57 protein-coding genes and 1 tRNA gene (2 of these 58 cut by a window edge) are annotated in these 57,671 nt (G+C 57.1%); 17 read left to right on the forward strand and 41 right to left on the reverse strand.

Translation table 11 applies throughout. From position 1 onward, the window contains the following. From BI364_RS11655 to BI364_RS11720, 15 genes are all read right to left on the reverse strand, one after another. Positions 1 to 204: the 5' end (the start) of a carboxylate--amine ligase gene (locus BI364_RS11655; RefSeq protein WP_156782739.1), read on the reverse strand. Its footprint begins 927 nt before the window's first position; the window shows 204 of its 1,131 coding nt (coding positions 1-204); it begins with the start codon at positions 202 to 204; the stop codon falls past the left edge of the window. Next, positions 201 to 1,382, reverse strand: coding sequence for a glycosyltransferase family 4 protein (locus BI364_RS11660; RefSeq protein WP_070078883.1), 1,182 nt, complete (start codon positions 1,380 to 1,382; stop codon positions 201 to 203). The genes BI364_RS11655 and BI364_RS11660 overlap by 4 nt, the downstream gene beginning before the upstream one ends. After that, a complete protein-coding gene (locus tag BI364_RS11665; protein WP_070078884.1) occupies positions 1,379 to 2,593 on the reverse strand; it encodes a glycosyltransferase family 4 protein in 1,215 nt (404 codons plus the stop codon). Before BI364_RS11665 ends, BI364_RS11660 begins: the two co-directional genes overlap by 4 nt. A gap of 9 nt (positions 2,594 to 2,602) precedes the next feature. Further along, positions 2,603 to 3,262, reverse strand: a complete 660-nt coding sequence (locus BI364_RS11670) for a sulfotransferase (RefSeq protein WP_083251354.1) — start codon at positions 3,260 to 3,262, stop codon at positions 2,603 to 2,605. 37 nt (positions 3,263 to 3,299) lie between these two features. Next, entirely contained in the window at positions 3,300 to 5,240 is a 1,941-nt protein-coding gene (locus BI364_RS11675) for an XrtA/PEP-CTERM system amidotransferase (RefSeq protein ID WP_070078886.1), read from the reverse strand. Between the two features lie 2 nt (positions 5,241 to 5,242). Further along, entirely contained in the window at positions 5,243 to 6,457 is a 1,215-nt protein-coding gene (locus BI364_RS11680) for a TIGR03088 family PEP-CTERM/XrtA system glycosyltransferase (RefSeq protein WP_070078887.1), read from the reverse strand. Continuing rightward, positions 6,454 to 7,965 carry an exosortase A gene (xrtA, locus tag BI364_RS11685; protein ID WP_083251355.1) on the reverse strand — a complete coding sequence of 504 codons (1,512 nt, stop codon included), beginning with the start codon at positions 7,963 to 7,965 and terminating at the stop codon, positions 6,454 to 6,456. The genes BI364_RS11680 and xrtA overlap by 4 nt, the downstream gene beginning before the upstream one ends. A 30-nt stretch (positions 7,966 to 7,995) precedes the next feature. Beyond that, positions 7,996 to 9,228, reverse strand: coding sequence for a TIGR03087 family PEP-CTERM/XrtA system glycosyltransferase (locus BI364_RS11690; RefSeq protein WP_070078889.1), 1,233 nt, complete (start codon positions 9,226 to 9,228; stop codon positions 7,996 to 7,998). Then, on the reverse strand, positions 9,228 to 10,250 hold the full coding sequence (locus BI364_RS11695; RefSeq protein ID WP_070078890.1) for a FemAB family XrtA/PEP-CTERM system-associated protein: 1,023 nt from the start codon (positions 10,248 to 10,250) through the stop codon (positions 9,228 to 9,230). Before BI364_RS11695 ends, BI364_RS11690 begins: the two co-directional genes overlap by 1 nt. A 53-nt stretch (positions 10,251 to 10,303) precedes the next feature. Further along, positions 10,304 to 11,131: an XrtA system polysaccharide deacetylase gene (locus tag BI364_RS17505; RefSeq protein WP_083251357.1), complete on the reverse strand. Its 828-nt coding sequence runs from the start codon at positions 11,129 to 11,131 to the stop codon at positions 10,304 to 10,306. Between the two features lie 86 nt (positions 11,132 to 11,217). Beyond that, positions 11,218 to 12,318 carry an ExeA family protein gene (locus tag BI364_RS11700; protein ID WP_070078891.1) on the reverse strand — a complete coding sequence of 367 codons (1,101 nt, stop codon included), beginning with the start codon at positions 12,316 to 12,318 and terminating at the stop codon, positions 11,218 to 11,220. 20 nt (positions 12,319 to 12,338) lie between these two features. Then, positions 12,339 to 14,012, reverse strand: a complete 1,674-nt coding sequence (locus BI364_RS17510; protein WP_197495693.1) for a TIGR03016 family PEP-CTERM system-associated outer membrane protein — start codon at positions 14,010 to 14,012, stop codon at positions 12,339 to 12,341. Beyond that, entirely contained in the window at positions 14,002 to 14,934 is a 933-nt protein-coding gene (locus BI364_RS11710; RefSeq protein ID WP_070078893.1) for a nucleotide-binding protein, read from the reverse strand. The genes BI364_RS17510 and BI364_RS11710 overlap by 11 nt, the downstream gene beginning before the upstream one ends. Beyond that, entirely contained in the window at positions 14,931 to 16,496 is a 1,566-nt protein-coding gene (locus BI364_RS11715) for an XrtA system polysaccharide chain length determinant (protein WP_070078894.1), read from the reverse strand. The genes BI364_RS11710 and BI364_RS11715 overlap by 4 nt, the downstream gene beginning before the upstream one ends. Positions 16,497 to 16,663: 167 nt before the next feature. Next, positions 16,664 to 17,278, reverse strand: coding sequence for an XrtA/PEP-CTERM system exopolysaccharide export protein (locus BI364_RS11720; RefSeq protein ID WP_070078895.1), 615 nt, complete (start codon positions 17,276 to 17,278; stop codon positions 16,664 to 16,666). A gap of 314 nt (positions 17,279 to 17,592) precedes the next feature. On the opposite strand from BI364_RS11720, the gene BI364_RS11725 reads away from it, so the two are divergent. The 4 genes from BI364_RS11725 (at position 17,593) to BI364_RS11745 (ending at position 24,050) form a co-directional block, all read left to right on the forward strand. After that, the gene (locus tag BI364_RS11725; protein WP_070078896.1) at positions 17,593 to 19,347 is read left to right on the forward strand and encodes an autotransporter assembly complex protein TamA; all 1,755 of its coding nucleotides are present in this window, start codon (positions 17,593 to 17,595) and stop codon (positions 19,345 to 19,347) included. Next, on the forward strand, positions 19,344 to 19,790 hold the full coding sequence (locus tag BI364_RS11730; RefSeq protein ID WP_070078897.1) for a hypothetical protein: 447 nt from the start codon (positions 19,344 to 19,346) through the stop codon (positions 19,788 to 19,790). Before BI364_RS11725 ends, BI364_RS11730 begins: the two co-directional genes overlap by 4 nt. Positions 19,791 to 19,856: 66 nt before the next feature. Beyond that, positions 19,857 to 21,031, forward strand: a protein-coding gene (locus tag BI364_RS11740; protein WP_233279505.1) for an IS3 family transposase whose coding sequence is annotated in 2 segments (ribosomal slippage) — positions 19,857 to 20,127 and positions 20,127 to 21,031 — 1,176 coding nt in all. Because the reading frame shifts where the segments join, the coding sequence is not laid out codon by codon here. Between the two features lie 61 nt (positions 21,032 to 21,092). After that, entirely contained in the window at positions 21,093 to 24,050 is a 2,958-nt protein-coding gene (locus BI364_RS11745; RefSeq protein ID WP_070078898.1) for a translocation/assembly module TamB domain-containing protein, read from the forward strand. Positions 24,051 to 24,055: 5 nt separating this feature from the next. Here the strand turns inward: BI364_RS11745 and BI364_RS11750 are convergent, their stop codons facing one another. The 14 genes from BI364_RS11750 to pcnB all read right to left on the reverse strand — a co-directional run bounded on the left by BI364_RS11750 (position 24,056) and on the right by pcnB (position 37,565). Further along, positions 24,056 to 25,123, reverse strand: a complete 1,068-nt coding sequence (locus tag BI364_RS11750; RefSeq protein ID WP_233279506.1) for a protein-glutamate methylesterase/protein-glutamine glutaminase — start codon at positions 25,121 to 25,123, stop codon at positions 24,056 to 24,058. A gap of 19 nt (positions 25,124 to 25,142) precedes the next feature. Continuing rightward, positions 25,143 to 25,649 (reverse strand): hypothetical protein, encoded by a 507-nt coding sequence (locus BI364_RS11755; RefSeq protein WP_070078899.1) that lies wholly within the window; start codon positions 25,647 to 25,649, stop codon positions 25,143 to 25,145. Continuing rightward, a complete protein-coding gene (locus BI364_RS11760) occupies positions 25,646 to 26,485 on the reverse strand; it encodes a CheR family methyltransferase (RefSeq protein WP_070078900.1) in 840 nt (279 codons plus the stop codon). The genes BI364_RS11755 and BI364_RS11760 overlap by 4 nt, the downstream gene beginning before the upstream one ends. A 7-nt stretch (positions 26,486 to 26,492) precedes the next feature. Further along, positions 26,493 to 27,062: a chemotaxis protein CheW gene (locus tag BI364_RS11765; protein WP_070078901.1), complete on the reverse strand. Its 570-nt coding sequence runs from the start codon at positions 27,060 to 27,062 to the stop codon at positions 26,493 to 26,495. Between the two features lie 12 nt (positions 27,063 to 27,074). Beyond that, entirely contained in the window at positions 27,075 to 28,724 is a 1,650-nt protein-coding gene (locus BI364_RS11770; protein WP_070078902.1) for a methyl-accepting chemotaxis protein, read from the reverse strand. 66 nt (positions 28,725 to 28,790) lie between these two features. After that, positions 28,791 to 31,055 carry a chemotaxis protein CheA gene (locus BI364_RS11775; protein ID WP_070078903.1) on the reverse strand — a complete coding sequence of 755 codons (2,265 nt, stop codon included), beginning with the start codon at positions 31,053 to 31,055 and terminating at the stop codon, positions 28,791 to 28,793. Then, on the reverse strand, positions 31,052 to 31,381 hold the full coding sequence (locus tag BI364_RS11780; RefSeq protein WP_070078904.1) for an STAS domain-containing protein: 330 nt from the start codon (positions 31,379 to 31,381) through the stop codon (positions 31,052 to 31,054). Before BI364_RS11780 ends, BI364_RS11775 begins: the two co-directional genes overlap by 4 nt. A gap of 30 nt (positions 31,382 to 31,411) precedes the next feature. Beyond that, on the reverse strand, positions 31,412 to 31,780 hold the full coding sequence (locus BI364_RS11785) for a response regulator (protein WP_070078905.1): 369 nt from the start codon (positions 31,778 to 31,780) through the stop codon (positions 31,412 to 31,414). A 62-nt stretch (positions 31,781 to 31,842) separates the two neighbouring features. Continuing rightward, the gene (locus BI364_RS18390; RefSeq protein ID WP_197495694.1) at positions 31,843 to 32,955 is read right to left on the reverse strand and encodes a methyl-accepting chemotaxis protein; all 1,113 of its coding nucleotides are present in this window, start codon (positions 32,953 to 32,955) and stop codon (positions 31,843 to 31,845) included. 472 nt (positions 32,956 to 33,427) lie between these two features. After that, positions 33,428 to 34,270, reverse strand: a complete 843-nt coding sequence (panC, locus tag BI364_RS11795; protein WP_070078906.1) for a pantoate--beta-alanine ligase — start codon at positions 34,268 to 34,270, stop codon at positions 33,428 to 33,430. A gap of 4 nt (positions 34,271 to 34,274) precedes the next feature. Then, the gene (gene panB / locus BI364_RS11800) at positions 34,275 to 35,087 is read right to left on the reverse strand and encodes a 3-methyl-2-oxobutanoate hydroxymethyltransferase (RefSeq protein ID WP_070078907.1); all 813 of its coding nucleotides are present in this window, start codon (positions 35,085 to 35,087) and stop codon (positions 34,275 to 34,277) included. A 4-nt stretch (positions 35,088 to 35,091) separates the two neighbouring features. Further along, positions 35,092 to 35,739 (reverse strand): deoxynucleoside kinase, encoded by a 648-nt coding sequence (locus BI364_RS11805; protein WP_083251361.1) that lies wholly within the window; start codon positions 35,737 to 35,739, stop codon positions 35,092 to 35,094. Further along, a complete protein-coding gene (folK, locus tag BI364_RS11810) occupies positions 35,732 to 36,235 on the reverse strand; it encodes a 2-amino-4-hydroxy-6-hydroxymethyldihydropteridine diphosphokinase (RefSeq protein ID WP_070078909.1) in 504 nt (167 codons plus the stop codon). Before folK ends, BI364_RS11805 begins: the two co-directional genes overlap by 8 nt. Beyond that, positions 36,228 to 37,565, reverse strand: coding sequence for a polynucleotide adenylyltransferase PcnB (pcnB, locus tag BI364_RS11815; RefSeq protein WP_070078910.1), 1,338 nt, complete (start codon positions 37,563 to 37,565; stop codon positions 36,228 to 36,230). The genes folK and pcnB overlap by 8 nt, the downstream gene beginning before the upstream one ends. Before the next feature lie 100 nt (positions 37,566 to 37,665). Here pcnB and BI364_RS11820 point away from each other — a divergent pair. Further along, a tRNA-Glu gene (locus tag BI364_RS11820) sits at positions 37,666 to 37,741 on the forward strand. A gap of 140 nt (positions 37,742 to 37,881) precedes the next feature. On the opposite strand, the gene BI364_RS11825 is transcribed toward BI364_RS11820, so the two are convergent. Both BI364_RS11825 and BI364_RS11830 read right to left on the reverse strand, forming a co-directional pair. After that, positions 37,882 to 38,343 carry a c-type cytochrome gene (locus BI364_RS11825; protein WP_156782741.1) on the reverse strand — a complete coding sequence of 154 codons (462 nt, stop codon included), beginning with the start codon at positions 38,341 to 38,343 and terminating at the stop codon, positions 37,882 to 37,884. Positions 38,344 to 38,462: 119 nt separating this feature from the next. Continuing rightward, entirely contained in the window at positions 38,463 to 38,858 is a 396-nt protein-coding gene (locus BI364_RS11830) for an RNA-binding S4 domain-containing protein (protein ID WP_070080052.1), read from the reverse strand. A 45-nt stretch (positions 38,859 to 38,903) separates the two neighbouring features. Here BI364_RS11830 and BI364_RS11835 point away from each other — a divergent pair, with 45 nt between their 5' ends. Then, positions 38,904 to 39,578, forward strand: coding sequence for a glutathione S-transferase family protein (locus tag BI364_RS11835; RefSeq protein WP_083251548.1), 675 nt, complete (start codon positions 38,904 to 38,906; stop codon positions 39,576 to 39,578). A 45-nt stretch (positions 39,579 to 39,623) separates the two neighbouring features. Here the strand turns inward: BI364_RS11835 and BI364_RS11840 are convergent, their stop codons facing one another. Next, on the reverse strand, positions 39,624 to 40,064 hold the full coding sequence (locus BI364_RS11840) for a YcgN family cysteine cluster protein (protein ID WP_070078913.1): 441 nt from the start codon (positions 40,062 to 40,064) through the stop codon (positions 39,624 to 39,626). Between the two features lie 8 nt (positions 40,065 to 40,072). Next, complete coding sequence (locus BI364_RS11845) at positions 40,073 to 40,750, reverse strand: hypothetical protein (RefSeq protein ID WP_070078914.1); 678 nt, start codon at positions 40,748 to 40,750, stop codon at positions 40,073 to 40,075. Positions 40,751 to 40,842: 92 nt separating this feature from the next. Here BI364_RS11845 and BI364_RS11850 point away from each other — a divergent pair, with 92 nt between their 5' ends. From BI364_RS11850 to BI364_RS11860, 3 genes are read left to right on the forward strand one after another with little or no spacing between them, the layout of a single operon-like run. Beyond that, positions 40,843 to 41,202, forward strand: coding sequence for a hypothetical protein (locus BI364_RS11850; RefSeq protein WP_070078915.1), 360 nt, complete (start codon positions 40,843 to 40,845; stop codon positions 41,200 to 41,202). Between the two features lie 56 nt (positions 41,203 to 41,258). Next, positions 41,259 to 41,450, forward strand: coding sequence for a hypothetical protein (locus BI364_RS11855; RefSeq protein ID WP_070078916.1), 192 nt, complete (start codon positions 41,259 to 41,261; stop codon positions 41,448 to 41,450). Beyond that, complete coding sequence (locus BI364_RS11860) at positions 41,447 to 41,950, forward strand: HugZ family pyridoxamine 5'-phosphate oxidase (protein ID WP_156782742.1); 504 nt, start codon at positions 41,447 to 41,449, stop codon at positions 41,948 to 41,950. The genes BI364_RS11855 and BI364_RS11860 overlap by 4 nt, the downstream gene beginning before the upstream one ends. Before the next feature lie 7 nt (positions 41,951 to 41,957). Here the strand turns inward: BI364_RS11860 and BI364_RS11865 are convergent, their stop codons facing one another. Then, positions 41,958 to 42,599: a tetratricopeptide repeat protein gene (locus tag BI364_RS11865; RefSeq protein WP_070078918.1), complete on the reverse strand. Its 642-nt coding sequence runs from the start codon at positions 42,597 to 42,599 to the stop codon at positions 41,958 to 41,960. A 66-nt stretch (positions 42,600 to 42,665) separates the two neighbouring features. Here BI364_RS11865 and BI364_RS11870 point away from each other — a divergent pair, with 66 nt between their 5' ends. From BI364_RS11870 to BI364_RS11880, 3 genes are read left to right on the forward strand one after another with little or no spacing between them, the layout of a single operon-like run. After that, positions 42,666 to 43,796 (forward strand): glycosyltransferase, encoded by a 1,131-nt coding sequence (locus tag BI364_RS11870; RefSeq protein WP_070078919.1) that lies wholly within the window; start codon positions 42,666 to 42,668, stop codon positions 43,794 to 43,796. Further along, entirely contained in the window at positions 43,783 to 44,547 is a 765-nt protein-coding gene (locus BI364_RS11875; RefSeq protein ID WP_197495695.1) for a DUF2334 domain-containing protein, read from the forward strand. The genes BI364_RS11870 and BI364_RS11875 overlap by 14 nt, the downstream gene beginning before the upstream one ends. Further along, positions 44,544 to 45,554 carry a lysylphosphatidylglycerol synthase transmembrane domain-containing protein gene (locus BI364_RS11880; RefSeq protein ID WP_070078920.1) on the forward strand — a complete coding sequence of 337 codons (1,011 nt, stop codon included), beginning with the start codon at positions 44,544 to 44,546 and terminating at the stop codon, positions 45,552 to 45,554. Before BI364_RS11875 ends, BI364_RS11880 begins: the two co-directional genes overlap by 4 nt. Before the next feature lie 15 nt (positions 45,555 to 45,569). Here BI364_RS11880 and BI364_RS11885 read toward each other — a convergent pair whose 3' ends face one another. Beyond that, positions 45,570 to 46,133 (reverse strand): TetR/AcrR family transcriptional regulator, encoded by a 564-nt coding sequence (locus BI364_RS11885; RefSeq protein ID WP_070078921.1) that lies wholly within the window; start codon positions 46,131 to 46,133, stop codon positions 45,570 to 45,572. Positions 46,134 to 46,301: 168 nt separating this feature from the next. Between BI364_RS11885 and BI364_RS11890 the strand changes: the two genes are divergently transcribed. Continuing rightward, entirely contained in the window at positions 46,302 to 47,645 is a 1,344-nt protein-coding gene (locus BI364_RS11890) for a nicotinate phosphoribosyltransferase (RefSeq protein WP_083251363.1), read from the forward strand. A gap of 18 nt (positions 47,646 to 47,663) precedes the next feature. Here BI364_RS11890 and htpG read toward each other — a convergent pair whose 3' ends face one another. Then, complete coding sequence (gene htpG / locus BI364_RS11895) at positions 47,664 to 49,559, reverse strand: molecular chaperone HtpG (protein ID WP_070078923.1); 1,896 nt, start codon at positions 49,557 to 49,559, stop codon at positions 47,664 to 47,666. 182 nt (positions 49,560 to 49,741) lie between these two features. On the opposite strand from htpG, the gene BI364_RS11900 reads away from it, so the two are divergent. After that, positions 49,742 to 50,911 (forward strand): GGDEF domain-containing protein, encoded by a 1,170-nt coding sequence (locus BI364_RS11900; protein WP_070078924.1) that lies wholly within the window; start codon positions 49,742 to 49,744, stop codon positions 50,909 to 50,911. On the opposite strand, the gene BI364_RS11905 is transcribed toward BI364_RS11900, so the two are convergent. Then, positions 50,908 to 51,345, reverse strand: a complete 438-nt coding sequence (locus BI364_RS11905) for a methylated-DNA--[protein]-cysteine S-methyltransferase (protein ID WP_233279507.1) — start codon at positions 51,343 to 51,345, stop codon at positions 50,908 to 50,910. The genes BI364_RS11900 and BI364_RS11905 overlap by 4 nt on opposite strands. A gap of 141 nt (positions 51,346 to 51,486) precedes the next feature. On the opposite strand from BI364_RS11905, the gene BI364_RS11910 reads away from it, so the two are divergent. The 3 genes from BI364_RS11910 to BI364_RS11920 all read left to right on the forward strand — a co-directional run bounded on the left by BI364_RS11910 (position 51,487) and on the right by BI364_RS11920 (position 54,559). Beyond that, positions 51,487 to 52,047, forward strand: a complete 561-nt coding sequence (locus BI364_RS11910; protein ID WP_070078926.1) for a TRAP transporter small permease subunit — start codon at positions 51,487 to 51,489, stop codon at positions 52,045 to 52,047. Next, positions 52,044 to 53,369, forward strand: coding sequence for a TRAP transporter large permease (locus BI364_RS11915; protein WP_070078927.1), 1,326 nt, complete (start codon positions 52,044 to 52,046; stop codon positions 53,367 to 53,369). The genes BI364_RS11910 and BI364_RS11915 overlap by 4 nt, the downstream gene beginning before the upstream one ends. Positions 53,370 to 53,449: 80 nt before the next feature. Beyond that, positions 53,450 to 54,559 (forward strand): TRAP transporter substrate-binding protein, encoded by a 1,110-nt coding sequence (locus tag BI364_RS11920; RefSeq protein WP_070078928.1) that lies wholly within the window; start codon positions 53,450 to 53,452, stop codon positions 54,557 to 54,559. A 40-nt stretch (positions 54,560 to 54,599) separates the two neighbouring features. Here the strand turns inward: BI364_RS11920 and BI364_RS11925 are convergent, their stop codons facing one another. From BI364_RS11925 to rimM, 4 genes are all read right to left on the reverse strand, one after another. Beyond that, positions 54,600 to 56,345 (reverse strand): tetratricopeptide repeat protein, encoded by a 1,746-nt coding sequence (locus BI364_RS11925; RefSeq protein ID WP_156782743.1) that lies wholly within the window; start codon positions 56,343 to 56,345, stop codon positions 54,600 to 54,602. 139 nt (positions 56,346 to 56,484) lie between these two features. Beyond that, positions 56,485 to 56,829: a 50S ribosomal protein L19 gene (rplS, locus tag BI364_RS11930; RefSeq protein ID WP_070078930.1), complete on the reverse strand. Its 345-nt coding sequence runs from the start codon at positions 56,827 to 56,829 to the stop codon at positions 56,485 to 56,487. 23 nt (positions 56,830 to 56,852) lie between these two features. Continuing rightward, on the reverse strand, positions 56,853 to 57,602 hold the full coding sequence (gene trmD / locus BI364_RS11935; protein ID WP_070078931.1) for a tRNA (guanosine(37)-N1)-methyltransferase TrmD: 750 nt from the start codon (positions 57,600 to 57,602) through the stop codon (positions 56,853 to 56,855). Positions 57,603 to 57,611: 9 nt separating this feature from the next. Next, on the reverse strand, positions 57,612 to 57,671 hold the end of the coding sequence (rimM, locus tag BI364_RS11940) for a ribosome maturation factor RimM (RefSeq protein ID WP_233279508.1). Its footprint extends 426 nt past the window's final position; 60 of the gene's 486 nt are visible here — the last part of the coding sequence; its start codon lies off the right edge, out of view — the gene reads right to left on this strand; its stop codon occupies positions 57,612 to 57,614.

Consider the following 57,671-nt stretch of genomic DNA (forward strand, 5'->3'; position numbering starts at 1 on the left):
ATCGCGGATCAGCGGATCACCCTGCAGTGCGGCGATCTTCAGCGGGTGAGCATAACGCGTACGCATCTCTGGGCGCTTCGTGTCGGTGTCTGCCAGATACACCGGCACGCCGAGCATTCCCAGACTGCGCGCGACGCCGAGCCCGTTGAAACCGCTACCGAGCACCAAGGCCGGCACGGGGCCGCCCATCACTTCCCGATTCACGGCCGCTCCCCGGTCTGTCCCTTGGCGCGGGTTTTAAGCAAGTCTTCGGCGATCTCCAAAACACGTCTGGCGTTCGTTCGCCATGTCAGTCCCTGCTCACTGATGGTACTCGCCGCCGCTTCGCCGAGGCGCTGGCGCAACGCCGCGTCGTTGGCCAATCGTAAGATCGCATCCGTCCTCGTCTGTGGCTGTTCGGGATCAAACAACAGCGCATTGCGTTCGTTTGTTAGAATTTCGAGAATATTCTCGCTGGCAGGGGCCACGATGGCGCAACCCGCAGCCAGATATTCAAACAATTTGAGTGGTGATGCATAGGGGACTACCGCCGGTTGTAATGCCACGTCGAAGGCCACCACGTAAGTAGGCACCTGTTCCCGCTCGATCACCCCGGTGAACGTAATTCGATTACTCAGTCCCAGCTCGCGCGCACGGGATTCCAGTGGCGCCCGCGCCGGGCCATCACCCACCAGCAGGAGGTGCAGATTCAAATCAGGGTATTCGACCATCAGATCGAGAATGCCATCCAAACCATGCCATTCGCGCACGAAACCGGTAAATCCCAGTACCAGGCGTCCGTTTAGCCCCAGCTGACGCTTAGCCTCCTCGCGGCTCGGCAATCCGGCGAACTGCTCCGGTTCTATGCCATTGGGGGTCACCGTAATCCGCGTATCAGCGACAGCCTCGCGTGCAATGCGCCGCGCCAATACCCCGGTCACGGTCAATACATGATCCGCGCCACGCCAGACATGGCGCTCGCTCCATCTAGCCAATTGATGCAGCGCGATCCCGTCGTAGCGGCCACGCTCATCGAGAAGCGGGGCATTGACTTCAAGCAGCAGCGGGAGCGCATACCGTTGCTGGGCCCAGACCCCAGAAACAAATAACAGGTTATAGCGCTCGTAAATCACATCCGGCCGATGCTCGGCGATCGCACGACGCAATTTCCAGTAATCCAGTACGCTGTAGGTCAACTCAAGTAATTCGTAGAACGCGCGCGGCAACCGTTTCTTCAGCTGCGAGATGAGGCCAGATTCTCCGCCGAAGGACTGATTGTCGACTGCGCCCGGCCCCACCACCACCACCTCGGCACCCTCCTGCTCGAGCGCATGCACCATCTCAGCGATGTGCACAAATTGCCCGTCCTTCGAGCCGATTCGGTGGTGATATAACACTTTCATCCGAGCGTCTCCGAGCTATCGCAGATATGCTGGAACAGCTTAAGCTGTCCGGCACTTGTTTCGTCCCAACCAAAACGCAGTGCATAAGCCCTGACGTCATCACGAGCGGGAGGCGCCGCAAGTACCTCGGCGACGAGAGATGCCAGCGTCTCGGCATCGCGTGAGGGCGCCACTCGGCCAGCGACCGCTTCAACGAGCACCTCGCTCACGCCTTCTGCATTACAGGCGACCACGGGCGTCCCGCAGGCCAATGATTCGAGTACCACATTCGGCATGCCTTCGCGGCTGGAGGCCAGCACCGAGACGTCCGCCGCGCTGAAATAGCGTGGCAGATGCTCATGCGCGATCGGGCCGAGAAAACGCACGCGCGCAGACAACCCCGCTTCCGCAACCTGCCGCAGCAATCCCGCCTTGAGTGGCCCCTCACCCGCAATCAACAGCGTCGCCGATTCGAGTCGGCGCATGGCGTCAATCGTGATGTGATGTCCTTTACGCTCGATCAACCCGCCGACAGACAACACCACCGCCCCCTCAAGACCGAGCTCGTTTCGTAATGTTGTCCTCGCTTCGGGTTCTGGTCGGAAGACGTCCAGATCGACGCCGTTACGCAGTACGGTAATACGTTCGCGCGCGACCCCTAAATTCACCAGATGCTCGGCAAGCGCCTTGGACACCGAAATGATGCCTCGTGCGCGTGAGGCTGCCCAGCGAATCTGCTGTCTTGGCAGCCAGTACTGTGGAATCCAGTTTACATCGGTGCCCCGTGCGGTCACCACGACCGGTTTGCCTAGCTGCTTCCCCAGCCAAACGGCAGCCACACCATCGGGATAGAAATAGTGCGCATCGATCAAATCGAAGCCACCCTCGCGTGACGCAAGTTTGCGTAATACCGGCAACAATGCTCTGGCCATCAGCCAGGGCGCAACACTCATACCGATCTTGGGCAACACCGGATAACGCGGATGCAAAACGCGTATCCCCTGCCTGAATTCCTCTGATGGCACCGCTGCGAACCGCGCATAGTGCCCAAATCGCGGGTGAGTCCATGGAAACCAGGGCACCGGCGCCAGCACCGTGACCGTGACCGACACCCCGCCACTGGCCACCAAATGTCGCAAGCGCTCCTCGACGAATACGCCATGACGCGGTTGCGCTGCATTGGGATACAGGCTTGAGAAACTCAGGATTCTGATCGTCCTTGCGGCATCCATGAGATCGAATTAGCCGGTCACGTCGGCGGCGAACCCTTTCTCGCCGAGCGGACTTTGAGCCACCAGACTCAAACCGTGTCGACGCCGGGCAGGCCCGGTCGCCAACAGCATCTCCAGTAAGCCGTAATCGTCACTGGAGGGTCGATTATCGACGAGGGTACGGGCCGCCTCACCGCGCAACACCGAGGCGATGTGGTCGCACGGGTGACGCAGTAGATGAATCGCAACCGCATCCTTGAGGACATCGAGCAGGATACCCCATCGCCCCAGCGACTCGGCGCTTGTCCAGACAATTCGCCCATGCCCACGACGCTCGGCACGGGGCAAAAATGGCACAGGGAAACCACTGCTCACACGTCCGACAAATTTGGCACCCAGGATGCCGGCACGCTTCAGTGCAAAGGCTGGCGCGAAGCGATAATCCTTTGGGACTAGCGGCATTTTGCCAACAATCTTGGACTTGCGCATGTTCGGCATATCAGTGAACAACGGATGAATTTCTGCGCTATCAACGTCGGCATCCGCCAGCGCCGGAAACAAGGGCATTGACAAGCGCCGCACGCTATCAGGCTCATGCCGGTCAAGCGTTTGCGGGTGGCTATCCAAAATCTTGCCCATCCAGGTGGTCCCTGAACGTGTCAATCCAAACAGTGAAATTGGCGGCATCATATAACCCTAGTCCTTGATCGAACGCCCATCACGTCGCTTAAACTAACGGGCGCGCAAGCGTGTCGTGCGATGCCGTATAGGCCGGATAACGTACCAGATGCTCCAATGAACTGTTCAGCATCAACAAACTCCACAGCACGGTGCCGTGGTCACTCATGCCCGTATGATGTTCACGCCAGACGCATCGTATCTCATCCATATCGAACAAGCCTGAATCCGCCAGCGCAGAATTTTGAAGAACCTTTTCGAAAGGTTCCGTCAGGGGGCCCCGGAACCATTGTTTCAGCGGCACGGAAAACCCCTGCTTACGTCGATAGATAATCTCGCTCGGCAGATCGCGTTCCAATGCACGCTTGAGAAGATACTTGCTCTCGCCCCGATGAATCTTGCGAGCGGTCGGCAACGACATGCCCCATTCGACCACACGATGGTCAAGCAGCGGTACGCGTACCTCCAGGGCATGCGCCATGCTCGCGCGATCGACCTTGGTGAGAATGTCTCCAGGCAACCAGGTTTTGAGATCGAGATACTGGGCAATTCGCAACGGGTCGTCCGTCGTGGCATGCCGTGCATGTTCACGGAACAGCTCCAATGCGCTATAGCCCTGTAGTTCGCTGCGAAAGCGCGTGCTATAAAGCCGCTGGCGCACGGTGTGAGGCGTCGCGGATACCGTGTGAAAATAGGCCTCGACCGTGTCCCGCGCCAAGGCCTGCAACGTGGTCTTCGCACGTAAAGCTTGAGGCGCCCAGTCCGCCTTCGGATACCATCGCCCGAGTGTCCCAAACAGGCGTTTTCGCAACCCCAGTGGTAGCAGCTCGCGCACACGACTTTCACTCAGGTGCAAGCGGTAACGACGGTAGCCGCCGAATATTTCGTCACCACCATCGCCAGACAGTGCCACCTTGACACGCCGCCGCGCGAGCTCGCAGACCGCGTAGGTCGGCAGTGCAGAACTATCTGCGAAAGGTGCGTCGTAAACCTCCGCCAGGCGATCGAACATTTCATGACCGGCCGCGTGCACGATAAGTTCGTCATGATCCGTCGAGAAGTGTTTCGCCACCTGACGAGAATAAGGCGATTCATCGTAAGCTGGGTCATCAAAACCAATCGCACAAGTCTGCACGGCGCTAGGCATCGTCTCGGACATCAGTGCGACCACCGCACTGGAATCCACACCGCCGGAAAGAAAGGCGCCAAGCGGCACGTCTGCAATCAGGCGTAGACGCACGGCATCGGCCAGACGCTCGCGCAGTGATTCCATCAGCGATTGCTCGTCGCCATCATGCTGCTTGCTCAGATCGACATCCCAATACCGCTGAGCGACCGGCTGCATCTCTCCTGGCCGGAAACAAAGCGTATGCCCGGCCGGCAATGTATTCACCTGTTTGAGAATAGAGCGCGGATCAGGCACATAACCCAGTGCCAGATATTCCTCGATAGCCAGTGGATCGAGGTCGCGCGCCAATCCAGGATGTACGAGCAACGCCTTGAGTTCTGATCCGAATATGAAATCGCCTTCTCGGGTAAAACCGTAATACAGCGGCTTGATACCCAGACGGTCTCGCACCAGATGCAGCTCGCGTGTTTCATTGTCCCATAATGCAAAGGCGAACATCCCGATGAAACGGTCGATACAGGCACGGCCCCATGCGCGCCAGGCCTGCAGGAGCACCTCGGTATCCGAATGGCCCTCAAAGGAGTAGCCCAATTCACTGAGTTCCTGCATCAGCTCTCGGAAATTGTAGATCTCACCGTTATAGCTCAGTACCCAGCGGCCTTCACCACCGACCATCGGTTGGCGACCATGCGTTAAATCGATGATGGAAAGCCTACGATGAACGATACCGATGCCGACGCCTGTATAGATACCCGCCTGATCCGGGCCACGATGTGCGAGTGATTGCCCCATGCACTCAAGAAGTGCTCGATCAGGAATATGATCGAACGCGCCGCACACGATACCTGCGATTCCGCACACGTCTACGACACCCCTCTGTGATCAACCCTAGTCGGTCTGAAATTCAGTACATTGCCGTACAGCCTGCGATATTGTTCCACCATCGCGTCAAGTGAAAATTCCGACCGCATCCGTAGACGACCCGCGGCACCATGCGCCCGCGCGAGCTTGATATCGCGCCAGTAACACGACATCGAATCGGCCAAGGCATTGACATCCCCCACCTCGACCAACATTCCCGTCTCAGCGTCGACAACAACTTCTGGATTACCACCGACACGGCTCGCAATGACCGGCAGCGCACTTGCCATGGCCTCAAGCACAGCGATCGATACACCTTCGTTCTCAGAAGGCAGTGCAAACACATCAAAAGAGGCAAGCAATTCAGGCACATCCGTTCGGGCGCCGGTGAGTAGCACCGCGTGCTCGAGTTGCCTCGCGCGGATCAAACGCTCAAGTCGAGGACGTTCTGGACCTTCACCGACGATGAGCAAGCGAATTTTGCCATTTTCATCATGACACTCAATCAGGCGAGCAAACGCCTCTATAAGCGTCGTCTGCGCCTTGACCGGATCGAGTCTGGCGACCGTCCCAATCACAAAATCATCCATAGCCAAGCCGAGAGATTCTCGGGTACTGTTTCTCACTGATTGATCGTGTATAAATCGACTAGGATCGACGCCGTTGTGGATACAGACGAGTTTTTTTGCCTTGATCTCGACCACATCACGAAGCCATAACTCCAGATCTCGGGATACCGCCACAAATCGATCGACGAACGGGCGCATCAATTTTCGCAGCCTGATATATTTCGTCGGAACGGCTTCCTTCCCCACTAACCAGCCATGCTCAGAATGCACGACTCGGCATCCTGCCAGACGCGCGATCGGCGCCATATCCAGCGCAGGCAAATTATAGGTATTCACCAGCGCGGGACTTAACCGACGCAGATACTTAAACAAACGCCAATAGCTGGGTAAATCTTTCCCTGCACGCTTGTTCAGCGTGTAGACAACAACGTCTTCAGACTGAATACGATCCCTGAAATCCGTATAGCCAGCAAGACAAATTACCGCATGTCGATAATCAACATTGCCCATCCGATTGATCAAATTGACTAATACGGTTTCCATGCCACCGAAATCCAGTCGATACACAACGTGCGCAATTAATGGCCGCTGATCTGGCGATACGGCTGAGCCGACATCAATAACAGGTGCAGGTCCAGGTGGATTCATCCACTCAAACCCTGACTCGGATACGCCGTGCCAGAATGGTTTCCTGCCCAATACGCTTTGGTAAATGCCAGGAGCGCGGCTTCAGCAGATTTTGAATCGGCGCGCACCGGTGCAGACAAGATGATCAATCGGGTCACAATGGGCTTACCAAGAACGAAATTCTCCAACTGCAATAACTTAACTGCAATCAATCCAGAAGCAGACACGCCGTTCACTTCATACCAATACCACATCAGGCGGTGCGCATTGCTACTGATCAACCAAGTTTGATGAACGGAGTACGGAATAGGAATACCTGATAGCGCATCATGTGATCTTTGTTGGACTGACCACTGGGTGCTGTCGTAACGGCGATTCCCGATCATGAAAAGCTTATGATCATGCATGGGTCTTCCCGCATAATCCACGGCCACAAGATTTACGTTGATAACTCCATCGCCATAGGTAGACATGACGACTTGATCCGGACGTTTAAATCGTGCGCCGAGTGGATTTGCCTGCGTCAAAAGCACATGCCAACCGTCGAATTTCGTGTTGATCATTGGCCGAGTCGCCGGTGACTTAGCAGCATAAGTCGATAACCAGATCATTCCGGGCCCACACAATAAAAACACAGCACCCAACGGCAATGCTTTCAATATGGATGATCGCCTTCCAAAATAGACGGGGAACTGCACTGTGGCAAACTCTAGTGGTGACTCTCGCCAGAACCAACCGGCACCGAACAGAAGAACCAGCACAGTCCCAAAGAATTGCCAGCCGAATATCAAGTGATCAGTGCCACTGGCATACTCGACGCCAAATACCTCACCGATAACCACAGTAAAGTAAACCCTCAAACTATTGGCTACGATTGGGACCACGAATGCCGCGACCATGAATGCCGCACGACGACGCCAACTGGTATAAAATAAATTCGCGTATAATGCCCCCAATGCAAGGGAAGCCAGGAAAAACTTAATACCGCTACAGGCATCGGCCACATGCCAGGTTGCAACCTCAGTTTCAATTAAAACGCCATGCAGATAGGCGACATACCCAGTATGTTGCAGTAACCAGACACTCATCGCCGCCGTGATATGCTGCAAAATAGTCGTGACATGCGCTACGGGCCATGGGAATCCAAAAAACAGATATAACAGGGGAAAGATCAGTGCGCGAAAGACACTGGTGCCATAAACGGTCAAAACAAGTGCAGGCAAAAGCGCAATTACCGAAAACTGCTGCACCAGTTGCACACCAATAATCGTACCTACCGCCCACATCAGACTAAAAACCAAGACCAACAGGGCACCATAACCACTCACATGGAATGACAAACCCTGCGTCACGGTTCGGCGCAGGTAAATCAGGAAAACACTGATGGGCAATATAAAAAAAGCATATTGAAAAGTGCCGTCACCACTCCAAACGCCAACCATTCTCGATAGCGTCTCCCAAAACAACGCAAGATATATCAGTATCAGCGTCCCCAATACGAAGTGCGATCTGACTCTATCGATTTGCATGACGTTCACTCTACTCGCTGTCGAAGCACATCAAACCGCACGGCGCGTATCGCTAAGGGATACGCCTTCATCACCGATTAGCGCATGGACAAGCTTATCGATCGAAGCGGGCCAATGAAACCGATCCGCAATCGTCTGTCGTCGATCGTCAGCGAGCCCATCACCCGTCTGTAGATAGAATAAAACCGCATTGGCAAACTCATGTGACATATTGCTTCGACTCCCGAATGTACTCGAGAAGGCGCCAATTCCCTCCCAGGCGGCAGAAGTACCCACCACAGGCTTTCCCATCGCCAAGGCTTCAAGCACCTTGTTCTGTATGCCTCTGGCAACACGTAATGGTGCACATATCGCGTTGGCATGTGCCAGGTATGGGCGCACATCGGGTACGCGCCCGGTCACGGTCACACCCGACAACTGATTCAAAGCGCTAACCGCAGAAACAGGCTTTTGTCCGACCACATAGAATTTCGCGGAGGGCAGTTGATCGATCACTAAGGGCCAGACATGTCTGCAAAACCAGACGACGCCATCCACATTGGCCTGATAGTTCATCGCGCCGGTGAACACCAGATTCGCATCATCGGTCACAAATGGATTTTCATATACGAGATCCGGGTCAAAGTAATCCACATCAACACCATTGGTGATTGCATGGATCCGATTCGAATACTGCGGGTTGCGATCACGAAACAATTCCGCTTCGTCTTCAGACACCAAAACAGAGGCATCATACAATGCTGCCAAAGCACGCTCTTCTGTCGCGAGTGTGCGCGCTTCGCGTTTGTAGATCATGCGCATTGGAAAAGGTGCCTGACTGGCGTATTGACGCCATTTCTCCGAATCCATGTCGACAAAATCCATGACTCGCCGCATTAAACGAGGGGATGCCGACAAACCATAGCGACCCATTGCAGATGAAAATGCGTAAACAAATCCAATATCATTATTTTCAATAGTCATGGATACCCAGCGCGCAAAGCCCGAATGCTCATAACGCGATAGAGAAAGGGGGGCACCCGATATCGCTGCGGGCAAACCACGCAACTGACCCAACCAAGGATTTACGACAGGCAAGTAAACACTAGCGCAATATTCACGCAATTTATCTATATATTGAATATCTTCACGATCATCAATAAAAGCACCCAGATGGATCCTGAAGTGTTTGGACAGCCCATCCAAAACATGAAATGAACGGATCTTGTCTCCCTTATCGGGAGGATAAGGGATTCTGTGCGCCAGAAACAACAAGTCCCGCATTAACCCAGACTCCTCGCGAGCGGAGGGCCCATCACTTGACTGACCGACAACGGTAATTTTTTCCATATTTTTATAAAATAAATATATTTCTTATTAACAGGACTCACATCAGGCATTTCATCAATTTTAATAAGATCATATTGATAATGTAATGGTTGTGGGACAAAACCCCAATGCATTTTGTACTTATAGGATCCGGAATCAAGCTTACTACGGCCAAAGTCGAACACACGAACACCCTTGTCGACCGCGTGTCGCATAAGTTCCCAGTACATCAAATCATAAGCCTTCAAATCACGGGCAGCCGAACTCCCACCGCCGTAATATGGCAAAACCTCATCACGGAAATAAAAACTCATAACAGAACTGACCGGCACACCCAGATGCCTAACCGTGAAAATCTCAACTTCTCCCGGAAACACATCCATCAATATCTGAGTGTAGCGCTTTGAAAAAACGGGCGTGCCCAGATTGCGAACGCTTTCAGAATAAACCCGATAGAAATCGTCTACATTAGCATCCACACCAACCTCAAGATTGGCATTCAATCCTTTACGAATAACGGCGCGTTGTTTTCTCGGTATGGATTTCATATTTTCATCATGTGATTCGGATAACGCTCGGCGGAAGGTTACATATAACGCTTTTGTAGGCCAATCCTTTTGGGTAGAGTTTATTTGACGCAACTCCATATATTCAACACCCATTCTTCGTGCCATTTCGCTAGCATTTTCGAGTAACGCGTCCGACGTCTCGGAATCGACTGCCAACACGCCGCCATAAACACAAAATGGGGTCGATATGAGCGCATCATGAAATAATCGGCTTTTGATTCTCGCCAATGGCAACACACCCACCACGGCACCCTCACGCTCAGCTAGCAGGTAGTAGCTTTTATGGTTGAATGCGCGCTCAAGTACATCACGCCAGCCGAATTTGTGAAAAAAAGTCGCCTCCGGGTGGCCGGCGACGAACCGGTCCCACGGCGCACGATCTGATTCAATAACCAACCTGACATTCATCTCATACAACGCTCAGAAATGATCACGAGAAAACCATCACAAACACGCCATCATCACTGACGCGCAATCAATGGGGCAAAAACGCGATCCATTCGGTCCCATGTGAAATCAGACGCCAATCGCGTAAGCCGGTCTTCCATTCGCGTTAAATTCAAATAGTGTCTGAATCGGCTTCTCTTATTCAGTCCGCTGATACGAGGCTGATTTGGATCAATTTCCCAGGGATGAAAATAGAATACAGCTGCTTGATGATCATAGTTATTAACGCGCCTGATAGCCCATCGACTAAATACATATGGGTAAAGCCGAAAATAACCGCCGCCACCACAAGGGAATTTCTTTCCAAAAGCATTGACCGTTGTAACGGGGATCTCAATCAGATTATGCTCTCTGGGTTTGAAAGCGAATCGAGGCGCCTCGGGCATTCCATAATGATCGTGTTTGATTGGATAGATACTTGAACTATACGTAAATCCAGCTGAAGCCAATTCATCAAGGGCCCATAAGTTGTCTCTACCAATCGAATAACTGGGTGCGCGGTAACCCAACACTGCTTGCCCTGAAATAGCCTCCAATAATTGCTTGGACTGTGCTACATCTGCGCGAAACCGCTTGGGATCAAAATTGGTCACACGCTGGTGATTCATGCCATGGCTTGCAATTTCATGACCGGCTTCTGATATCTTTACAACCATGGAGGGTAGACGCGTAGCAAGCCAGCCGAGCGTAAAGAAGGTGGCCTTGACATCATGATCATCGAATAGCTGAAGGATGCGCTCAACGTTTTTCTCGACTCTAAGCGCGATGTTCGGCCAAGAGTTTCGAAGGACAACATTCTCAAATGCAGAAACCTGAAAATAGTCTTCAACATCCACACTCATTGCATTGACTATTACGTTACTCACTAACCAGACTCCCGATAATCATTTATTGAGGCAATGGATCATCATGCCTATGCGCAAGCCGCTCAGTGATCGATCAGGAGGTCGGAATTTTGAATATGGGATACAATCGTCTCAAGACGCGCTATGCGCATGTGCAGCGCGTCATTTTCAGAACCACTTATTAATAATTCATCGCTTTCGAGATTAGACAATAAATCATGCATGTGAGAGACACCCACAAGCGAGGTAATCAATCGCTCTAGATCAGCGAGCCTTTTACGTAATTCTAATGCATCCTTTACTACATTCTCATCACTTTCCAAGTCATCACGCTTGATGTGCTGCTCGTTTCCATGCTCGGAAGCGTTACGTCCATAGCCAAACTCACTGCCCAGTTCCTGAATAACCGTGCCCATATCATCTTTTGACAGGGCATGTTTCTCTTCCAAATAACCAAACAGTAAAAATCTGTCCATTAAAATATTGATTCGACGAGGTATACCCTGGGACCAATCATGTATTAACGGAAATATGGCTTCATCAAGACTAGGATCATTCGTCCATCCAGCCGTATGCAGTCGGTGATTAATGTATTTAATCGTCTCATCCAAACTCAATGGCTCAAGTTGATGCCAGGCAATGATACGCTGGAACAATTGCTCCATATTTTTTCCGTTCAGAACAGCCCTCAGGTCTGATTGACCAACCAATGCAATCTGAATTAATGCTTTTGCATTAACGCTCAGATTTGTAAGTAATCTGAGCTCTTCCAATGCAGCCGCTGAAAATGTTTGTGCCTCATCTACGATCAGCAGAACACCTTCCGGATAATCCTCACCAAGCGTACGGCTGAGCGCATCTAAATATTCGGCTTTACTAAGATTTTTAGCCGTTAGGCCAAGCGCCGTCGAAACCAAAGGCAGCACATCATCAGCCTCTACATTTGCCGCCGCGATTTTTGCACCATATATCTTATGTTTTGACAGATAATCCAGTATCGTTTGTATGGTGAGTGTTTTTCCGGTGCCAACATCTCCTGTAATGACAATAAACCCCTCACGCTGACCCAATCCGTATATTAAATACGAAAGCGCTCTACGATGCGTCGCGCTCGGAAACAGGAAGCTACTATCGGGCGTCAGCGCAAAAGGGCGCCTTTCCAGTCCAAAATATTCTTCGTACATATCGACGTCACTTCATCCGATTAGAAGGTCGCGTTGATGACGGCCGAAACTGAGTTCGCCACATACCCGCTGACCGGCACATTTGAAGTTCGATTTTGTCGACTCACATCAAACGAAAAAGTTGCGGTAGGCAGCAGATAGTAAGTCCAGCCGATATTGGTGATGTTCAGATAGTCTGCTGGTTGAGCAGATGACGAAAATCGCATTCGATCGAAATCTGCATGCACTTGACTACGTTGTGTCACTGCCCACTGGAGGCCGATATTCCCACCGGTTGTGCGGTATTCGCTAATCGGCCCACTCTGATAAATCTGGCGCTCGTCATACAACTCCAAATTGATCGCACTCCTCGACATCGGATATGTGAATTCCACCTGCGCTCTCTTACTCAGATATACCTGCGTATTCTGTAGTTGGCCATAATTAGCAATCGTCGATATCGCGGGTGCAACAAATGAATTTCCCGTGCCATTCATTCCCATAAGGGATGTCACTGTTGGTATTTCAGAATAGCTTGCTGACAGTTTATAACTTTGTGGTGTATACGCCGCGTCGACCGAATAAGACCTGCCAAAAAACCTATGCCCCACCATTACCTTTAATGAGGCATATTGCTGTTCCCATTTAAATCCGGCGCTCCAATATGGACTTGCATATCTCTTGATGACCCCATTAGCCAAATAATTGTCTTCAATCCCGAACTTGGTTAACACGCGAAACGATTTCAGAAGCTGGTAACCCAATTCAAGCGAAGCATTATCAAAATACTGAAGCGTGCTTAGCCCCGCGTAACTGACTTGTGTGCTACTCCAGTTCGCTACCCATGACCAGTCAGTATTCAGCGTCGGGTTACGCAAATTAAAACTAGCACCCTCACTGGTCGAGTTATGTAACGACGGCACGCTATACACGACATGGCCATATGTATACCGAAGTGTCGCCAGGCCAAGTGATCCAAGGCTTTGTTGCCAGTACGGACTGACATATGAGTCCCATATATTGGTGCGGTTTGCTGTCGTCGAAAAAACATTATTTGTGGAATAAGTCTGCAATGGATTGATTACGGCCTGCCCATATTGTGTATTAGCATCAATATAAAGATGGCCCGGATATAATTCTCCTAATACACGGCCATTAAATTGGCTGTAGATTTTGTTATCGGGCGGATTTTCCCAATATTTGATCGCTTGGGCTGTGTAATCAAAATTCGCAAACACACGACTCCCCGTCGTACAACCAGAAAGTTTCGGCGTCAATATTGTGGCATTATCGGATTTGGCAAACCCATTTGGTGCGAGATTGATATTGTCCGAATAAACTTGTGATAGTGCCATTGAAGGCTGTAGGTACCCTGATAACGCCGGTGGCGAAACGTTACCACTTAGCAGGTCTTGCGTTGCCGCCAAACTATTCTGCTGATAGCTTGGCACACAACTCCCCATCCCCCCACCGATACCTGGTGAATTGCCGCCATATGCTTGTGTATAGCGACCCAATCCGTCACCGCCAAAACCCGCAACTCCAGCCGCCATCGCATGATTTATCAGTAACATCTGAGTCAACAATACAAACAACGCGACCGATATCTGATGGGCGATGCATTGAGGTGATTGATAAAAAAAACGAACATTCCCAAGAATGCTATCGCGAGCCCCGCATATAACATTCGCTGATGCTTCGCGACTATGCATCATATTTGTATCCATATTGGTATTTATTGTATGGATCTCCATGTGATTTTTGTATTTGATTTAAGATAAAACTGATGGATTTTTTCCGATCCAACGGGTGCAACGCAGCCGTGATGGCATTGCGCTGCGTGACGCCACTTTTTACAACAATCAATATTTGGCCTACTGCCTCAGAAAGAATCACCGCTTCTGGTGTGCCGAGCAAGGGGGTTGTGTCAAATATCAGTATCCGAGGACGGCTCGCCGTCAGCTTAGTCAGCAACTGTTCCATTCTGTTGCCTGACAGCAATTCAGGACCCGTTGGCGTTCTGGTTCCATTCGGCACAAAAAACAGCCTTTCAATATCCGTGCGGACGACGATTTCGCTAGCCGACGGGCCTTTAGGGGCCAAAGCATCAAGAAGGCCTAGCCGCTCTGAAAGTCCGAGTAATTTAGTCAATGTCTGACGTACATTATCGGCATCGATAAGGATGACCTCAGAATCTTGCTCTTGCGCCAAACTTCTTGCCAGATTGAATGCGGTAAATGTTTTTCCTTCGCCTTCCAATGAACTAGTGATCATGATTCTTTCGCCCTGGCTGACTTTCATCGCGCCACGACCTGTGATGTTTGATAATAAAGGACGCTTTATTCGCCTATATTCCTGCTCAAGCATATCTCGCATCCCGTCTGGCGGTATCAAACCATTTTGCGCAAGCGACTGCAGATTCAATTTAAATATGAGTTCAGGTTGGCCAATTGCATCTGATTTATCTTGATAGCTCTGGATTTTTTCGCCTGCCAACGCAGGCGTCGATTTTAGATTTTCATGACCCGCATCTTTATTGTTTTCTGGCGTCACCATGGATGCCGCCGATACCTCACTGGTTTTCTTTTCCTGTTCTGATCGCTTGATTTTCTCAGCCGCCCTTTCAATGATGCTCACAGCGCGCCCCCCAATAGATGAACTCTAACGAGAATCGCGCCCTCATGTGCAAACAAAACCGCGACAACCGCCGTCATCAGAAATACAACTACGCTTCCGATAAACATCACTGCTTTTTTCTGGTTTCTGCGCGTTATCGAGGGTGTCTCCGCAAGTGGAATCACACCAATAACTGGCATTTCAAAAACTGCTGTCAAGTCTGCCCGCGTCATGAATACAGGTTTTATTTGCGACAATAAGTAGGCGAAGGATAGGCCTCCCGCAAGACCAGCAAACAATGCCAGGAGTGCCATCAGGTGCCGCTTAGGGCCGCTAGGCAATAATGGCTTAGTGGGCGAGTCAATCACCTGAAATTTAAGTGGGTTACCACTGTCTTGCGCGCTTTGGGAAAGTTTTGCCGAGTACAGCCGTGACAGTAGTGAGTCGTACTGTTTTTTCGTGATGTTGTAATTTCTCGTCATTGATTCGAGTTCGGCCTGAACATTGGCCATCTGACCAGCCTTAAGCTTAAATTTTCCTATCAATGCATCAACGAGTTTAATCCTGGTTTTTAACCCATCAATCTCAACTGTGGTCTTGTTATACTGCATGGAAACCTTCTGATACACGGGATCATTGGGATCAAACGAATCTGTTTTCTGATTTTTGAGTTCCTCAACCAATTTATCTCTTTGAATTTTTTCCAGGCGAATTTGGTCCTTTAATGCAATCACGCCAGGATAGGCGCTAGTATACTGGGTCAGCAGATTGCTCAATTTTTGCTGGTCACTCTGTATTTGCGCATCAGAAGATTGAACTCTAGGATCCAATTGCGGGTGCACATGGCTTTTCCCTGTCTTGATGCGATTTATTTGCTGCGCGAGCGTTACTTGTTCTGAAAGCGCCACATCGAGCTTGTTTTCAAGGTTTTCCTTTTCTTGATTTGCCGTTTGTAGTTGACTGATGTAATCGCCACCAGTAGAGGGCATAAGACCGATATTGTGTCTTTTGAAGTCTGCTAGCTTCTGTTCTGCCTGATTCAATTCATTACCGTATGCCGCAAGCTGCTGCTTGAGAAATTTTTGGGCTGTTACCGAATCATCATGCGTAGATCCCAACGCATCTGACATCATGATATTCAAGACCTGCTGCACCACTGCCTGTGCGATTACTGGGTTCGGATTGTCGTACCCAATTGTGTACAAATCGTTTCCGACGCTCCGAATCTCAATACTGTGCATTAGTCTTTCAAGCAATTGATCCTTATCTACCGGCGTCAAACCACCCAGGTCTAAATTCGAGTTTAAGGCAATTTTCTCAAGGTTCTGCCTGCTCAACACCGTTCTTGTTAGTAGCTGCACCTCCTGATTCAAATCTGGCTCAACAACCATGCCGCGGAGCAACGGCCTTAGCATATAGGTCGTATCCACATGGACTTTTGCCTTGGAGTGATATTGATTGGGAAGTGAATACACCACCGCCCATCCAATCAGGGACACGCCCCAGACGATTACCAATCCCTGCCAACGGAAGCGCCAAGCGTTGCGCATTTCTCCCATTAACTTCTCAAAAAGATCTTGCATCGCAATTATCCGATACGTACTTGCAGAAAATGAGTTACACCGGGTCAATCAGCGGCGAACCACCCTTTCAAACCCGGCGGCGCTGATTGACCCACCCCATGGACAGCCGATTTCTTTTGTGAAGTCGGTGCGCCACAAATGACGCCTCCGATTTCGACCAACCGACCTTAGAAAAGTTTTTCCGGAATGATGATCGTATCGCCAGGCTGAAGCGCGGCATTGTCGCGTATGTTTCCGTTAAGCAGATCACCTAACTTGAGTCGATAGACATGCTCCTTCCCATCCACCCGCCGAACCAGTTCGGCACGATTACCCGACGCATAGGGCGTCAAACCGCCCACTGCCGTCAGCGCGTCGAGTAACGTCATACCCGCCCGATAAGGAAGCGCCTGTGGCTTGACTGCCTGCCCCACAATGCGGATATCCGAGTTGTAGGTGCTGTTGAAGCTTCTGACAATGACGGTCACTTCAGGATTGCGCACATATCGACTTAGCACTTTTGCAATCTCAGCACCCAGTTGGGCAGGCGTTTTGCCTTCAGCTGCGATATCTTGGACCAGCGGAATCGATATACGTCCATCTGGGCGAACCGGCACCGTCTCGGAAAGATTCGGTTTACCTGCGACGTAGATCTGCAACTGATCGCCCGTACCGATCCTATATACCGGCACGCTGCTCGCTTCGGGAGCCGATGAGATGGGTGGCAGATTTGAGCACCCGCTGATGAAAAGGATGACGCACATAGAAAATACAACGCCGAACAAACCAAATCTGTTCTTCATTCAGTAGCCCTTGTCTCCGATACACCGCGGTCAAGCTATACGGCTAACCCTGAATAGGGGGTAGCGTCTGCACAATCAGAATTGCTGGAGAATGCCGCCCTAAATCAAGCCCATTCCTCGCCTCAATAGTGGCAGACTCCCAATTCTGGCGCAATCGCCAGAATGACTTCAGGTCTCGCGTCCCGCGGTATCATCATAGTGCATAATTTTTTCTTTGCACTTGCGTGCTATTGCCGCGCTTCACAAACAGATGATTTGCCATGCCAGCAGAGCTGCCAAACATACCCATCCAACGACGAAATCGGGCCACTGTCGTGTCGATCCGGACCAAAGCACGCGGCTTCACCACCGCACTTTTACTCATATTGCTACTTTTTTATGTACAGACCGTGTGGTCGGCGGGTGCTAATAATGTTGAAATCATCGGTCTTTCAGACCCATTGCTTGCCAATGCACAGGCGCATCTGACGAATATCGACCTGGGTTGTAATGCGCCACGGTGGCAGGCAGAAACGACGTTGACACAGGCACATCGCGCGGTACGCACAGCGCTTGAGGCCATGGGTTACTATCAGCCGACCATCGCCTCGACGCTTGAGCGCGTCGGTGCATGCTGGCAGATCCATTTAGACGTGAAGCCCGGCACACCGATCCAAATCACGGCGATTTCACTTATCCTCGCCGGCTCAGGCAAACAAGACAAGGGCCTGCAGGCGTTGATCGCCGACAGTGGGCTACACATTGGACAGGTACTCAACCAAGGTGATTACACCGCGCTCAAGCAACGTCTTGAAGGCTATACGCATGAGCATGGCTACTTCGATGCGCGTTTCACCGAACACCGCATTCTCGTCGACCCGGCAACACACAGTGCTCAAATCAGACTCAGCCTAAACACGGGATCGCGCTACGTTTTTGGCCAGACGATGCTTGACATCCATTCGCTGAACCCCAGCTTGGTCAAAGGCTTTCTGGCCTACCACCCCGGCGAGCCCTATAACGCCAACGCCGTCATTGAAAGTCAAAGTGCCTTGGTGGCCAGTGGTTATTTCGACAGTGTGCGGCTGCAAACACAATCACGGGAACGCGCGCACGGCGAAGTGCCGATGCGCCTGAGCACCACCCCTGCAAGACGCTATCAACTACTTGCAGGCGCTGGCTATTCAACCGACACCGGTCCCGCCCTGAGGCTCGACTTTCGCAACCACCGGGTAAACCGAGCCGGGCATCGCTATGCACTCAATCTGCAATTGGCGCGCATCCAGTCGCAGGCCACCGCACGCTACGAGATTCCGCTGGCCAACCCACGCACGGATTGGCTCACTCTGGAAACTGGCTACCAATACCAGAACACCCTCGCCGCCCAGACGCGGACATGGAAGTTCGGTGCGACCCGCACGCACCTGTTGGCCGACAACTGGCTACGCCGAATTTCGCTTGAATATCTCAACGAAAATTCCACGGTTGCAGGCACGACACTTTCGGGGCACTTCCTGATACCCGGTATCGGTTACAGCCGTACGCTGGCCGACGCACCGATCTACCCACAACGGGGCTGGTCAATCGACGCGCGCCTCCGTGGCGCCGCGCGCAGCGTGATTTCCACCGAGAGCTTCGTACAGGCCAGACTCGATATCCACGCCATTGCACCATTGTTCGGCGGACGCATTCTCACGCGTGCGGCGTTGGGCGCTACCGCCGTGGACAACGTGAGTAGCCTGCCCGCGACGCTACGCTTCTTCGCCGGTGGCGCACGCAGCGTACGCGGCTACGCCTACCAAAGCCTGGGGCCCACCGATGCCCAGGGTGTCATCGTCGGCGGACGCTACCTTGCCGTCGGCAGTCTCGAATACGATCACCACCTGACCGGTCAGTTTTACTGGGCCACGTTCTACGACGTGGGTAATGCCTTCGACACCTGGCCATTCACCCTACGCCGCGGCGTAGGCATCGGGCTGCGCTGGCACTCACCACTGGGGCCGATACGCCTCGACCTCGCGACGCCCCTCAATCCGCTGCCCGGCGCCAGTCGCTTCGTCATTCAAGTCAGCATGGGGCCGGAGCTGTGAAACGCTGGTTATCCAAATTGATTTACGGCGGGCTGCTGAGCTTTGTCATCCTCAGTGCGCTTGTGTACATGCTCATCGGCACCCCTACGGGTACGCGGTGGCTGCTGGATACTGCCGCCCACTTCAGCCATGGCCGCCTCACGATTACCGCGAGTCAAGGCAGTCTGATCGCCGGCCTGCGCATCGACGATTTGCGTTGGCATTCACCCGATCTCGACATCAATGTCGCCCACGCCATCCTGCGTTGGCGACCGTTGGATCTGTTAGCGGGTCGCCTGCACATCGATACCATAGCCGTCACGCACGTTCTCGTCATTCACCGACCGGGACTCGCCCCAGCCCAATCCAGCCCATCGACACTGCCATTGCTGCCGCTTCCGGTGCGTATTGCAAACCTACGCATCCATGATCTCATCGTCGTCAACAGAACTGGACCCACCTGATTGGACAGTGATTGAACGCTGATAAGTGCTTCCTTCATCATGAGCGAGACGCTCTGGAGAGAAGCGATGAGACGGAAAAGACGAAACCATTCGCCTGAGTTCAAGGCCAAGGTAGCGCTTGCAGCGCTACAGGGTGACCTGACGATGGCTGAGTTGGTCAAGAAGTTCGATGTACATGCCAATCAGATCGCGGACTGGAAGAAGCAGCTGCTGAGCAACGCCTCGGATGTGTTCGGCAAGGGCGCACAGAAGGCTGAACAGTCGGCCGAAACCATTGAGCAGTTGCACGCCAAGATCGGCCAGCTGACGATGGAGAATGATTTTTTAGAACGCGGGCTCGAACGGATTCACGGGCCCAGAGGAAAGCAATGATAGATCGTCAGGATCCGCTGCCGGTAAGGCGGCAATGCGCGTTGCTGGACCTGCCGCGCTCGACGTTCTACCGCGTGGCCAAGCCGGTTACAGACGAGGAACTGGAACTCATGGCGCTGATTGATCGCTGCCACCTGAAGTATCCTTTCTATGGCAGCCGACGCATCCACGACTGGTTGGAAGACCAGGGTCACCGCGTAAACCGCAAGCGGGTTCAGCGCCTGATGCGCACGATGGACCTGAGGGCACAGTACCCGAAGCGCAACCTCAGCTTGGCCAATCAGGCGCACAAGGTCTATCCGTACCTGCTGCGGGATCGGGTTATCGACCGCCCGAACCAGGTCTGGGCGACCGACGTGACCTACATCCCGATGGCGCGGGGCTTTGTGTATCTGGTGGCCATCATGGACTGGCACTCGCGCAAGGTGCTCTCCTGGCGCGTATCGAACACGCTCGATGTGAGCTTCTGCGTCGATGCGCTTGAGGAGGCGATCGAGGCCTACGGCGCCCCGGAGATCTTCAATACCGACCAGGGGAGTCAGTTCACGAGCGAGGCGTTCACCGGCGTTCTCAAGCACCATGGCATCCGCATCAGCATGGATGGCAAGGGTCGGTGGGTCGATAACGTGTTCGTCGAGCGCCTGTGGCGCAGCGTGAAATATGAGGAGGTGTATCTGAAGGCCTACGACAATATCGCCGATGCACGAAGGTCACTGGGGCGATACCTGGCCTTCTACAACGCTGAGAGGCGGCACCAGTCACTGGACCGGCGCACCCCGACAGCGTGTACTACGAATCCGCCGCCAGACTGGCGGCATAACCCGAGAGAGCACTTAGCGGGCTGTCCAATTTCCCGGGTCCACTTCTAACGACGGTCATGCCTTCAGACTTTCGCGTGTAGATGCCGGGCTTAGTCTGGCGGGAAGTCGCTTGAATCTTTCACGGCTGAATCTCGAAACCCCACAAGGGGCGCTCTCCTTGGTCGGGGATATCCGTCTGAATCCACCCTACACGCTCGACCTGCGCACTGTCTGGCACTGGCGCCTCGACCACCGCACGCGCATCTTGGGCCAGGGGTTATTACAAGGGCCTTTGCAACGCCTGAATATCAGTCAGCAACTCACCGCACCCTTCCCGGCCACGCTTGACGCCGAAGTGGACGTACTGCGGCAAACAGGGAAACTCAAGCTTTCCTGGCGAAACGCCCGCTGGCCGCTGGCCGGGGTAACAGTCGACGCACAAAGCGCCGCCGGACAATTACATGCGGAAGGCAGTCTTTCAGGCTATCGCCTGCACATCGAAACTGCACTGCAAACCTCGCAACTCGATATCCCGCGACTCGAGACCGAAATCGATGGCAACTCGAAGGGATTGAAGGTGGATCACCTGACCGCTTCCCTGCTCGATGGCACCTTCAAGGCACATGGCGCGGTCACCTGGAAACCGACCCTGAATTGGCAATTCATCATCAACGCACAAAATCTCGATCCTGGCGTTCTCCGGACCGACTGGCCCGGCAAGCTCGCTGTGGACGGCCATCTGACAGGCGACAATCGACGGATGCAATTTGCCCTCACACGTCTCGAGGGTCGCTTGCGCGGGCTGCCTATATCCACTCAGATGCAAGGAGCCATCGTATTTGCCGACAGGCAACTGACGCTTACGCGCGCGCACCTCGCTGCGCTCGGCGCCCGCATCGATCTGAACGGATGGGCCACCCCCCACAAGGGCAATCTGCAATTCACGCTTGATGCCCCTAAATTGCAAGCCTTCAGCACACAGGCCGGTGGCAGTCTCCACGCAAGCGGCCATATCAGCGGCCCCTGGCAATGGCCGCGCGTCAACGCACGGCTCGACGGTAAAAACCTGCGTCTACGCGCCTTATCCATTGCACACTTATCTGCCTCCATCGAACCAGGCCGTAGCGACACGCTCAAGACTCGACTCGACATACGCGACCTCCACCGCGCCGGGATTGACCTCAAGCAAGTGATTTTCAGTGCCGACGGGCAGCCCGCGCGCATGCAACTGACACTAAGCGCCGTCGCATCGGCTGGTCGACTCGACGCGCGCCTGTCCGGCGGCATCAAACCCGGAAGTGCTCGTTGGGACGGACGCCTGCTGCAGTTCGATTTGCAACCGCGCAAGGGTAGCGGCTGGCGCCTGCGTGCGCCGGCGGCTCTGCGGCTCACGCGCCACGAGATCGACATAAGCCCGACCTGCCTCGAACCCGACGGCAATCCATCCGCGCATCTGTGCCTGAACCTGAAATTCGCACCGAGCGGCATCAACCTGCACTCAGACTGGCAACAGCTGCCCCTGGCGATGCTCGATCCCTGGTTGCCCGCTGCAGTACGGATAAGTGGCAACCTGAGCGGCCACGCAGATTTGAAGGGGCCGTTGAACGCGCTGAAGGGCCAACTCAGCGCGAGCGCCCCTGATGGGCATCTCGAGCTGACGCGGAGCACCGGCACAAGGCGCTATGCGCTCGTGCTATCAAGGCTGGCACTCGATCTACACGCCCAGCAGCTCGCGTTGATGCTTAATGCCGGCTTGCCTGACGGTGGAAAACTCGATGTCCGGCTCGATACCGGCCTATCACCCCAAGCACCGCTCAATGGACGCATCGGACTGAATCTACCAAAGCTCACATTCCTTGATGGCCTGATACCGGACACACAGGCAATCGAAGGCACATTACAAGGAAATATCCAGCTGGCTGGCACCCGGGCATCGCCATTGATCGACACTCAGGTGACGCTCAACAAAGGGGCATTGATACTGGCTCGCGCGGGCATACGCCTTCAGGATATCCAGGCGACCTTACTTGGCAAAGGTACCCAGCCGCTCCAGGTGGCGGTACAAGCACGCTCCGGCCCAGGACAGATCGAGGCGCGGGGTGAAATTAGCGAATGGTACACGCCCCATCCCGAAATCCGGCTCAACGTAAAAGGCCATCAGTTCGAGGCCGTACACCTACCGCAGATCAGCGCGCAGATCAGTCCCACACTCACCATTGAGGCCAATCCCAAACGCATTCAAGTACGCGGACGTATCGATGTGCCCAAAGCGGACATTGTCATCAAACGCGTGGCGCCCGGCGCCGTGGACGTCTCTCCGGACACTCAAATTGTAGGCGTGACCGCGTCGACAAAGTCCCACGGCCCAACGTTCGATGCCGCCATCGAGCTTGCCCTCGGCCAGGCAATCAAGCTCGATGCCTTCGGCCTGGCCGGGCAATTGACCGGGGACCTGTTGTTGACCCAGCGATCCGGCACGCCGACCGTAGCCGATGGTAGCCTACGCATCGTTAATGGTACCTATTCGGCCTATGGGCTGAACCTTGCGCTCAGCAAAGGGGTACTGAATTTCGCAGGCCCCGTGGATAACCCGGGCCTCGACGTGGTGGCGCAACGCCAAACGGGCAACGTCACCGCACAATTGACGGTCACCGGCACCCTGAAATCGCCTCGCTCGCAGGTCAGCGCAACGCCGCCGATGTCTGAATCCGAGGCGCTGTCCTGGCTGATCACCGGACATGGATTGGCAGGTGCTTCGAAGAGCGATGCCGCCTTGCTGCTCAAGGCGCTGGCCAGCATGCACATGGGCAACAGCGAGGCGGGCGGTGGTGTACTCGGGTCAATCAAGGCACGCACAGGATTGAGTGATATTGGTGTGCAAGGTGGAGACAGCTGGCAGCAAAGCTCGCTCTTGCTCGGCAAATACCTTACGCCTGACCTCTATGTACGTTACGCAGCCGGATTGTTCGATCACAGCAATACCCTCGCACTCAATTACCGGCTGTCGCAACACTTCAGCGTGGAGGCCAAGTCCGGCAGCGCACAGGGCATCGACCTGCTCTATCAGATCGTGTTCGGTCCTCGCTGAGGGCGTCAAGCTTGTCGAATCAGCTCGACGATTTCCGGGAAACCACCGACGCGGTCGGCCGCATCAAGTTTGATGGCTTCCTTGGGCATGCCGAAGACGACGCAGCTCGCCTCATCCTGTGCCATTGTGGTCGCACCGGCATCACGCATCAGCTTCAACCCCCGCGCGCCATCCCCTCCCATACCGGTCATGATGATGCCTATTCCGTTCCGACCGACCACCTGCGAGGCCGAACGGAACAATACATCAACGGAGGGCCTGTGCCGATTGACCAGTGGACCGTCGAATACCTCGGCATAGTACTGCGCCCCCTGGCGCACCAATTTGAGATGTTTCCCGCCCGGCGCAATCAGCGCCAGACCCGGCAACAACCGGTCTCCATCCTTCGCCTCGCGCACCTCGATCTGGCATAAGCCGTTCAACCGCTCGGCAAAGGCGGCCGTGAACATCGCCGGCATGTGCTGGACGATGGCGATGGGTGCACACACCCTGGGTAGCGCGGTCAACACGGTTTCAAGCGCTTGCGTTCCCCCGGTCGAAGTACCCATGGCGACAATGCGTTCGGTAGTACGCAACATCGCCTCGGCCGACGCAGGTACGGCAGCGGCCTGCACCTGATGTACGGGAGGAGAAGACCGCCGTAAATTGCTCATATTGGCGCGTGCCGCCGTCTTCACGGCTGCGATCAAGTCATTTGCGCTATCAAGCAGGAAGTCGCGAATACCAACCGTCGGCTTGGTGATGACATGGACCGCGCCGGCCGCCAATGCTTGCAAGGTGGTCGCCGCGCCCTTTTCGGTCAGCGTTGAACAAATGATCACGGGCGTCGGATGCTCTCGCATCAGTTGGCCGAGAAAGGTGATGCCGTCCATCCTGGGCATCTCGACATCGAGCACAATCACGTCGGGCCACTGCCGCTTCATACGCTCCATGGCAAAAAGCGGATCTGCCGCGGCGCCGATCACCTCCAACGCGGGATCCTGGGACAAGGCGGCCTGCAGTACCTGCCGCACCACAGCGGAATCGTCTACGACCAACACCTTTATTTTGTCGCTCTTCCCTGATTGGATCACCGCTCGCCTCACCTTTCAATCATGATTTCATGGCCTTGTACCAGAGATAGACTAAGCCGTCGTTAAGATCAAACACCAGACTCCGATGCCCATCTCCACCGAGGTGTTCGGCAGCAACGTCAAATCCATAGGCCGCCATCAGTACACGCGCAGCTTGCACGTTGCGCGAGGAAACACCCTCCCGCGACGCGCGCGTCGTCAGCGCCGGAAACATGTTGCCCCCACCAAAAAGTTTGACCTCGTAATCGCGCGGATGGGTGTGTGAACTGCGGATCGCCGCCATGAACAAATGCATCAATTCATCCGCATATTTCCCATCCCACTGCCCCTCCGTTTGAGATGTCCGCCGCAGACCTCGACAGGGCAACATGAAATGGCCCATGCCACCGCAACGACGCTCGGGATGCCAGAGCGTCACCGCCACGCAAGAACCGAGTATGGTCTTGATCCGTGTGCCATCACCTCCGAAGTAGAAGCCGCCCGGCGTCAGATACACGTCGTATCGCCGCCAGTCTTCGCGGTTCACGGACAGCGGTAGATCGATGGCGCCTCGACAATTAAATCCGACGTCACGCCATTGAGGCTTTCGGAATGCCCAACAAAGAGATACCCCCCAGGGCGCAAATGGGGTATCAGACGTCGGCACAACGCCTGCTTCGTGGGCAGGTCGAAATAAATCATCACGTTGCGCAGGAAGATAACGTCGAACAGGCCATGTGTCTCGGCCAGGGGCGCGTTCAAATTGAGCGCGCGGAATTCCACACGCTCTCTCAGCTTACGCGCGACCGCGAAAGACCCCGCCCTGGAGCCAACACCCTTGAGACAGTAGGCGCGCAAATAATGCAACGGAATCCGTTCCGCCCGTTCGATCGGATAAATACCCGCCTGCGCACGATCGAGTACCCGTTGACTCAGATCCGTGGCGAGCAGCGACCAAGGCCTTCCACCTCGATGCTCGGCCAGTGTCATGGCGATACTGTAGGGCTCTTCGCCGCTCGAACAGGCCGCACTCCAGATACGTACGCCCTGGGACGTTTGTGCCAACGCAGGCAACACACGTTCCGCAAGAAAATCAAAATGCTTCTGTTCGCGGAAAAAATAGGTCTCGTTGGTGGTCAACAGATCGATCGCCCGCTGTGCCTCGGAGCCAGGACGTAATTCGCCGCCGAGCAATTCAAGATACGCTCGGTAACCTGGGCAACCGATCTCACGCAGGCGCTTTTCAAGACGCCCTGCAACCAGCGCGCGCTTGGCCGTGCTCAAGTGGATACCGGCCCGCCGGTAGATGAATTCCCGAATAGCCTGAAATTCCGGCTCTGCGAGGGGGATGTTGCGCCCAGCGCCCGCTGTCACTTTGGCCATGCCTGCATCAGGATGTCCGATGTGTCGCTGACACCGCATCAGCGGATCGATTTGCCGACTCGGCCAACGCGGACATTTCCGCTACCGACAAGGCTTGATCAATATCGAGTACCACGATAAAACGGCCATCGACCTTGCCGATACCTTCGATGAAGTCATTACGCAGCCCCGCACCGAACGCTGGTGGGCGCTCCTGGCTCCGTGCGGCGATCTCGACCACCTCGTTGACCGAGTCGACCAGAATGCCGAGGTCCTGGTGCGTCTGCGCCCCGCTGATTTCGATGATGACGATACAGGTACGCCGTTGAATTTCGGTAGAAGCGCGGCCGAAACGAACCGCCAGATCGATGACCGGCACCACACGCCCACGCAGATTAATCACACCGCGTAAAAAAGCCGGCATCATGGGCACTGTGGTCACATCCTCATACTCGATAATTTCGCGGATGTGTTTGATATTGACCGCGAATGTTTCATCGCCCAGGGTAAAACTCAAATACTGTTCCGCCTGATCGGGCACGTCACCCTCGGCGAGCGCTACTTGCCGCCCGTTTGCGAGCTCTAATGGGTTGGCCATCGCTACCTCCACTTAAAAGCGCACAAACTCGCCTTCTTCCGGCAGATCACCATCGTCTTTGATGCTAGACGCAGCTCGTCTCGATTCCTGCGGTGACTTTTCGAGTTTGAGCCGCTGCTTCGCCTGTGTAGCGGAGTTCGTCCGTTCGGCGATACGCTGGGCGCGCAGCTTGAAAACGGACATGATCTGCTGGAGTTGCTCAGCCTGACCGTTGAGCTCTTCCGCAGTAGCCGCCAGCTCCTCGGAGGCAGATGCGTTCTGCTGCGTTGCCTGGCTGAGCTGATTCATCGCCACGTTGATCTGCCCGACGCCACTGCTCTGTTCGTCGGATGCAGCGGCAATTTCCTGTACCAGATCGGAGGTCTTGCGCACGCCTGGTACGATTTCGCCCAGCAGATGACCTGCCCGTTCAGCCAACCCCACACTGCTCGTCGCGAGCTGGCCAATCTCCTGAGCCGCTACTTGACTGCGTTCGGCCAACTTGCGCACCTCGGCCGCTACGACGGCAAAGCCTTTGCCATGCTCGCCCGCACGTGCAGCCTCGATGGCGGCATTGAGCGCCAGCAGGTTCGTTTGGTAGGCAATATCGTCGACGATACCGATTTTTTCAGCGATGTCCTTCATCGCACGCACCGTCTGTTCGACGGCCTGTCCACCTTCGGTCGCTTTGAGCGCTGCCTCGCCGGCCATGCCATCGGTAATTTTCGCATTCTCGGCATTCTGGGTGACCGAGGCGCCCATTTCCTCCATGGAGGCGGTAGTTTCTTCCACACTCGCAGCCTGTTCGGTGGATGCCTGCGAGACTGCCTGCGCGGTCGCGCTCACTTCTTCGGAAGCACTGGAGAGCGAATCCGCGGCACTACGCACCTCGGCGATCACGCCTGCAAGATTCTCCGCCATGGTGCGCATGGCAGCCAGCAGATGCCCGGTCTCGTCACTCGATGCCACTTCGATGGAGATACTCAGGTCGTTATCCGCCAGGTGGTTGGCGACGTTCACCGCTTCCCTAATCGGTCGCGTGATGCTACGTGTCGTGACCCATGCGAAGCCGACTCCGAGCAACAATCCGATCAGAATGACGCTGATCGCCATGATCCGGGACTCGTGATAAACCGCGTTCGCCTGCTGATACGAGTGATCGAGGTGCTGCTGTTGCAGGACCGTCAGCTGGTTGAGACTCGTACGCAAGGTGTCGACGAGCGGTAGGCCTTGGCTGGAAAAATGGCTCGCCGCTTGTGCGACTTCACCCGTCTTCATCAATCGGAGGGCTTCTGCCTTGATAACGCCGAGCCTATCGAGATGCTGACGTATCAAGGCCAGCATCTCCCGCCCCGGAGGCGATTTCAAAAGTTCATCGAGCTGGCCTAGACGCTTTCCTATTTGCGTTTCGTGAACTCCCAAGCGCGCCGTTAATTGCTCCTGCTGTGTCGCGTCAGTCGACAGCAGCACGCCCTGAAAATCGGCTTCGTCCTCCAGGATTTCGTCCTTAACCTGCATCACGAGTTTGGCCTTGACCCAGTCGTGCTGGGCAATCCGATCCGTCCCCTGCTTGATCATGGACATCTCGCGCACCCCCATGCCCGCAACGATCACGAGCAAGGCCAGCAGCACCCCGAAACCGATGCCCAATCGGACACCTATTTTCAAATTCCTGAATGACATAGTCCCCTCGCTTGCATGTCGCAATATTGGATTATTACCCCGTCCTGGCTGGGTTCTCCGACTACCTTAGCCACGTACCATTTCCCCACCGGGTGTCGATTCACGCCGCAACCCAGGTCCCTCGTCTCTCTGCGTCGCCAGTTGGCTCAAGCCCGCCACATCGAAAATCAAAGCGAGTTCCCCACTCCCCAGAATCGTCGAGCCACTGATGCCCTTGAGGTGTTCGAACAAATCCCCCAGTGGCTTGATCACCGTCTGCAATTCACCCAGCAGGTCATCGACCACCAATCCGAACCGCCGACCACCGGCCTGGACCACAACCAGGCTTTCACGACCATGATCGCGAGAAGTCAGGCCGAAGAAATCCGCGATACGAAGATAAGGAATTACCTCGTCGCGTACTCGTACATAGGCGCCATGGGCCGAGCGCTGTTCGACCCGTTCGAGGTCGATACACTCGACCACGATGTCCAGCGGCAAGACAAATTTCGAATCGCCCACACCAAGCAAGAAACCATCAATGATCGCGAGCGTGAGCGGTAGTCTCAAACGAACGGAAGTGCCGCCATCGAGTGCACTGTCGATATCGATGCTACCGCGCAAGCCTTCGACTGTTTTTTTGACGACATCCATGCCAACTCCCCGTCCGGATAGATTGCTCACCTGTTCAGCGGTGGAAAATCCGGGCTCGAAAATCAGCTGATACAACGCATGCGTCGACAATATCTCGTCTTCCGTAATCAACCCACGCGCGAGTGCCTTATTCCGGATACGTGCTGGATCCAGACCTGCCCCGTCGTCGCTCACCTCGATCACCACGCTACCTGAATCGTGAAATGCGGCCAGCCGGATCGTGCCCTTCTCGGGCTTGCTCCGCGCCAGTCTGACATCGGGCATTTCGATTCCATGGTCAATGGCATTGCGCACCATATGCGTCAGGGGATCGGCGATTTTTTCCACCATGGTGCGATCAAGTTCGGTATCGCCACCCTCGATCTGCAGCGCAACCTCTTTACCCAACTCATGAGCTGTATCGCGCACAATGCGATGAAACCGCGCGAACGTTTCACCGATTTCGACCATGCGCAGACGCAACGTACCTTCGCGAATCAGCTCGACGAGACGCCCAACCTCCACCGATGCTTGTTGTTGAGGCGAGTCGGGATTGACCGCGCTGAGGGAGCGTACCGCAGAACTTGCGATCACCAGTTCGCCCACCAGATCGATGAGGGCGTCCAGCTTGTCGGCCTGGACTCTGACCGAACGCGTCTCGCGAGCCTTGACCTCCTTAATTTTGTGTTGCTTGGCCAATGCCGCCTCAACGATGGGCGATTGCACGGCACCCTGTTCGACCAAAATATACCCTAATGGCTCTGGGTCTTCGGCCGTCGCTTGGGCGGATAGGGCCTCGGTCAACTCGCGCTCGGTCACGGTGCCGACTTTGACCAAAATCTCGCCGAGCCGAAGATCGTCCTCCGGCAGCGACTGGAGTAACGCTAGAAACTCGTCAGCCTTGCTCGCCGTAGGCAGAATGCGAAGTTCGCAATCCTCCCTGACGAACTCGAAGACATCCTCCAGTGTCTGCTTACTGACTTCCCCCCGAAAATGAATCTCAAAACCCAGATAACAACACTCCGGATCATAATCGCCTTCCGGAATTCGGTCGGGCAGCACCTCGACGCCCACCAGCTGGCCCAGCGATTTCAGATAGCGGATGAAGGACAGCGGATCCATGCCATTACGGAAGGTTTCATCGCCAAATCGCAGTGACAGATGCCAACCCTCGGGATCCGGCGCGCGGGTCCAGGATTGAATCGCCGATTCGACCGCATCGCCGGCAGCAATCAACTCATGCCGTCCGGCCTGGGTTTGAGGTGCGGCCTCGGGTGACTCTGCGCGCTGTACGGACACGACATCTTCTGGTGTCGCGACCGACTCACCACCATGCAAAGCCGTCACCAGCTCGCGTCCTTGTGCTTGCCGTGCCTCGTCCAAGGCACGGGATTCCGCTGCACAGTCCACAAGTATGCCGAGATGGTCCGTACACCTGATCAGTAAGCTGATCCAGGGGGGAGAAAGTGCAAGGGTGCCGTCGCGGGCCCGGTCCAACACGCTTTCCATCTCATGTCCGAAGGCGACCACTTCGTCGAGACCGAACAGCCCGGCTGAGCCTTTAACCGTGTGCGCCGCACGGAACAGCGCATTGACGTCCTCGGGATCGGCTTCCGCCTCCTCAAGCCGAAGCAGAATGGCCTCCATCTGGATCAGCAGATCGCGTGCTTCCTCCAGAAAGGTTGCAAGCGCCCCGCCCCAATCGAAGCCATCGTTCATCGCCTGCCTCCGACTGGCCGGAGGACCAGCGGATCACCGAAAAAACGCTCCAGCTGGCACAACTCGATCGCCTCAATAACGCATGGGCTGTGCTGTGATAACTGAAGCGATTTGCCGCCGCGTTCCGCCTCGCGCTTGCCGGCCATCAGCAGCTGCAGGCCGGCACCGTCGATATTGTCCACGGCAGATAGATCCAGGACGAGGCCATCGGCCTCATCGAGACCTTGCGACACCCGCGCATAAACCTCGGCGACGCCGTAAATATCGAGATCGCCGGTCAATGACAACTGAACGGTGTTTCCCGTGCGCGTCTCGATAATTTCCATGCATCCCCCCAGGTATATATGCGCCGTTGCTCAGGGCCCGACCAGCTTGGATACGGCTGCCAGCATCTGTGCCGGCTGGAATGGTTTAACCATCCAGGCCTTGGCGCCGGCTGCACGCCCCTCCTCCTTTTTCGCATCCTGCCCTTCCGTGGTCAGCATAATGACCGGCACGAAGCGATATTCGGGGCGCTGCTTGAGCTGCTTGACGAAGGTAATACCGTCCATGCGTGGCATATTCACGTCGCTGATAACCAGCTGGACCTTTTTACCCTCAAGCTTGGTCAGTGCCTCCTGGCCATCACCTGCTTCCATGACCTCGTATCCCGCTCCCGTCAGTGCCATTTTCACGACCTGACGCAGCGAAGCGGAGTCATCCACAATCATCACCGTCTTAGGCATTCCATCGCTCCCGACCCGTCATTAATTAATCATCAATTATTAAATTCGTCCGCCACACTCACTCAGAAGAAAGTGACGTCACCTGTATCGACATGCGCGCCCTGATCGCCTCGATGATTGCGGCGCTGTTCGTCAGTGGTATAGCTACGCTCCACCTCAGCCAGCCATTGCTCAATCACGACACGCACATCCGCAGTCCCTGGTGCGTACTGGTCGAGCAAGCCGCCCAAGCTATTCAAGCTCGATTCCGCGTGCTCAAGAATTTGGCTCACGCGGTCCTGAAACTGCAATGAAACCAGCATCTGTGCGACATCCATGCGAATGCCATCGTTTTCCCGATGCACCACCTCAGCCGAGGTCCGCGTTTGTTCTGCGAATTGACGGAAACGCGTGAGCACTGCATTAACTGCCGTATCGGCGGCCGTCATCGCTTCCTGATCAGCCTCGCCCGATGCCGCAGCCGAGCTGCCGATACCTGCCAACGAGTCGGTAATACTCTGAATCTTCTCTGCCATACGGCGCACCGTGTTGGTCGACAACCCCGACAATTTGCGCACTTCCTCCGCAACCACGGCGAATCCACGGCCCTGTTCACCCGCCCGCGCCGCTTCGATTGCCGCATTCAATGCCAGCAGATTGGTGCGCGAGGCAATAACCTCGACTTCACCAGTCATGCCGCGCAAGGCCTCTGCGTAAGCGTCCAGTCCCTCCAGCGCCTGTGCCAGCGAACGCCTGCGCTCTCCGGTCGCCTCCAAGGTACTCAATACGGATTTGAGATCGGACTCGTTACGCTCGAAGTCGCTGTGCGCGCCCGCGGGCGCGCCAACCGGTTCCGCGCTCACGATCGATGCCGCGGTCTGTACCGCCTGATCCAGACGCCCCTGCAGGCTGTCGAATTGACCGACCAGGGCGTTAATCCCCTCTTCAGTCTGGGCTTTGGCTGTATCGATCTGGCGGGCCACAATCTGTAATGCTTGAGCGATGGCCAAGGCATCGGATTCTCGGTTGGTAACCAAGTGATCCCCCCCCTCCTCGGACTTCGGTTTTGAGGGCCGCACTTCGGGCGCCAATGGTGCAGCGGGCATTCCGCGCGCACGCCAGATCCAGATCAACGTCATCAATACGGCGACACCGAGGGTAAGCGAACGGGGCTCTCCCCATACCAGCAATGCCACAATCGCCCCTCCCCATGGGAGGACCGTGCCTCCGGCCCAAATTCCATTACCCATCGATTCGCTCGTCATGTGGGTATCGCCCATCCTTCCGTATACCGCCGGCGATTAGCCGGGGCTGGTTATCAGTATTGTGGTAAGCCTGGCGCTACGGGTATATCAAACGCTATCGCGGCCCATACAACGCTTTTATCCTTATATCGTCACCTGCCAGGAATAGTTGAACACCATCCGAACAGATTGAGCTTAGTCAATCCTTGACCAAAACCCAGCAACAGCCTTCAACTCAGGCGCTTACAACTATCCGGTCACGGCTTCTTCGACAAGAAATTCTTATGAATGTTTCCGCCTTCACATTTTTGTCACAATTCGACACGCATGGCGTGGACATCGCGGGTGGAACGATGAGGCACATCAAGTCACCCGACGGCGGCGCCCACCGGGTAGTGGCTACACAGGGGTGTAACTAACTGAGCTAGACGACTGGGAGACAGTCAATCAGGCGCACACCGCCCAGCCAGGCAGCGGCAAGAATGACCAAGGGCGCAGCACCGGCACTGCCAGAAGACAGGTCTTCTGCGTGGCGAATGGCCACGTATTCGACCTTGAAACCCGCTCGGTTTAAGGCATCGGTGGCGGCACGCTCGATGGTTTCGATTGCGCCGCCACGCCGCAATAGCGTCTCGGCACGGCCCAAGCTCTGATACAGTATCGCCCCGCGCCGCCGAGCTTCTTCGTCAAGGCGCGCATTGCGCGAACTCAGTGCCAGGCCATCCTCCGCCCTAACGACGGGCACACCGTGAATACGGACCGGGATGTCTAGATCGGCAGCCATCCGACGCACCAGTAACAACTGCTGGTAGTCCTTCTCTCCGAATACAGCCTCGTCCGGTTGCACTAGGTTGAAGAGCTTGCACACGATGGTAGCCACGCCAGTAAAGTGTCCTGGTCTGCGCTCCCCCTCCAGGATATCACCCAAGCCTGGCACGCTGACGCGGGTAGCAAGCGCCAGCCCACCCGGGTATAGCGTTTCCGCATCTGGCGAGAACAGCAAATCGACACCATCGCGTACCAGAATGGCCCGATCCGCCTCTAGCGTGCGCGGGTAACTATTCAGATCCTCGGGGCGGTCGAATTGCAGCGGATTGACAAAGATGCTCACGACCACGCGATCTGCCCGTTGTCGAGCCTCGCGGATCAATGCACGATGACCGTCGTGCAAATTGCCCATCGTCGGTACTAGCGCAACGCGCTCGCCCTGCAGACGCCACCCACGCACGATGCTGCGGAGTTCCAGAGGTCTTCCCGTCTCGCGCATGGGCTCAGAAACCGTGTTCGGGAGCCGGGAAGCGCCCCTCACGCACCGCCTCAACGTAAGCGCGCAAGGCATCCCCCACTCCCTCGTGACCCGGCATAAAATTCCGGCTGAAGCGCGGGGGCGTTCCGGGCGTGATGCCCAAAACATCGTGCAGAACCAATATCTGGCCATCACAGGCCGAGCCAGCACCGATACCGATCACCGGGATATCTACCATTTCAGTGATTTCGGCCGCCAGACTCGCTGGCACACATTCGAGCAACAATAACTCAGCTCCCGCAGCCGCCAATGTACGGGCATCTCGACGCAGGGCCTCTGCCGTTGCGGCATCGCGCCCCTGCACCCGATATCCTCCGAGCTTGTGCACAAACTGAGGGCGTAGTCCCAGATGAGCGCAGACTGGCACACCGTGTCCGCTCAACTGTTCGACGACGGCCACTTGGTCGGCACCACCCTCAAGCTTGACCATCTCCGCGCCCCCCTCTTGCATCAATCGAGCGGCGTTGCGCAAGGCACTGGCGGGATCGGTGAAGCTCATGAATGGCATATCGGCCATCAACAAGGCATGCCGCCGACCCACCGCGGCCATTCGCGTGTGGTACACCATGTCATCCATGGTTACGGAAACCGTGCTTTCGCGGCCTTGCACCACCATCCCAAGAGAATCGCCGACCAAAATCACATCGACACCCGCATCATCAACCAGGCGGGCAAAGCCGGCATCGTACGCCGTCAGACAGGCAATTTTGCGGCCTTCACGCCGGGCACGCCGGAGGTCGGTGACCGTCACGCGCTTTTGTTCGTTCTGTACACTCATGGCATCACATCGTAAAAGGCAAGGGGTTGAAGAAACGGCGCCCGCTGGGTGGTGTGCGAATTTCATCGACCAAGGCCTGATAATCGCGCTCGTTGCGCACGATATCGATCTCGCTGGCATTGACAATCAATAGCGGTGCGCCATTGTAATGGTAGAAAAAATCGGCATAACGTGCGCATAAGCGCGTCAAATAGGCCGGGTCGATCAGGCGTTCGTAACTGCGGTCACGCTGCTCGATCCGGCGCAACAGTACGTCTACAGGCGCTTGCAGATACACCACCAAATCTGGACGCGGGGCATCCAATACCAGCTGGGTATAGACCTCCTCGTACAGCGCCAGCTCATCCTCATCGAGCGTTACCTCGGCAAACAGACGATCCTTATCAAGCAAGAAGTCCGCAATCCGTGTCGAGCTAAAGAGGTCGTTCTGGCGCATGGCTCGCATCTGGCGTACCCGTGTCAGCAAAAAACTGAGCTGCGCCGGCAGTGCTGCCCGCCGCGGATCCTCGTAAAAACGCTCCAGGAAAGGGTTTTCTTCTGGCTGCTCCAGCAACAACGAGGCCTCGAAGTCCTCGGACAGCCGTCGCGCAAGTGTCGTTTTACCCACTCCGATCGGGCCTTCGATGGCGATGAAACCCGGCAGTTCAACCATCAGAACGATCCAAAGGCAAGAGCCCCCTAGAAGGACAGCACGCGATCAACGCATCCAGCGATCCGAGACCCGGAATCACCAGCCACGGTGCAATTTCGGCGAGAGGATACAGGACAAAGTCCCGTTCATGCATGCCCGGATGCGGCAGTGTCAGACGCGGTATGGCCAGCGTTCGGTCGCCATGAAGCAGGAGATCGAGATCCAAGGTGCGTGGCCCCCAATGCTCGCCGGACCTTACCCGCCCCTGATCGGCCTCAATGGCTTGAAGCGCATCCAGCAGATCGAGAGGCGCCAAAGCCGTGTCCAATCGGGCTACCGCATTGATAAAATCGGGCTGGTCCTGCGGTCCTATCGGCGGATTGATGTAGAGGCACGAACGCTGCAGCAATCGCGTCTGTGGTATGGCATCAAGCGCCATGATCGCACGTTCGATCTGGGACTTCGGGTCATCCAGGTTACTGCCCAGGGCCACGTAGGCCGGACAGCACTCAGGCATCGGTAGGCTTGGCCTTACGCACGCGGCGATTACGACGCCGACGGCGCCCCGCCTCGGGACGCGCTGTCGCAGCGGCGACCTCGAGTAACTGCTGCTGACCTTCCGCGTCGCTTTCCTGCAGGCGCGTCCACCAATCACTCAGTTCCACATCGATTTCGCCGACCCTCGCCCGCAGACACAGGAAATCGTAGGCCGCCCGGAACCGAGGATGAGCCATCAGGCGCATCGGGCGTTTGCCCTGTCTTTGTGCGAACCGAGGTTGCTGCGTCCAAATCTCACGCATCGGCAGACTAAAGCGCTTGGGCAGGCTGATACGGCGCGTCTGCTCAGCGCTAATCTCCGCTGCCGCGATCTGCAGGGCCGGTATCTCGCCCAACTCATCACTGTTCAAGTCCCGTACACGCTGGCGTACCGGCTCCCACAATAGGGCCGCAAATAGGAAGGCCGGCGTCACCGGCTTGCCTTCGGCCACTCTACGGTCCGTATTTTCCAAGGCCTGACGCAAAAAAGTCAGCGGAAAACCGTCGATTTCGGTCGCCAAGGCCGCCTCGGTTGCCGGGAAAAGCACCCCGAACAAGCCATAGTGCCGCATCAGTTCGAAGGACTGCACGGCCGCCCCACCCTGAAACAACTTGAGGACTTCATCGAACAACCTCGCGGGCGCAACATCCGCCAGCAAGGGCGCCAGTTCAAACAACGGCGCCTCGCTTTCTGCCTCGATCCGAAACCCCAGCTTCGCGGCGAAACGTACCGCGCGAAGCATGCGCACGGGGTCCTCGCGGTAGCGCACCTGCGGGTCGCCTATCAGACGCAACAGACCCTCGCGGATATCGCCCATCCCCCCCGCATGATCCACCACGGAAAAATCGCGAATATCGTAATACAGGGCGTTAATGGTGAAATCGCGGCGCCAGGCATCCTGCTCGAACGTCCCGTATACATTGTCGCGCAAGATCCGCCCTTCCTCGCTCAGCTCCGCATCACCGTCGCTCTCCGCGATCTCGTGCGGTGCCCGAAAGGTGGCAACCTCGATGATTTCACGTCCGTAGCGAACATGTGCCAACCGAAAACGACGGCCAATCAGTCGACAGTTACGAAACAACGACTGCAACTCCTCCGGCCGCGCGTTGGTCGCAATATCAAAATCCTTCGGCTCCCGGCCGAGCAACAGATCGCGCACCCCACCGCCCACGAGGTAGGCTTCATAACCGGCATCCTTGAGACGATAAAGAACCTTCAGCGCGTTTGGGCTAATCCGGGCGCGGGAGATGATGTGCTCGGCGCGAGGAATGATGGCGGGGATGGATGCGGGGATGGATGGTGAATTCAAGCTGGATGCAGGCTCACGATGTGGGTGGGGAAGAATGCTTCTTGAGAAAATCCAATTCGCCAGTATAATACCAGCCTTTCCGCGCAGCTGCAGTCTTCCAGCTCCCATCGTCTAGCGGTCTAGGACGTCGCCCTCTCACGGCGAAAACCGGGGTTCGAGTCCCCGTGGGAGCACCATCCCCGCAACAAACCCGTATTTGGATAGACCCGCACTCTGAAGCGGGAATCCGGGTGACTGCCCGCCTATAGCAAAATCCAATACTCGACACACGAATCCCATGCCGGGAACCAGCATGGGATTCGTTGATTCGCTGCGTTTATTTCGGTTTGCCGCCCATGTCGATGGGTTTGCCCTGTGACAGCGAGGTCAGATAGGCAACTAAAGAGCGCATGGTCTTGCTGCCATACGCGGGCGGTTTGCCACCGAGGCCGCCGGCCACACAGCCGCGGATCTGGTCCTCGATCGTAATCACCTTGCCAGCACGCGGGCTGTAGCGGGGGAAAATAGCTGCGGCATTGGAAAGACTCGGGAATTTATGACCGTTTGGCGTCACCGTCGGCCCCATGCCGGCAGCCTTATGACAGGATTCACAGGTCGTACCACGCCCGCCGAAGGTGTCGTGAATGAAGATATGCTTGCCATCGGCGATAGCTTGAGCCAATGGGCTTGGGGCGGCATGCGCGCCGACCATTGCACCGAAACCAAGCATTGCAACTGTCAGTGCGACGACTTTTATGCGCTTACCGGCTCCATTTGCTGCTGTAGACACTCGGGACATGCCGCTTTCTCCTTATGGTGGGTTTGCTTCGAATGCAGGGTCCGCTTACAGATCACCTCGAACCAATGGAATGTGACCGCAATCACCCGCAATCGTTCCACTCCGACAAAGCGGAATAATCAATCCAACCCGCGCAGCTCGCGAATACGCCTGCGCGCTCGCTTATCCGGGCGTTGTGCCGGGGCGAGCGCCCCGGCATGTTCCAATCGCCGCATCTCCGCATAGCGCTCACGCGCCTGTCGCTCCCCCTCGCCCTCGGCGTAAAGCCCTTGCGCCTGCGAAGCTGGCCCCCGCCGTTCGCTGAGCAGCAGCACCTCGACGACATAGCGTTCCTCACCACGCACGATCTCGAGTTTATCGCCGAGCCGCACCCCGCGAGATGGCTTTACGCGCGCGCCGTTGAGATGTACCTTGCCACCGTTGACTGCGGATGCGGCAAGGCTGCGTGTCTTGAAAAAACGCGCAGCCCACAACCACTTGTCGATCCGCAACGCCTCTCCCTGAGACGACTGCATCAGCTGCAGTCCTCCGAAATGCCACACACCACCGCGGAGATGCTCATGCCTCTGGAATTGATCAGTTTCAAACTATGCCCCTTCGTGCAACGCAGCGTGGTCACACTCCTGTACAAACAGGTACCCTTCGAGATTACCTACATCGACCTGGCCGCGCCACCGGACTGGTTTCTCGAAATATCGCCCCTCGGCAAGGTGCCGGCCCTGCGCCTTGACGATGGCAACGCATTGTTCGAATCGGCGATCATCAACGAATATATTGACGACATTACGCCACCCGCACTGCATCCGTCTGACCCGCTGGTCAGGGCTCGAAACCGCAGCTGGATCCAATTTGGCGAACAGTGCATCGTCGATCAATATCAGCTGACCGTCGCCAAAAACGAGGACGATTTCGAAGCGGTGCGCACCCGAGCACAGAGCAACCTGGCCAAGGTCGAGGCGATATTGGGTAACGGCCCCTGGTTCAACGGCACCGTTTTTTCGCTGGTCGACGCAGCCTACGCACCGATATTCATGCGTTATGCACTGATCAAGCCGATGGACGATGTCATGCCAGAAGCCGACTACCCACGACTGAATGCCTGGGCCGAAGCATTGCTCGCACTACCCGCCGTACGGCAATCGGTAGTCGGGGATTTCGACACCTTGCTCGCCGCCTACATCCGCAAAAACAGTCCTTATGCCGCTGAACGCCTGATTGCCGCCGTGGCTGCCTGAACGCCCCGATATCCATGCGTACTGTACTGCACGCATGGATATCGATCAGCGTAACCATTCCACGATGTGCTCCTCCAGGTCATCCACGTAGCGCTCGCTGACGCAACGTCCGCGCACTGAAACGCCGGCACGATGTACAGCCTCGTGATCGCCGCAAACCAAGTGATGCCATTCAGGCAGATCCTGCCCTGACGCCAGCCGTCGATAACCGCAGGTCGACGGCAACCATTCGAAGCTCTCGATGTCTTTGGTGGTCAACTGGATGCAATCCGGCACTTGGCTGCGCCGACGCGGGTAGTCTTTGCACTGGCACGATTGGAGATTGAGGAGATGGCAGGCCACGTCGGTAAAAAAAAGCTCGCCACTATCCTCGTCCTGCAGCTTGTGCAGACAGCATCGGCCACACCCGTCACAAACGGCTTCCCATTCCTCCTGATCCATTTCCGCCAAGGACGTATCGCGCCAAAAACCGGGTCGTAAAGCCATGTTTCGCCTCAATTCCCCTGAACCATGCCCATACCATCGATACGCGTGCGCACACCCGCAAACGCCGACGGCGCCACGTAGTACAACACCGCGTGACCATCACGCCCTCTCAATAGCGCGAGGCCACGCTGGGGATATAACCAATACACCTGCCCGTCACTCACGGCGACTCGCTCGACCGGAGACCCGAAGGATTTGAGGACCAAGTCTTCGTCATAGCGTACTCGCGGTACATAGGTGATCCCCGTGATCGGCAAGCCATAGGCCCGGAGGGTATCCGTCTCGGTCAGAGCCAAACGCCAGGCTCCGGTTGCCGTCGGTTGACGACCTACGGCACGGGCCGCCATGGCGATCAAGGCCACCCTGGATGCGCCGAGCGTCACGTCGAGCCGGGCCTCAAACATGCCCAACGAAATAGTGCCGTAATAGGCCTCCAGACTCATGCGGCCGTCAGGCGCAACGAATAGCGCCACGCGCGGAATATTGCGCAGACGTGCATTGAGCTCGCGGGCCGTCGTCCTGCCCAGCGTCACGCCAAAAATGCGCGAGGCCCCATCCGGCAGGATCACGACCTGCCAAGGCAGATCGCCCGTCTCCCTCGCCCCGCCACCACGTCCGAACCAGCTCGCGACACCCAGCGCAAGCGCAAGCAGCAAAAACACAATCAATAAGCTGTTGCGCAGCATATCCCCCCCAACTATATGTCGCATTGTAGCACCCGCCCTCGGCGTGACCGGCTGATATACTGCGCTCATCCATGTCTGTGGAGACCTCGAAAATGCTGCCTGATTATCAGCCCGACACCTCTCTGTGCGAGCGTTTCGCGGACTTCCGCGAACGCCGCTACTGGGTGTTCTATGCCCCCAATACCAGTGAAGGCGAGGAAGCCAGGGCATATGGTGTCCTGTTCGACATTCTGCGCAAGCAGACGGCAATCATGATGATCTCGCCCGCTGATCCAGCCCGGTACGAGCCGGTCTACTATGACGCGCTGAAATACAGCCTGCCGACGATCCGTCACAGCCGACTGTTCACCTCGAAGGTACCCAAGAACAGCCGTGTCTACTTTATCGAGGAACCCGAACCGGTCGCCGATTTCTATGCCTGCGCCGATGTCGTGCTGCTCGGGGTACGCTGACTACCGAGGCGACTGCCACGCCTGACCTGATCACCCCGATCCTTGCCGGAAAGCCGGTGATCGCGGGCCCTGGTTCGAACCATCCTGAGGTGCGTGCGGCCATCGCCGCCGGCGCGATCCGCAGCGCGGCGTCGGTCGAGGAAATGGCCGAAACGATACGCGAACTCCAAGCGGCCCCCGAGTCCACCCACACGTTGACCGAGCACGCCCTCACCTGGCTCACCACGCGCACGAGTGCCGCATCGTGAGCGAAAAGGGAGATGATCCACAAGCGACATTGATGGCGTTACATGAAGACTGCCAGTCGCTGATTTTGGCCACGCTTGACGAAGCCGGCACGCCGCACGCCAGTCCCGCGCCCTATATACGCGACGCGCGTGGCGATTATCACGTCTTCGTCAGCGGTCTATCCGCGCATACTCGCCACCTCGCCTCGGGGCGCCCCGCCTCGGTACTGCTCATCGAGGATGAAGCCGCCACGGCGCAGATCTTCGCCCGCACACGCCTCAGTCAGACCTGCCGTGTGGATGAGATTCAGCCGGACACGGCCGAATGGACCTCGCTGCTGGAGCTCTTCGAGCTCCGCTTCGGACAGATAATCCGGCTCCTGCGCTCGCTCCCAGACTTCCGTCTGTTTCGACTACAACCCCACAACGGCGGTCGCTTGATAACCGGATTTGGCCGCGCCTTCGATCTGAAGGATGGGGCCTTGCACCCCGTCGGCCCGCCAAACACGCCGGAAGGCTGAGTACGACTCAGCCGCGTCTGACGCGAAATTCTCGTAACCAGTCGATCGCAATCTCGCCGGCACGCAGCCGCTCTGCCGGCGACAGTTCGCGCGCCACCCGCTCCCGATACCGCGCCGCGTTGGCAACCCCCAGCTCGGCGGCAATATTGAACCACTTATAGGCATCGACATCACTGCGTGGTACGCCCTCGCCCATGGCAAAACACCGCCCAAGATTATTCGCGGCATGTGGCTCACCCACCTCCGCCGCGCGGTAATACCACTGCGCCGCCTGCTCGGCATCTCGTGGAAGGCCTTCACCCGTATCGTATTTGAGCCCCAGTCGGAACTGCGCTTGCGGATTACCCGCTTCGGCAGCCACCCAGAACCAGTGGGCGGCTTGGTTCGCATCGATCGCGATGCCATCGCCTATATCCAGCATCAGCGCAAGGTTGAAGGCGGCCTCGGTGAAGCCTTGCTCGGCCGCCGCCCGATAATAGGCCGCAGCTAGCGGTTTGTCCGCCGCAACCCCATCGCCCTGGTCGTAGATCACCCCGAGGTTGAACTGCGAGCGCACATCACCTTGATCGGCCAGCAGGCGCCACAAATGCAGCGCGCCGGCGCGCTCACCCTGCAGGTAGAGGTCGAGCGCCGTGTTGAAATCCGTCATACTGTCGTTTCGATTGCCGTGATTGATAGGTCGTGAGTGAGTAGAAGCCAAACCCGGACGCCTGCCATGCATCTGTCCGACATCACCATGTTTTACGCGCCGGAAAGCGGTGGCGTACGTCGCTATCTAGACGCGAAGCGGCAATGGCTTGCGCATAATACCTTGTGCCGCCACAGCCTGCTGGCGCCCGGCACCCGCAATACCCAGGACTCGCCTGGCGTGTTCACGCTGGCGGCGCCGCCGCTACCTTTTTCCAATGGCTACCGCTTTCCGATACGTCGCGGTCCCTGGATACGCAAGCTGGTCGAACTCGCCCCCGACCTCATCGAAGCCGGCGATCCCTATCGCCTGGCCGGCGCCGCGCTCGCTGCGGGGCGGCAACTGAACGTTCCGGTGGTCGGATTCTATCATTCCGACCTGCCGAGACTACTGGCCAAACGTCTCGGCGAACGCGCCCTGCCCGCAACCCAAGCCTATGTCCGCCGCCTCTATCGCTCATTTGACCAAGTACTGACGCCAAGCCGGACCATGCACGACCACCTCATTGAGATGGGCGTTGAGCGCGTCGCCGTGCAGCCTCTCGGAGTCGATGCGGAGGGGTTCCATCCGCGCAACCGTGACCCACATCTGCGCCGACAACTGGGCCTCTCCGCACACACGCATCTGCTGATCTTCGCCGGACGCTATGCACGTGAAAAAAACCTGGAGCAGTTGGTTCATGCCTTCAAAAGTCTGGGACCACGCTACCATTTGCTCTTGGTCGGCCCCGACATGCCCTTTGCCTCAACCGGTAACATCAGTTGCTTCTCCCATTTTTTCTCCGCCCCCGAGCTAGCCCGCCTGCTCGCCTCTGCGGATGCGCTGGCACACGCCGGCGATAACGAAACTTTCGGGTTGATCGTGCTGGAGGCTATGGCCAGCGGTATCCCGGTGGTCGGGGTCGAGGCTGGCGCCATCCCCGAACTGGTCAACCCGGCGGTGGGCGCCCTTGCGCGATCCAGCGCCCCCGGCCATCTGGCCGAGGCCATCGAAGCGCTGTTCACGCGCGACGTGGCCGGCATGGGCCGGGAGGCCCGCCGGCAGATCGAGGCGCACTGGACGTGGGATCGCGCCTTCAGCCAGCTGTTCCAGACCTATTGCCGATTGATCGATCCGACCGGCCTCAGCCACGAGAATTCGCAACGTGCCAGCGCCTGATATTTTTCCACCCCGTGCCGTCAGCGTCGTGCTGCATGACGTCGCTCCCGCCACGTGGCCCGCCTGCGAAGCCCTACTGCGAATGATCGACGGTTGCGGCCAGGTGCCCGTTACCTTGCTAGTGGTACCCGACTATCACCATCGCGGCACCATCGACACGGATATCGGCTTCCGCCGCGCGATCGAGGCCCGTTTGCAACGCGGCGACGAATTGGCGCTTCATGGGTTTCATCACATCGACGATACCGCCGCAGCGCCACGCAACCCACTGCAATGGCTGACGCGACGCGTCTACACGGCCTCCGAAGGCGAGTTCGCTGCATTGAACGAATCCGCCGCGACCGAACTGCTGGCGCGTGGCCTAGCATGCTTTGACGCCCTCGATTGGCCTGTCGAAGGCTTCGTAGCCCCAGCCTGGCTGATGAGCGATGGCACACGTGCCGCACTCGCGCACTCTCGCCTGAAGTACACATCGACCCGCACCACGCTCTACCGCCTACCGGACTGGCGAGCAACCGGACACCCCAGTCTGGTGTGGAGCGTGCGCGCTGCATGGCGTCGCGCTGCCTCGCGCGTGGTCAACGAGGTACAACAAAGACGTCTGAGTCGCGCACCGCTGCTGCGTCTCGGGCTACACCCGGCCGACGCCCAGCATCCGCAAGCGGTGAACTACTGGCAACGCACGCTACGCCAGGCCCTCCGCGACCGACAGCCCATGACCAAAGCCGCCTGGTTGGCGGCAGGCGCATGAAGCGCGCGCTACTGATCGGACTGGTTACACTCCTGCTGAGCCTTGCCATCCCGCTGAGTTACGGTGGCTTCGGCGTGCTGGCGCAACTGCCCGAAGTGGCGCACTGGTTGATACCCACAACGCTCGGCATGGTCATGCTGGGCTGGATATTCAATGCAGCACGCTTACGTCTGCTGGTCAGCGGCGTAGAAAGCAGCCTGCGCCGCCGACAGGCACTCGCGACCGTCATCTCGACTGAATTTGCCGGCGCGGCCTCCCCCGCCGGCGTCGGCGGCCCACTGACCTATGTCTACCTCCTGCGTCAGCACCACGTGAAAACCGGTCACGCAGCGGCCCTGTACGCGGTTGACCACATCATGGATCTGGCTTTTTTCGCGACAGCATTGCCGCTGGCCCTCGCGGTATTCACCTTTGACCGTCAACTTGACCACCCGGCTTGGCTGCTCGGTCTACTGCTTGGCTTGCTCGCCGCCGGACTCGGCTTCATGTGGTTGTTGCTACGCCGCTATCGTACGGTGCTACGACTATTCGGGCGGTTGCTGCGGCGCCTACATGTCAGTATTGCCAGGCGTCGCAGGCTGGCGCGCTGGGTCATTCAGTTCCGACATGCGGTCAAACTGCTGCTCGGCATGCCCTGGCATCGATTGGTATTGCTATACGTCTACTGCATGAGCCACTGGTTGTTGCGCTACAGCATCCTGCCCGTCGTACTTTACGGCCTGCACCACCCGGTACCCTGGTCCTATCTCTTCGTAGTGCAGGGGATGCTCCTGTTTGTCGGTCAGCTTAGTTTCCTACCGGGCGGCACCGGCAGTGTTGAACTCGGCTTCTCGGCCCTGCTCGCCGCCTGGCTGTCGACCGACACGCTGGCGCTGGCACTGATTCTCTGGCGCTTCGCAACCTTCTACTGGTATTTACTCGCGGGCGCGCCTGTTTTCGCCGCCACCGCTGGTGCGGCCACCGGACGGCTGCTGATCGCACGACGCGAATGCGAATCCGCTGGCTGAAGGAGCCGGCCCACGCTAGAGGCGATCGACCCATGCCTCCAATCGCCCGACCTCCCGCTCCAGGAATATCGGGTCGGCATAGACGCTGCCCAACAGCGTCACACCCTGACAAACGGCAAGCAAATGCATCGCCATGCCTGCGGGATCCTGCAATTTGAGCCGGCTCATCTGATCCTCCAGCCACACCCTGATCACCTCGAACAAGGCAACGGCCTCAACCTGCAGCTTACGCTGAGTCTTGCTCAGCTCCTGAGTCAACGAACCCACCGGGCAACCATAGCGCAACAACTCGCTGCGATTGTCTAGCATCATGCGAACAAAGCAGCGCAGACAGGCATGCGGTTCGGCAAAATCTCGTGACCAGGATTCAAGCCGCGCGCATAACTGATCGCGGCGGCGGGCGATAACCGCCGAAAGGATTTCGTCCTTGCTCTTGAAGTAATAATAGAAATTGCCACGCGACAGCTCTGCCGCTTGGGCAATATCGCTGAACGAGGTCTGATTGTAGCCACGGTGATAGAACAGCTGATCGGCCGCCTCCACGATACGCTGGCGATTGTGATCGCCTTTGTTACCCATTGCGCCGCCTCCTCGTCGTTTACATGAACCCAGTATACGACCATCAAACAACGGCTCCGCCACCCTTGCCAGCCTCGCCAGACTCCAGCAATACTCTCAAACGTAAGCGCAAGCTGTGCCGTCGCGGGCGGCTTCGAGCCACCACCTTTAGCCAGGAGACCCCATATTGTGACCGATGGCGTACCCGTCAATCCGTTGCTGACCGACTACTACCAGCTCACCATGATGGACGCCTACCTCCAACGCGGCATGATGGATACGGCGGTCTTCGAATTTTTCGTGCGCAAGCTCCCAGAGTCGCGCAATTTCCTGATCGCGGCCGGCCTTGCTCAGGTGCTCGAATTCCTGGAGCAGCTCCGCTTCTCGGAAGATGCCCTGCAATGGCTGAATCGCCATCATCATGCCAGCCCCGTACTCACCGAATACCTCTCGCAGCTACGCTTCGAGGGCGACGTCGACGCGCTCCCCGAGGGCACGGTCTTCTTCTCCGATGAACCGGTGCTGCGCATCAGTGCGCCGCTCCCCGTGGCTCAATTGGTCGAAAGCCGGGTCATGAACCTACTCCATTTCCAGTGCATGATCGCCTCCAAGGCAGCCCGCATGGTGCTCGCTGCCCCAGGCAAGCGTCTGGTCGATTTCGGTCTGCGCCGCGCCCATGGTGCAGAGGCCGGCCTACTCGCGGCGCGCGCATCCTACTTGGCCGGTTTCGATGGCACCGCCACGGTACTCGCGGGGCACGATTTCGGCATACCGCTCTATGGCACCATGGCACATTCATTCGTACTCGCCCATGACGACGAACGGATGGCCTTCGAGAACTTCGCCAAAATCCATCCTGACAATACCGTTCTGCTGATCGATACCTACGATACCCAACGTGGGGCTCGACATGTGATCGAAGTCGCCGAGCGCCTCCACGCGCACGGCATCCGTATCCGCGGCGTACGCATCGACAGCGGCGACCTGGATACCGCTTCCCGCGAGGTGCGCGCCATTCTGGACGCCGCCGGCTTGCAATCGGTCACAATCTTCGCCAGCGGCAATCTCGACGAATCACGCCTTGCTGCCCTGCAACAGGCCGGCGCCCCGATCGACGGCTATGGTGTCGGCACGCGCATGGACGTCTCCGATGATGCTCCCTATCTAGAGTGTGCATACAAGCTACAGGCCTACGCCGGACAACCCCGTCGCAAACGCTCCGAAGGCAAGGCCACCTGGCCCGGCAGCAAGCAGATTTATCGACGATACCGAGCAGATGGGCAAATGATCGGCGACTGCATTACGCTGAGTACGGAGGAAGCCGACGGTGAGCCACTGCTACGCCCGGTCATGCGCGGTGGTCGGCGTATCAAGCCGCAACCGAACTTGGCCGAGGCAAGGGAACATGCCCGGCACGAGTTGGCCAGACTACCGGCCGCGTTGCGTGAATCGACACCCGCGACGGCACCCTATCCAGTGACCCTCTCATCCGAACTGCGCGCGCTCGCTCGACGACTCGACGCCGCCGATTGAGCACACAGGTCCACCACGCTAACCGGCCAGCGCCAACATCAGCTGGTTAAGCCGTGCAACAAAGCCCGCCGGATCCTCCAACTGACCACCCTCGGCCAGGACAGCTTGATCGAGTAACAGCATGGACCACTCCTTGAAGCGTGTGTCGTCTGACTCCGAATCCAGACGCGCGACCATCGGGTGCCCCGGATTGATTTCTAACACCGGCTTGCTACCCGGCATCTCATGCCCGGCCTGCTTGAGCAACTGCTGCATATAGAGCGCCATGTCGTGCTCGCCCAGGACGATACACGCCGGCGAACTGGTCAGGCGATGCGACACACGCACCGATTCCACCCGCTCGCCCAGCGCCTCGCGTACGCGCTCGACCAGCCCCTTGGACTCGTTTTCAACGGCCTCCTGGGCCTTGCGCTCGTCTTCCGATTCGGTGCCGCCAAGATCGAGATCACCCTTGGCGACCGACTGGAACGACTTGCCTTCGAACTCGGTAAGGTGCCCCATCAACCACTCATCGACACGGTCGGACATCAGCAACACCTCGATACCCTTCTTGCGCAGCAACTCCAGATGCGGGCTGTGCTTGGCGGCCATGAAGGTATCGGCGGTAATGTAATAAATCTTGTCCTGACCCTCGCGCATGCGCGACACGTAATCCTTCAGCGAAACCGTCTGCGCCTCCGTATCCGCATGCGTGCTCGCGAAGCGCAACAACCCGGAAATTGTTTCTCGATTGGCGAAGTCCTCTGCAGGGCCCTCTTTAAGGACCCGCCCGAACTCATCCCAGAATTTTTGATAATCCTCCGGGCGTTTCTCCGCCAAGTCGTCCAGCATGCCCAGCAGTTTCTTGACCGACCCAGCCCGGATCTGCTCGATGATCCGGTTGCCTTGCAGTATCTCGCGCGAGACGTTAAGCGGCAGGTCGTTAGAATCGATTACACCGCGCACGAAGCGCAGGTAGCGCGGCATCAGCTGTTCGGCGTCGTCCATGATGAACACGCGCTGTACGTACAGCTTGAGTCCATGAACATGATCGCGATCCCAAAGATCTAAAGGTGCCTTCGCCGGCACATACAGCAGCGAGGTGTATTCAAGGCGACCTTCGACACGATTATGCGTCCACGCCAACGGCTCACCGAAATCATGCGCCACGTGTTTGTAGAAGGTCTTGTATTCCTCGTCGTCGATCTCCGACTTGGGACGCTGCCACAGCGCGGACGCCTTGTTGACCGTCTCCCACTCGTCGATGGGCTTGCCGTCCTCTTCCGTGGACTTGCGCATACGGATCGGCAGCGGCACATGATCGGAATATTTGGTGACGATACTGCGCAAGCGCCAGTCGTTCAGTAAATCCTCACGTTCGTCTTCACGCAAGTGCAGCACGATTTCGGTGCCACGGGGCGTGGCTTCGACCGTTTCCAAGGTATAACCGCTCGTGCCATCCGACTCCCAACGCACGCCGTGCTCCGGGCCCATGCCTGCGCGGCGGGTCGTCAGGACCACACGGTCGGCCACGATGAACGCGGAATAAAAACCCACGCCGAATTGCCCAATCAAGCGAGTGTCTTTGGCCTGATCACCCGTCAATCGCTCGAAAAACTCGCGAGTCCCCGACTTGGCGATGGTCCCGATATTGCCGATCACCTCCTCGCGACTCATGCCGATACCATTATCGCGTACCGTCAGCGTCCCTGCCTCTGCGTCGAATTCGACATCAACCGCAAGTGCATTATCACCCTCGTACAGGGCATCATCGCCCAGCGCCTCGAAACGCAGCTTGTCGCAAGCATCAGAGGCATTCGAGATCAACTCACGCAGGAAAATTTCCTTGTTCGAATACAACGAATGGATCATCAGCTTCAAAAGCTGATTGACCTCCGTCTGGAACGCCAGCGTTTCCTTGGTTGAGCTGTTCATGCCTTCTCCCGTCCTAATGTTGAAGAGTCCACCATCCGGAGCGCCCAAGCGCCCCGCTCGTCATCAGTGCGTTTTATGGGGCCAGCCCCCCACTTTTCAAGCACAAGACGATGCACAGACACGGAAAATGTGACATATTCCGTGCAATCGCGGAAACAATCACACCAAATTTGGAGATCCGCATGGCAGACGGGGGCAGCCCGCTTGCTGGTCGAAATCATCGCGCTGAAACGCTCCCCGACGACTTCGACCGTATCAAGCGCAGGATGGCCCTGCTGGCCATGTCAAGCGGCGCCGTCGCCTGCCTGATCGCATCAAGCCTCGCACACCGAGTGGGTCTACCAAACCCGGTGGATGCACATGTATTGCCCATCCTGGGCATTGGCCTGCTGGTATTGGCGCTCTCGCTGTGGCGCAATCCGCCCCTGCTCCCCTGGATCGAACGCATCGGCTGGGGACTGCTCACCGCCTACCTGCTCGCCGCATTGGGTTACAAAACCCTCCATTATCCATATACGCACACTCCGCTCGGGGCGCGCACCTACTGGTTTTTCTTCACGTACCTGCTCGCCTTCCTGGTCTGGCCGCCTCGCGGAGCCTTGGTAGCCAGCCTAGGTGTGATCAGCACAATCGGCGGCCTTACCCTCTGGCTTGGCCTCAAGACGCGGGGCGCCAATATCGAACTGCTGTCCTCGCTGATACAACTGATCGCCGCCAGTATTGCCTATGTATTCGTACACTACAGCTTCGCGCAATTGCGCCCGCAATACGCCCGCATGCGCACCCTGGCATTTTCAGACCCACTCACCGGCTGCGCCAATCGCCGCCGTGCGGAAGAACTCCTCGCCCTGGAAGTTGCCCGAGCCGGGCGCTACGGGCGACCACTCTCCCTGATTTTGTTCGACCTCGATCACTTCAAGCAGATCAACGATCTGCATGGACACGCCATCGGCGACGCCGTGCTGCGAGCAGTGACCAATGCCGTGCGATGCGATCTGCGCGGATTGGATCACCTAGCCCGCTGGGGAGGAGAAGAGTTTCTGATCATTGCACCCGAGCTGTCTCAGTCCCGAGCCTCCCAATTCGGCGAACGCCTGCGCAAGCGCATTGCATCTTTGCGTATTAGCGGCGGCATTCAGCCGACTGCAAGCTTCGGTATCGCCAGTTTTCGCTTGGGGGAAACGGCCGACATGATGGTGCAACGAGCAGATCGCGCAATGTATCGCGCGAAGGCTCAAGGACGAAATCGTGTCGAAATGGAGCGTCCGCGCACGGCCACTCCAGAGGCCACCGATGTTGCAACGGTCACGACCGAAGAAACGGATGAGCCCTCTACCGCACTTGGGGACTAGATCAGTGCCGCAACGCCCTCGTGAGCGAGCAAACCGCGCTTAATTTCCAGCAGGCGGCCATCAACTGCCCCTGCATAGCCGCCCCAACCATTTGCGGCCACCACGCGGTGGCAAGGTACGATGAGCGTCCACGGATTCGCGCGGCAAGCTTGGGCGACCGCACGCGGGCCACTGCCCAGTTCATGGGCTAGTGCGCCATATGTCCGCACCTCACCCGCGGGTATGTCACGCAACGCGTGCCAGACGCGCCGCTGGAAGGCCGACCCCGTCTCCGGTAACGGCAACCCGAATCGATGCGCGGGCGCGCGCAGATAGACGTGCATCTCCTCACGGCAGACCGCAAGCAGCTCATCCTCAGCACCTTCGGCGGGCAGAGCATCATCACCGAGCCAGTCGCAGCCCCACAAATCTCCGCCCCGCGCATAAATACCCAACCGCCCCCACGGCAAGGTTAATGCGCCGACCAGATTAGAGGTCTTTCGTTCACTTTTTTTGCGAGCACTCATCTGCTTGGATAGAATACGCCCCCTTCGGGCTCTATATAACTAAGGTCGCATAATGAATAAGGGGATGCCATGCACGGCTGGCTGAAGTTCGCGAATATCGTCGATGCACTGAACGAGCAAGTCGGCCGCTTAATGTATTGGCTGGCCTTCGCCATGATACTACTCGGCGCCTACAATGCCACCGTTCGCTACCTCGGCCAATACATCGGTGCCAACCTGTCTTCGAACGCATACCTCGAGGCTCAATGGTACCTGTTCGGCACCATGTTCATGCTCGGTGCCGCCTACACTCTCAAGCACAATGCCCATGTACGCGTGGACATCATGTATGGACGCCTCTCGCCCAAAGGACAGGCCTGGATAGAGCTCGCCGGGACGTTGGTATTTCTCCTGCCATTCAGCATCCTGATCCTGTGGCTATCCCTTTCCTGGGTGGGCTTTTCATGGAAATTTCATGAAATGTCGCCCAATCCAGGCGGGCTACCCCGATATCCGATCAAGACCATCGTACCCATCGCCTTCGTACTGCTGATCCTCCAAGGCTTATCACAAGCCATCAAGGCCATCGCGGTTATCCGCGGTCATCGCGCGTCGGTTTACGAATCCAAACAGGAAGATGTGGTGCTATGAGCATGGACTGGATGGGCGGGGTCATGCTGCTGACCCTGCTATTTATGATTTTTTCGGGATACCCCGTCGCCTTCGCACTTGGCGGTACGGCCATGCTGTTCGTGCCACTGGGCATTGGCCTCGGTTTTTTCGACCTCAACCTCATGCAGGCACTGCCGCAACGCGTCTTCGGGGTGATGGACAACTACACCCTGCTGGCGGTCCCTTTCTTCATCTTCATGGGCACCATGCTGGAAAAATCGGGCTTGGCGGAAGATCTGCTCAAGACCATGGGGCAGCTGTTCGGCCCACTGCGTGGGGGTCTCGCCCTCTCGGTTGTTTTCGTCGGCACCCTGCTGGCCGCAGCGACCGGCGTGGTCGGTGCCACGGTCGTATCGATGGGGATGATCGCCCTACCCGTTATGTTGCGCTACGGATATTCCGGATCGCTATCGACGGGCATCATCGCCGCTTCCGGCACGCTCGGGCAGATCATCCCGCCCAGTGTGGTACTCATTATCCTAGGCGCCCAGCTTGGCGTACCGGTCGGTAGTCTGTTCGTCGGCGCGCTCGTCCCTGGACTGATGTTGGCCGGTATGTATGCGCTGTACGCCGCGGGTGTCGCCGTATTCAGGCCAAATGCCGCGCCGGCGCTCCCCCCCGAAGATCGCCCCAAGAATTTTGGGCGCCTCATGGTCCGGGTCTGTTTGGTGATGATTCCTCCATTGGCCCTGATCTTCGTGGTACTTGGCAGCATCTTCACCGGCGTCGCCACGCCCACCGAGGCCGGCGCCTTCGGCTCGATCGGTGCCATTCTGCTCGCCGTATTCAGCGGGCGCTTCAAATTCCCGCAAATCACCCACAGCCTAGAGGTTACCGTCAAGCTAAGTTCGATGGTGCTATTCATCCTCGTCGGCTCGCGCTTCTTCAGCCTGGTATTCCGAGGTTTTGACGGTGATTTGTGGGTGGACAGCTTCCTCACCAGCCTACCCGGCGGTCAACTTGGTTTCCTGCTGGCAGCCAATCTGGTCATTTTCATATTGGGATTTTTCATCGATTTCTTCGAAATCGCCTTCATCGTATTGCCCCTGCTGGCACCCGCGGCGATGCATCTCGGCGTCGATATGGTCTGGTTCGGCATCATGATCGGTATGAACCTGCAAACCTCCTTCCTAACACCGCCATTCGGCTTTTCCTTGTTCTACCTGCGCGGCGTCGCACCGGCTAGTGTGACCACGATGCAGATTTACAAAGGTGTCATTCCCTTCATCATCATCCAGCTGATCGGGTTGACGATTCTGATCACCTATCCCGATATTGTGCACCTCCTGCCGGGCAGTTAGGCGGGGCCCGATCATCCTGGTCATGATGGGTGATCGGTACTACAGTCAAACGATTAAACAAACAAAAAAGGGAGAAGACCATGAAACGTCGCGACTTTATTAAAGGTGGCACCGTGGGACTGGCAGCCGGGGCGGCTGCACTCGCGGCACCTGCCGCCTTCGCCGAGAAGACATCGCCGCGACTGCGCTGGCGATTGGCGGCAAGCTGGCCGATAAGCCTTGATACCGTGTACGGCGGCGCCGAGTTCTTCGCCAAGCGCGTCGGCGAGCTGACCGGAGGCCGCTTCAACATCCGCGTCTACGCCGGCGGCGAGATCGTCGGAGGTCTACAGGTGCTCGACGCCGTCCAGCAGGGTACCGTGGAGATGGGGCATACCGCCTCCTACTACTACATCGGCAAGATGCCCTCGCTGGCATTCGATACCACGCTCCCCTTCGGCATGAACTATCGCCAGCAGAATTCCTGGCAAAACTTCGGCGGCGGCAACGACCTCCTCAACAAGGAAGTCTTCTCCCAGTTCAACATCGTCTCTCTACCCGCCGGCAACACCGGCACACAGATGGGCGGATGGTTCCGCAAGCCACTGGAGGGACTGGGCTCTCTGAAGGGTCTCAAGATGCGCATCCCCGGCTTTGGCGGCAAAGTCATGGCCCGCCTGGGCGTCAACGTGCAGACATTGGCCGGTGCAGAGATCTACCCCGCACTCGAGCGTGGCGTCATCGACGCAACCGAATGGGTCGGCCCCTACGACGACCAGAAGCTCGGCTTCTATCGCGTCGCCAAGAACTACTACTACCCGAGCTGGTGGGAACCGTCCACACAGTTCTCGCTATATGTGAACAAGACCGCCTGGGACAAGCTCCCCAAGGAATACCAAGCCGCCGTGCACGCAGCTGCGGCCGAGGTCAATGTCCGCGTCATGGCGCACTATGACGCAGTCAACCCACCCGCGCTCAAACAACTGATCGACAAGGGTGTCACGCTGCGTCCATTCAGTAAGGACATCATGGAAGCCGCGCAGAAGAACGCCTTCGAACTCTACGAAGAGCTGGCCGCCAAGGATCCGACCTGGCGCAAGATCTATGGCGAATGGAAGAAATACCGCGGCATGGAATACGCGTGGTTCAACGTTGCCGAGCAGGGCTTCGCCGACTTCGCGTTCCCGCAGGTTCCGCGTAGCGAACTCTGATCAATTCCGAGGGGGCCGCCGAGGGCGGCCCCCTCGTTTTCTAGCCGGCCCCAAGCGCCGCAATGCTGGAAGGACCCAGTTCCGCAAGCTTCTGCTTCAGGAAAGTCACGCGGGCCGGGGCCTTTGTTCTGGCCAGCAAATCACTCAGGATCCTACGCGCATCGCCCTTCATGCCCGCCTTCACAAGCATCTGCGCAGCATTGTAACGCGCCGTTTGCCCCCATTGATCATAGGCCTGAGCCTGATCCAGCAAGGCCGACGCAAGATACTTCCGCGCTGATTCGCGATAATGCCCCATGGCCTGGTAGGAATCCCCCTCCCAGAACAAAACTTCACGCCGCAGCTGGATGTCCGTCAAATGCGGCAGCAGAGCCTTGAACAGGTCGATCGCCTGCTGATTGAGCTTAAGCGACTGCAGGTTGAACAATACCTGCATCAATCGATCCGCCTGTGCCTTGTCGAGCATCGGGCTACGTTCGATAAGATCGTGTAATTGCGCAACACCCGCCTTTGGCTTACCGCCCAGGATGAGCACCCGTGCCACGCGCAAGGTCCAGTCATACGGACTTTCACCCGCCGGCGCCTGATCAACGCCGACCATCAGTCGCGCCGCCAGGTTGAGATCGTGTCGATCCACCGCGTCATTGGCGAGTACCAAGCGTACGGGCACAGGCAATTCCGAGAGGTGCGCAAAGGTCTTCGGCGCGCTCAGAAACAAGCGGTCTACCAGCGTGGTGCCACCCGGCTCCGCCAATAGCGCGGTCAGTAGCCAGCGATAACCCGTCATACGCCCAGCCGGCGTCTGTCCGGTCAGGGCAAGCAGTGCGTTATAAGCGCGTACCTGAGTGGGATGATTAGATTTCCCTGCACGCTTGGCCGCTGCCTCCCATGCAGCGTCGTCTCCCAAGAGGATACGGTCCCGGTTGCCGAGCATTTCGCCGAAATGCCGGTATGTATTCCAGAGCGTGTCGCCATCGTAGGGCAGCAATGGGTTCAGCGGTAGATTCGGCGCCAGCGCGAGAAACCGCTCGAGTGCGACCACCGCGCCGGCCCAATTCCGGCGCTGCAATGCCGCTGCGGCCGCCACGCCCCACAGGCGCGCCGCATCCTCTGGCGCCACGTGCTTGCCTTGCGCCGCGTGTATTGCATCCCGTTCAAGTGTTGCCGCCGGACGTGCCCCCGCGCGCAGGCTGGCGAGCAGATAAAGCCAGTTCGTGTCATGAGCATCTGGCTTGAGCAGATCAAGCGCGTAGCGAGGCTCACCTACGCGCAGCCATACCCGCGCCAGTACGTCTCGCTCGCGCCGACCATCGATCCTGTAATCCGCTTGATACTGAAGCAACGCGAGGCGCGCATCGTCGGTAAGATTGTCTTCAAGATAGGCTTCTATCAGCAGCCTGCGCCACAAGCGCACCGATTTTTCGTCTGGTGTAGACGCACCAGACCACAACAACTGTCGCAGTAACTTACGCGCATCAAGGCCGTGGTGTAGCTGCAGCCAAGCCTTGGCGCCATCGGTCTCGAATATCGTCCGATCCGTTTGGGGCAAGGTCTTGGGTAGGTTTGCCGCCGCATTGGCAACGCCCTGCCAACGCTCTGCCTTCTGCAACAATTGAAATTTCGCGCGTTCCCAGTCCAACCAAGTCTGAGGATTTTTCGAATATGCTGGTTGATTCGTGTCGAGCGAATCGAGCGCGAGTTCTAGCGCCCCCGCTTTGGCATAGGCCAAGACTTGAGGCAGGGAGATACCGCCGGCGTCCACGACAGCAGCAGATGATACTGGCACATGAACTGGCCGTCGATCAGCATTAGCCGTCGACGACAAACTCATTGCGAGCAACAGCGTTACGAACGAGAAACGTCCGCAACGCCGAAGACCTCGACGAAACGACACATCCCTGACAACGGGACGTGCACGCATTGCGTCAGAGCTTTTCCTTGATGCGTGCAGCCTTGCCGGTACGTCCACGCAGATAGTACAGCTTGGCACGCCGGATATCGCCACGGCGCTTGACGCTGATTTCAGCGACGCTCGGGCTATGGGTCTGGAACACACGCTCAACACCCTCTCCATGCGAGATCTTGCGCACGGTAAAGGCCGAATTCAGCCCGCGATTCCGCCTGGCGATCACCACACCCTCAAAAGCCTGCAGACGTTCGCGATTGCCTTCCTTAACCTTGACCTGTACGACAACGGTGTCGCCGGGGCCAAAGCTCGGAATCACCGGCTTCAACTGCTCAGCTTCGAGCGCCCTGATAATCTCGTTCATCCTATCAACCCTCAACAATTGACCTAAAGCGTGGCTTGCTCGGCCTTGCGCTCGGCCAGATATTCATCCAGTAAAACGCTGTCTGTACCCGAAATCGTCATCGCCGATAGCAAATCGGGCCGGCGCTCCCAGGTACGTCCCAGCGACTGCTTGCGTCGCCATCGTGCAATCTGCGCGTGGTTACCTTCCAACAGCACGGCAGGAACCTTCAAACCATCCACATGCTCCGGTCGTGTGTAATGCGGGCAATCCAGCAAGCCGTCCTGAAACGAATCCTGCTCCGCCGATTCCGCATCACCCAAGACTCCCGGCAACATTCGGGTAATCGCATCAATCATGACCATCGCCGGCAATTCGCCACCACTGAGGACATAATCGCCAATCGACCACTCCTCATCGACCTCAAGCTCGATTAGACGCTCGTCGATACCCTCGTAGCGTCCCGCCAGCAACATCAAGTCGCTACCAGAAGCAAAGCGCCTGACTGCCGACTGATCCAGGCGTCGTCCCTGAGGACTTAGATAAATCACACGCCCGCCACCCGCCTCGCGCGCCGCCGACAGGGCTTGCCTGACCGGATCCACCTTCAGGATCATGCCCGGCCCGCCTCCATAGGGACGATCATCCACCGTACGGTGCCGATCCGCCGTGTAGTCGCGCGGGTTCCAGGTGCGCAACTGCAGCAACCCTCGATCCACTGCTCGACCGACAACACCATGGCGCGACACTTCGGCCACGAAGTCGGGAAACAGACTGATGACGTCTATACGCATGCGAGGACCCTAGAAATCGGCGTCCCAATCCACCCGCAGTTCGCCAGCCGCCAAGTCAACGGCACGCAC

The organism is Acidihalobacter yilgarnensis, assembly GCF_001753245.1.
In the GTDB taxonomy this organism is placed as follows: domain Bacteria; phylum Pseudomonadota; class Gammaproteobacteria; order DSM-5130; family Acidihalobacteraceae; genus Acidihalobacter; species Acidihalobacter yilgarnensis.

Excerpts from the sequence above, each read along its gene's own strand:
- BI364_RS11660 (WP_070078883.1), bottom strand. The coding sequence starts at position 1,382 with ATGAAAGTGTTATATCACCACCGAATCGGCTCGAAGGACGGGCAATTT.
- BI364_RS11665 (WP_070078884.1), bottom strand. The coding sequence starts at position 2,593 with ATGGATGCCGCAAGGACGATCAGAATCCTGAGTTTCTCAAGCCTGTAT.
- BI364_RS11670 (WP_083251354.1), bottom strand. The coding sequence starts at position 3,262 with ATGATGCCGCCAATTTCACTGTTTGGATTGACACGTTCAGGGACCACC.
- BI364_RS11680 (WP_070078887.1), bottom strand. The coding sequence starts at position 6,457 with ATGAATCCACCTGGACCTGCACCTGTTATTGATGTCGGCTCAGCCGTA.
- xrtA (WP_083251355.1), bottom strand. The coding sequence starts at position 7,965 with ATGCAAATCGATAGAGTCAGATCGCACTTCGTATTGGGGACGCTGATA.
- BI364_RS11690 (WP_070078889.1), bottom strand. The coding sequence starts at position 9,228 with ATGCGGGACTTGTTGTTTCTGGCGCACAGAATCCCTTATCCTCCCGAT.
- BI364_RS11695 (WP_070078890.1), bottom strand. The coding sequence starts at position 10,250 with ATGAATGTCAGGTTGGTTATTGAATCAGATCGTGCGCCGTGGGACCGG.
- BI364_RS17505 (WP_083251357.1), bottom strand. The coding sequence starts at position 11,131 with ATGAGTGTGGATGTTGAAGACTATTTTCAGGTTTCTGCATTTGAGAAT.
- BI364_RS11700 (WP_070078891.1), bottom strand. The coding sequence starts at position 12,318 with ATGTACGAAGAATATTTTGGACTGGAAAGGCGCCCTTTTGCGCTGACG.
- BI364_RS17510 (WP_197495693.1), bottom strand. The coding sequence starts at position 14,012 with ATGATGCATAGTCGCGAAGCATCAGCGAATGTTATATGCGGGGCTCGC.
- BI364_RS11715 (WP_070078894.1), bottom strand. The coding sequence starts at position 16,496 with ATGCAAGATCTTTTTGAGAAGTTAATGGGAGAAATGCGCAACGCTTGG.
- BI364_RS11720 (WP_070078895.1), bottom strand. The coding sequence starts at position 17,278 with ATGAAGAACAGATTTGGTTTGTTCGGCGTTGTATTTTCTATGTGCGTC.
- BI364_RS11760 (WP_070078900.1), bottom strand. The coding sequence starts at position 26,485 with ATGGCCAAAGTGACAGCGGGCGCTGGGCGCAACATCCCCCTCGCAGAG.
- BI364_RS11765 (WP_070078901.1), bottom strand. The coding sequence starts at position 27,062 with ATGGCCAACCCATTAGAGCTCGCAAACGGGCGGCAAGTAGCGCTCGCC.
- BI364_RS11770 (WP_070078902.1), bottom strand. The coding sequence starts at position 28,724 with ATGTCATTCAGGAATTTGAAAATAGGTGTCCGATTGGGCATCGGTTTC.
- BI364_RS11775 (WP_070078903.1), bottom strand. The coding sequence starts at position 31,055 with ATGAACGATGGCTTCGATTGGGGCGGGGCGCTTGCAACCTTTCTGGAG.
- BI364_RS11780 (WP_070078904.1), bottom strand. The coding sequence starts at position 31,381 with ATGGAAATTATCGAGACGCGCACGGGAAACACCGTTCAGTTGTCATTG.
- BI364_RS11785 (WP_070078905.1), bottom strand. The coding sequence starts at position 31,780 with ATGCCTAAGACGGTGATGATTGTGGATGACTCCGCTTCGCTGCGTCAG.
- panC (WP_070078906.1), bottom strand. The coding sequence starts at position 34,270 with ATGCGCGAGACGGGAAGACCTCTGGAACTCCGCAGCATCGTGCGTGGG.
- panB (WP_070078907.1), bottom strand. The coding sequence starts at position 35,087 with ATGAGTGTACAGAACGAACAAAAGCGCGTGACGGTCACCGACCTCCGG.
- BI364_RS11805 (WP_083251361.1), bottom strand. The coding sequence starts at position 35,739 with ATGGTTGAACTGCCGGGTTTCATCGCCATCGAAGGCCCGATCGGAGTG.
- folK (WP_070078909.1), bottom strand. The coding sequence starts at position 36,235 with ATGCCTGAGTGCTGTCCGGCCTACGTGGCCCTGGGCAGTAACCTGGAT.
- BI364_RS11825 (WP_156782741.1), bottom strand. The coding sequence starts at position 38,343 with ATGTCCCGAGTGTCTACAGCAGCAAATGGAGCCGGTAAGCGCATAAAA.
- BI364_RS11830 (WP_070080052.1), bottom strand. The coding sequence starts at position 38,858 with ATGCAGTCGTCTCAGGGAGAGGCGTTGCGGATCGACAAGTGGTTGTGG.
- BI364_RS11835 (WP_083251548.1), top strand. The coding sequence starts at position 38,904 with ATGCCTCTGGAATTGATCAGTTTCAAACTATGCCCCTTCGTGCAACGC.
- BI364_RS11840 (WP_070078913.1), bottom strand. The coding sequence starts at position 40,064 with ATGGCTTTACGACCCGGTTTTTGGCGCGATACGTCCTTGGCGGAAATG.
- BI364_RS11845 (WP_070078914.1), bottom strand. The coding sequence starts at position 40,750 with ATGCTGCGCAACAGCTTATTGATTGTGTTTTTGCTGCTTGCGCTTGCG.
- BI364_RS11850 (WP_070078915.1), top strand. The coding sequence starts at position 40,843 with ATGCTGCCTGATTATCAGCCCGACACCTCTCTGTGCGAGCGTTTCGCG.
- BI364_RS11865 (WP_070078918.1), bottom strand. The coding sequence starts at position 42,599 with ATGACGGATTTCAACACGGCGCTCGACCTCTACCTGCAGGGTGAGCGC.
- BI364_RS11870 (WP_070078919.1), top strand. The coding sequence starts at position 42,666 with ATGCATCTGTCCGACATCACCATGTTTTACGCGCCGGAAAGCGGTGGC.
- BI364_RS11880 (WP_070078920.1), top strand. The coding sequence starts at position 44,544 with ATGAAGCGCGCGCTACTGATCGGACTGGTTACACTCCTGCTGAGCCTT.
- BI364_RS11885 (WP_070078921.1), bottom strand. The coding sequence starts at position 46,133 with ATGGGTAACAAAGGCGATCACAATCGCCAGCGTATCGTGGAGGCGGCC.
- htpG (WP_070078923.1), bottom strand. The coding sequence starts at position 49,559 with ATGAACAGCTCAACCAAGGAAACGCTGGCGTTCCAGACGGAGGTCAAT.
- BI364_RS11900 (WP_070078924.1), top strand. The coding sequence starts at position 49,742 with ATGGCAGACGGGGGCAGCCCGCTTGCTGGTCGAAATCATCGCGCTGAA.
- BI364_RS11910 (WP_070078926.1), top strand. The coding sequence starts at position 51,487 with ATGCACGGCTGGCTGAAGTTCGCGAATATCGTCGATGCACTGAACGAG.
- BI364_RS11915 (WP_070078927.1), top strand. The coding sequence starts at position 52,044 with ATGAGCATGGACTGGATGGGCGGGGTCATGCTGCTGACCCTGCTATTT.
- BI364_RS11920 (WP_070078928.1), top strand. The coding sequence starts at position 53,450 with ATGAAACGTCGCGACTTTATTAAAGGTGGCACCGTGGGACTGGCAGCC.
- rplS (WP_070078930.1), bottom strand. The coding sequence starts at position 56,829 with ATGAACGAGATTATCAGGGCGCTCGAAGCTGAGCAGTTGAAGCCGGTG.
- trmD (WP_070078931.1), bottom strand. The coding sequence starts at position 57,602 with ATGCGTATAGACGTCATCAGTCTGTTTCCCGACTTCGTGGCCGAAGTG.